General features: G+C 52.1%; 49 protein-coding genes (1 of these 49 running past the window's edge). 18 read left to right on the top strand and 31 right to left on the bottom strand.

Going from position 1 to position 57,671, the window contains the following annotated elements:
* Both rho and trxA read right to left on the bottom strand, forming a co-directional pair.
* A protein-coding gene (gene rho / locus CWO84_RS15685; protein WP_033157583.1) for a transcription termination factor Rho crosses the window boundary here: on the bottom strand, positions 1-16 show its 5' end (the start). Its footprint begins 1,241 nt before the window's first position; only the first 16 of its 1,257 coding nucleotides appear in the window; its start codon is at positions 14-16; the stop codon falls past the left edge of the window.
* Positions 17-190: 174 nt separating this feature from the next.
* Positions 191-529, bottom strand: a complete 339-nt coding sequence (trxA, locus tag CWO84_RS15680) for a thioredoxin TrxA (protein ID WP_171697068.1) — start codon at positions 527-529, stop codon at positions 191-193.
* An 89-nt stretch (positions 530-618) separates the two neighbouring features.
* Here trxA and rhlB point away from each other — a divergent pair, with 89 nt between their 5' ends.
* Entirely contained in the window at positions 619-1,959 is a 1,341-nt protein-coding gene (rhlB, locus tag CWO84_RS15675) for an ATP-dependent RNA helicase RhlB (protein ID WP_101053711.1), read from the top strand.
* On the opposite strand, the gene yrfG is transcribed toward rhlB, so the two are convergent.
* The gene (gene yrfG, locus CWO84_RS15670) at positions 1,898-2,554 is read right to left on the bottom strand and encodes a GMP/IMP nucleotidase (protein WP_101053708.1); all 657 of its coding nucleotides are present in this window, start codon (positions 2,552-2,554) and stop codon (positions 1,898-1,900) included. The genes rhlB and yrfG overlap by 62 nt on opposite strands.
* 177 nt (positions 2,555-2,731) lie before the next feature.
* Between yrfG and CWO84_RS15665 the strand changes: the two genes are divergently transcribed.
* The gene (locus tag CWO84_RS15665) at positions 2,732-4,243 is read left to right on the top strand and encodes an MCP four helix bundle domain-containing protein (RefSeq protein WP_101053705.1); all 1,512 of its coding nucleotides are present in this window, start codon (positions 2,732-2,734) and stop codon (positions 4,241-4,243) included.
* An 83-nt stretch (positions 4,244-4,326) separates the two neighbouring features.
* The gene (gene nudE / locus CWO84_RS15660; RefSeq protein WP_101053702.1) at positions 4,327-4,878 is read left to right on the top strand and encodes an ADP compounds hydrolase NudE; all 552 of its coding nucleotides are present in this window, start codon (positions 4,327-4,329) and stop codon (positions 4,876-4,878) included.
* Positions 4,879-4,889: 11 nt separating this feature from the next.
* On the opposite strand, the gene CWO84_RS15655 is transcribed toward nudE, so the two are convergent.
* The 18 genes from CWO84_RS15655 to gshB all read right to left on the bottom strand — a co-directional run bounded on the left by CWO84_RS15655 (position 4,890) and on the right by gshB (position 28,302).
* Positions 4,890-6,578 (bottom strand): BatD family protein, encoded by a 1,689-nt coding sequence (locus tag CWO84_RS15655; RefSeq protein WP_240618077.1) that lies wholly within the window; start codon positions 6,576-6,578, stop codon positions 4,890-4,892.
* Positions 6,579-6,590: 12 nt separating this feature from the next.
* A complete protein-coding gene (locus CWO84_RS15650) occupies positions 6,591-9,716 on the bottom strand; it encodes an efflux RND transporter permease subunit (RefSeq protein WP_101053696.1) in 3,126 nt (1,041 codons plus the stop codon).
* A gap of 3 nt (positions 9,717-9,719) precedes the next feature.
* Entirely contained in the window at positions 9,720-10,856 is a 1,137-nt protein-coding gene (locus CWO84_RS15645) for an efflux RND transporter periplasmic adaptor subunit (protein WP_240618076.1), read from the bottom strand.
* A 191-nt stretch (positions 10,857-11,047) separates the two neighbouring features.
* Entirely contained in the window at positions 11,048-12,346 is a 1,299-nt protein-coding gene (locus tag CWO84_RS15640; RefSeq protein ID WP_101053690.1) for a hemolysin family protein, read from the bottom strand.
* 71 nt (positions 12,347-12,417) lie between these two features.
* Positions 12,418-14,199, bottom strand: coding sequence for a VWA domain-containing protein (locus CWO84_RS15635; protein ID WP_101053687.1), 1,782 nt, complete (start codon positions 14,197-14,199; stop codon positions 12,418-12,420).
* Positions 14,196-15,182, bottom strand: coding sequence for a VWA domain-containing protein (locus CWO84_RS15630; RefSeq protein WP_101053684.1), 987 nt, complete (start codon positions 15,180-15,182; stop codon positions 14,196-14,198). The genes CWO84_RS15635 and CWO84_RS15630 overlap by 4 nt, the downstream gene beginning before the upstream one ends.
* On the bottom strand, positions 15,179-15,646 hold the full coding sequence (locus tag CWO84_RS15625) for a DUF4381 domain-containing protein (protein ID WP_101053681.1): 468 nt from the start codon (positions 15,644-15,646) through the stop codon (positions 15,179-15,181). Before CWO84_RS15625 ends, CWO84_RS15630 begins: the two co-directional genes overlap by 4 nt.
* 9 nt (positions 15,647-15,655) lie before the next feature.
* On the bottom strand, positions 15,656-19,798 hold the full coding sequence (locus CWO84_RS15620) for an EAL domain-containing protein (RefSeq protein WP_240618075.1): 4,143 nt from the start codon (positions 19,796-19,798) through the stop codon (positions 15,656-15,658).
* Between the two features lie 33 nt (positions 19,799-19,831).
* Positions 19,832-20,749, bottom strand: a complete 918-nt coding sequence (locus CWO84_RS15615) for a DUF58 domain-containing protein (RefSeq protein ID WP_101053677.1) — start codon at positions 20,747-20,749, stop codon at positions 19,832-19,834.
* Positions 20,750-21,736 carry a MoxR family ATPase gene (locus tag CWO84_RS15610; protein ID WP_101053675.1) on the bottom strand — a complete coding sequence of 329 codons (987 nt, stop codon included), beginning with the start codon at positions 21,734-21,736 and terminating at the stop codon, positions 20,750-20,752.
* A gap of 66 nt (positions 21,737-21,802) precedes the next feature.
* Complete coding sequence (locus CWO84_RS15605; protein ID WP_033157598.1) at positions 21,803-22,507, bottom strand: TIGR00730 family Rossman fold protein; 705 nt, start codon at positions 22,505-22,507, stop codon at positions 21,803-21,805.
* A 56-nt stretch (positions 22,508-22,563) separates the two neighbouring features.
* Positions 22,564-23,853 (bottom strand): dihydroorotase, encoded by a 1,290-nt coding sequence (locus CWO84_RS15600; protein ID WP_101053673.1) that lies wholly within the window; start codon positions 23,851-23,853, stop codon positions 22,564-22,566.
* Entirely contained in the window at positions 23,850-24,815 is a 966-nt protein-coding gene (locus CWO84_RS15595) for an aspartate carbamoyltransferase catalytic subunit (protein WP_033157600.1), read from the bottom strand. The genes CWO84_RS15600 and CWO84_RS15595 overlap by 4 nt, the downstream gene beginning before the upstream one ends.
* Positions 24,812-25,333, bottom strand: a complete 522-nt coding sequence (gene pyrR, locus CWO84_RS15590) for a bifunctional pyr operon transcriptional regulator/uracil phosphoribosyltransferase PyrR (protein ID WP_033157601.1) — start codon at positions 25,331-25,333, stop codon at positions 24,812-24,814. Before pyrR ends, CWO84_RS15595 begins: the two co-directional genes overlap by 4 nt.
* Before the next feature lie 101 nt (positions 25,334-25,434).
* The gene (ruvX, locus tag CWO84_RS15585) at positions 25,435-25,881 is read right to left on the bottom strand and encodes a Holliday junction resolvase RuvX (protein WP_051670127.1); all 447 of its coding nucleotides are present in this window, start codon (positions 25,879-25,881) and stop codon (positions 25,435-25,437) included.
* On the bottom strand, positions 25,874-26,440 hold the full coding sequence (locus CWO84_RS15580) for a YqgE/AlgH family protein (protein ID WP_033157602.1): 567 nt from the start codon (positions 26,438-26,440) through the stop codon (positions 25,874-25,876). Before CWO84_RS15580 ends, ruvX begins: the two co-directional genes overlap by 8 nt.
* Before the next feature lie 16 nt (positions 26,441-26,456).
* Complete coding sequence (locus CWO84_RS15575; protein WP_033157603.1) at positions 26,457-27,350, bottom strand: TonB family protein; 894 nt, start codon at positions 27,348-27,350, stop codon at positions 26,457-26,459.
* 1 nt (position 27,351) lies between these two features.
* Positions 27,352-28,302: a glutathione synthase gene (gene gshB, locus CWO84_RS15570; RefSeq protein WP_033157674.1), complete on the bottom strand. Its 951-nt coding sequence runs from the start codon at positions 28,300-28,302 to the stop codon at positions 27,352-27,354.
* 139 nt (positions 28,303-28,441) lie between these two features.
* Here gshB and rpmB point away from each other — a divergent pair, with 139 nt between their 5' ends.
* Together rpmB and rpmG are read left to right on the top strand one after the other, a co-directional pair.
* Positions 28,442-28,678 (top strand): 50S ribosomal protein L28, encoded by a 237-nt coding sequence (gene rpmB / locus CWO84_RS15565; RefSeq protein ID WP_033157675.1) that lies wholly within the window; start codon positions 28,442-28,444, stop codon positions 28,676-28,678.
* Positions 28,672-28,845, top strand: coding sequence for a 50S ribosomal protein L33 (rpmG, locus tag CWO84_RS15560; protein ID WP_343221784.1), 174 nt, complete (start codon positions 28,672-28,674; stop codon positions 28,843-28,845). Before rpmB ends, rpmG begins: the two co-directional genes overlap by 7 nt.
* Positions 28,846-28,904: 59 nt before the next feature.
* Here rpmG and CWO84_RS15555 read toward each other — a convergent pair whose 3' ends face one another.
* Positions 28,905-30,236 (bottom strand): cyclic nucleotide-binding domain-containing protein, encoded by a 1,332-nt coding sequence (locus CWO84_RS15555; protein WP_033157604.1) that lies wholly within the window; start codon positions 30,234-30,236, stop codon positions 28,905-28,907.
* Positions 30,237-30,388: 152 nt separating this feature from the next.
* Here CWO84_RS15555 and CWO84_RS15550 point away from each other — a divergent pair, with 152 nt between their 5' ends.
* Positions 30,389-31,729 carry a DegQ family serine endoprotease gene (locus tag CWO84_RS15550; RefSeq protein ID WP_101053671.1) on the top strand — a complete coding sequence of 447 codons (1,341 nt, stop codon included), beginning with the start codon at positions 30,389-30,391 and terminating at the stop codon, positions 31,727-31,729.
* Positions 31,730-31,731: 2 nt separating this feature from the next.
* Here the strand turns inward: CWO84_RS15550 and rep are convergent, their stop codons facing one another.
* Positions 31,732-33,738 carry a DNA helicase Rep gene (rep, locus tag CWO84_RS15545; protein ID WP_101053669.1) on the bottom strand — a complete coding sequence of 669 codons (2,007 nt, stop codon included), beginning with the start codon at positions 33,736-33,738 and terminating at the stop codon, positions 31,732-31,734.
* Between the two features lie 582 nt (positions 33,739-34,320).
* Between rep and CWO84_RS15540 the strand changes: the two genes are divergently transcribed.
* Positions 34,321-35,145 carry a class I SAM-dependent methyltransferase gene (locus CWO84_RS15540; RefSeq protein WP_101053667.1) on the top strand — a complete coding sequence of 275 codons (825 nt, stop codon included), beginning with the start codon at positions 34,321-34,323 and terminating at the stop codon, positions 35,143-35,145.
* A 188-nt stretch (positions 35,146-35,333) separates the two neighbouring features.
* On the top strand, positions 35,334-35,735 hold the full coding sequence (cueR, locus tag CWO84_RS15535; protein WP_101053665.1) for a Cu(I)-responsive transcriptional regulator: 402 nt from the start codon (positions 35,334-35,336) through the stop codon (positions 35,733-35,735).
* A 296-nt stretch (positions 35,736-36,031) separates the two neighbouring features.
* Here the strand turns inward: cueR and CWO84_RS15530 are convergent, their stop codons facing one another.
* The 8 genes from CWO84_RS15530 to dnaA form a co-directional block, all read right to left on the bottom strand.
* The gene (locus tag CWO84_RS15530; RefSeq protein ID WP_101053663.1) at positions 36,032-36,652 is read right to left on the bottom strand and encodes a hypothetical protein; all 621 of its coding nucleotides are present in this window, start codon (positions 36,650-36,652) and stop codon (positions 36,032-36,034) included.
* Positions 36,653-37,259: 607 nt separating this feature from the next.
* On the bottom strand, positions 37,260-38,753 hold the full coding sequence (locus CWO84_RS15525; RefSeq protein ID WP_101053661.1) for a type IV secretion system DNA-binding domain-containing protein: 1,494 nt from the start codon (positions 38,751-38,753) through the stop codon (positions 37,260-37,262).
* A gap of 11 nt (positions 38,754-38,764) precedes the next feature.
* Positions 38,765-40,828 carry an AAA family ATPase gene (locus CWO84_RS15520; protein WP_101053659.1) on the bottom strand — a complete coding sequence of 688 codons (2,064 nt, stop codon included), beginning with the start codon at positions 40,826-40,828 and terminating at the stop codon, positions 38,765-38,767.
* Complete coding sequence (dndC, locus tag CWO84_RS15515) at positions 40,821-42,116, bottom strand: DNA phosphorothioation system sulfurtransferase DndC (protein WP_101053657.1); 1,296 nt, start codon at positions 42,114-42,116, stop codon at positions 40,821-40,823. Before dndC ends, CWO84_RS15520 begins: the two co-directional genes overlap by 8 nt.
* A 23-nt stretch (positions 42,117-42,139) precedes the next feature.
* Entirely contained in the window at positions 42,140-44,545 is a 2,406-nt protein-coding gene (gyrB, locus tag CWO84_RS15510) for a DNA topoisomerase (ATP-hydrolyzing) subunit B (RefSeq protein WP_033157627.1), read from the bottom strand.
* Positions 44,546-44,665: 120 nt separating this feature from the next.
* Positions 44,666-45,739, bottom strand: coding sequence for a DNA replication/repair protein RecF (gene recF / locus CWO84_RS15505; RefSeq protein WP_101053655.1), 1,074 nt, complete (start codon positions 45,737-45,739; stop codon positions 44,666-44,668).
* Positions 45,740-45,753: 14 nt separating this feature from the next.
* The gene (dnaN, locus tag CWO84_RS15500) at positions 45,754-46,857 is read right to left on the bottom strand and encodes a DNA polymerase III subunit beta (protein WP_101053653.1); all 1,104 of its coding nucleotides are present in this window, start codon (positions 46,855-46,857) and stop codon (positions 45,754-45,756) included.
* Positions 46,858-47,046: 189 nt separating this feature from the next.
* Positions 47,047-48,363: a chromosomal replication initiator protein DnaA gene (gene dnaA, locus CWO84_RS15495; RefSeq protein WP_101053651.1), complete on the bottom strand. Its 1,317-nt coding sequence runs from the start codon at positions 48,361-48,363 to the stop codon at positions 47,047-47,049.
* A 121-nt stretch (positions 48,364-48,484) separates the two neighbouring features.
* On the opposite strand from dnaA, the gene gmk reads away from it, so the two are divergent.
* The 10 genes from gmk to CWO84_RS15445 form a co-directional block, all read left to right on the top strand.
* A complete protein-coding gene (gene gmk / locus CWO84_RS15490) occupies positions 48,485-49,099 on the top strand; it encodes a guanylate kinase (protein WP_101053649.1) in 615 nt (204 codons plus the stop codon).
* A gap of 17 nt (positions 49,100-49,116) precedes the next feature.
* Entirely contained in the window at positions 49,117-49,560 is a 444-nt protein-coding gene (locus tag CWO84_RS15485) for a hypothetical protein (protein ID WP_101053647.1), read from the top strand.
* Between the two features lie 141 nt (positions 49,561-49,701).
* Entirely contained in the window at positions 49,702-50,982 is a 1,281-nt protein-coding gene (gene hemL / locus CWO84_RS15480; RefSeq protein ID WP_101053645.1) for a glutamate-1-semialdehyde 2,1-aminomutase, read from the top strand.
* A gap of 80 nt (positions 50,983-51,062) precedes the next feature.
* Positions 51,063-51,590 (top strand): hypothetical protein, encoded by a 528-nt coding sequence (locus CWO84_RS15475; protein WP_101053643.1) that lies wholly within the window; start codon positions 51,063-51,065, stop codon positions 51,588-51,590.
* A gap of 382 nt (positions 51,591-51,972) precedes the next feature.
* Positions 51,973-52,245, top strand: coding sequence for a type II toxin-antitoxin system Phd/YefM family antitoxin (locus CWO84_RS15470; protein ID WP_101053642.1), 273 nt, complete (start codon positions 51,973-51,975; stop codon positions 52,243-52,245).
* Positions 52,226-52,495 (top strand): Txe/YoeB family addiction module toxin, encoded by a 270-nt coding sequence (locus CWO84_RS15465; RefSeq protein WP_033157637.1) that lies wholly within the window; start codon positions 52,226-52,228, stop codon positions 52,493-52,495. Before CWO84_RS15470 ends, CWO84_RS15465 begins: the two co-directional genes overlap by 20 nt.
* Before the next feature lie 187 nt (positions 52,496-52,682).
* Positions 52,683-53,336 carry a hypothetical protein gene (locus CWO84_RS15460; RefSeq protein ID WP_101053640.1) on the top strand — a complete coding sequence of 218 codons (654 nt, stop codon included), beginning with the start codon at positions 52,683-52,685 and terminating at the stop codon, positions 53,334-53,336.
* 31 nt (positions 53,337-53,367) lie between these two features.
* Positions 53,368-54,711, top strand: a complete 1,344-nt coding sequence (rmuC, locus tag CWO84_RS15455; protein WP_240618074.1) for a DNA recombination protein RmuC — start codon at positions 53,368-53,370, stop codon at positions 54,709-54,711.
* Positions 54,712-55,186: 475 nt separating this feature from the next.
* Positions 55,187-56,542, top strand: a complete 1,356-nt coding sequence (locus CWO84_RS15450) for an ATP-binding protein (protein ID WP_101053636.1) — start codon at positions 55,187-55,189, stop codon at positions 56,540-56,542.
* Positions 56,535-57,671: tetratricopeptide repeat protein (locus tag CWO84_RS15445; protein ID WP_133120705.1), on the top strand; the 1,137-nt coding region annotated here is incomplete at its 3' end. The genes CWO84_RS15450 and CWO84_RS15445, both read left to right, overlap by 8 nt.

The following is a 57,671-nucleotide window of genomic DNA, read 5'->3' as shown; positions in this document are numbered from 1 at the left end:
ACTCGGTAAGATTCATGTTGATTAAGGGAAATGAAAGAAATGCAAAACAGCAGAGTGCTGTTTACAGCGGCAGGTAGTTGTTGGATTTGTTAAGGACGTTCAGAATGCGAAGAAGCAAGCGGGGAAAATTCTAGCGCAATAACCGGACTTATCAAAAACATTTTTAATAAATCCGGTTATTCGGCTTGATTTATATGTTGCTATCGATAAACGCAGCCAATTGGGATTTGGTTAAGGCGCCAACTTTAGTCGCTTCCACTTCACCGCCTTTAAAAAGCATCAAGGTCGGGATGCCGCGCACACCGTAGTGCTGCGGGGTTTTGGGGTTTTCGTCGATATTCAGCTTGGCAACAGTGAGTTTGCCTTGATATTCGGATGCAATTTCATCCAAAACCGGGGCAATCATTTTGCATGGACCACACCATTCTGCCCAATAATCGACCAACACCGGCGCACCGGCTTTCAACACAGTTTCATTAAAATCAGCGTCTGATACATGAAGGACTAGGTCGCTCACGCCATTCTCCATTAGTTTACAAAGTCAAGACTATAGTTTCGCGGCGCTTTAATTGTCAATCGATTTCAACCGCGCGGCTTTTTAGTTTATTCTATCGGGCTATGAAGAAAACACATTTGACGGAAACACGTTTTAGCAATTTGGAGCTGTCCGACTCCATCATTAAAGGTCTGAAAGAAGCAGGATTCATCAACTGCACACCCATTCAGGATAAATCCTTGCCCTTGTCTTTACGCGGCAAGGACATTGCCGGCCAAGCCCAAACCGGCACCGGCAAAACTGCCACATTTTTGCTGGCGACTTTTCAGCACCTGATCAACGACGAAAGCGAAAAAATCAAGAACCCGCGCGCGCTGATTCTCGCTCCAACCCGCGAGCTGGCGATCCAGATTCACAAAGACGCGGTGGCTCTCAGCAAGTATCTGAATCTGAAATTTGCATTGATCTACGGCGGTACCGACTATCAAAAGCAGTTGGATAAAATCAAAGGCAATGTCGACATTATTATCGGCACACCGGGCCGCATTATCGATTTTTACCGGCAAGGCGCCTTCACTTTGGATAACATCCAGGTCACCGTGATGGACGAAGCCGACCGCATGTTCGATTTGGGCTTTATTAAAGACATCCGCTTCCTGCTGCGCCGCATGCCGCCGGCGGAAAAACGTTTGAACATGCTGTTTTCGGCCACACTGTCTTATAAAGTCACCGAACTGGCTTACGAGCACATGAACAATCCGGTGCTGATTCGTATCGAATCCGAGGAAGTGACCTCCAAGGCCATCAATCAGGTGGCTTATTGTCCGGCCAATGAGCAAAAAATCCCGCTCTTACTGGGCTTGCTGAAACATCACCAACCGCAGCGCAGCATCGTTTTCGTCAACACCAAACGCTGCGCCGAGCAGCTCGACGATTACCTGGCTGCCAACGGCCATAAAGTGGCTATGCTCAGCGGCGACGTGCCCCAGGAAAAGCGCCAGCGCCTGCTTAACGACTTCCAGGAAAACCGGGTCACGCTGCTGATCGCTACCGACGTGGCGGCGCGCGGCCTGCATATTCCGGACGTATCTCACGTGTTCAACTACGACTTGCCGCAAGACGTCGAAGATTATGTACATCGGATTGGCCGTACTGCCCGTTTCGGCGCCAGCGGCGAGGCGATCAGTTTTATTTGCGAAGAATATGCGTACTCGATGCCGGACATCGAGGATTACATCGGTGAGAAAGTGCCGGTGCAAAGCATCACGCCGGAATTGATGGTGGAAGAAGTGATCAAGCCCCAACGCCGCGAGCCGCGCGAACGGGTCATGCCGCGCGACAAACGCCCGCCGCGCTCGGAGCACAAACCCAGAGAGCATAGGCCGGCGCGTCCAGCACCTGCTACAAACCAGGCATCAACGCCCGAAAATCCTCCACCGCCGCAAACTCAGCAACCTGCTTAACCGGCCGTCGGCTATCCGGCTTGCTGATCGACACCAGATGAGCAATGCCGAACGTCCGGGCGGACGCCAGTACCGCAACGCTATCGTCTACCAGTAGCGTTCTATCCTTTGCAAACAGATGCTGGTCTTGCAGGATCTGCCAAAAACCTTGCTGCTCCTTGGCAAAACCAAAATCGTGCGACGACACGATTTCGTCGAAAAACCCATGCAGACAGGTTTTTTCCATTTTCAGATTCAAGCTGTCGCGGTGCGCGTTCGTCACCAGCAATAGCCGCTTGCCGCTGGCTCGCGCCGCATCGAGAAACTCGGTGACATGTGGATGCACCGCAATCAAACCGGCCAACTCCTGCTTCAATTCGGCGATATTCAAAGCCAATTCCTGGGTCCAATAATCCAGGCAATACCATTCCAACTTGCCTTCCATGGCCTTGAAACGCGGCGCCAACTGCTGTTTGGCGTCCTCAAGCGTTAGACTATGCAGTTCGGCAAAGCGCAAGGGTACAAACTCCTGCCAAAAATGATTATCGAAATTCAAATCCAGCAAAGTGCCGTCCATGTCCAGCAGTACGGTATCGATTTGTTTCCAGTCGAGCATTTTAGTTTATCCCTTTCATTCAATAGCGCTTGTCATTCCCAAACACGGCCTAAATTAGTTTTTTATTCTAACCGGAAAATCCCTAAGTTCAGCTAGGCTTGATGTCTATTAGAAAAAGGATTAAAAGCTTTTATATCTGTTCTGTCACGGCATCAACCGTCGAAAGGAGTTAAATTCATGAGCACCATGAAAGTGAGAACCCGTTTAGGCTTGGGTTTTAGCGGAGTCTTGCTGCTGCTGACCATGATTGCCGGCATCAGCATCAACAGCATGAACGACCTATTGTCCAACATCGACAACATGGTCAACGATAAATTTCCGAAAACGGTCTGGGCCAACGACGTCATCGGCAACATCAACGTAATTGCCCGCTCGATGCGCAATACCCTGATTATCAAAGACCGCGCCACCATCGATAAGGAACTGGCCCGCATTCAAGACGCACGGCGAGCTATCAAGGAAAACCTGGATAAACTCGACGAGACTATTAGCAGCGCGGAAGGTAAAGCCGCACTCAAAAAAGTGTTGGACGCCCGGACACCTTACGTAAATGCCCAGGATCAGTTCATCAAACTGGCCGGCGATGGCAAGCAAGCGGAAGCGGCGGATTTTCTACTGTCCCAAGTCAGGAAGTTGCAAACCGAGTATATAGATTCGGTAGACGCGCTAATTGATTTCCAAACCAAGCTAATGAAACAATCCGGATTAGAAGCCAAGGAAACGGTCAATCAAAGCGTGAATTTGATTACCACGCTGGCGCTAGTTTCCGTACTGATTGGCGGCGTTGCCGGCTATCTGATCACCAAAAGCTTAATGACCCAGCTTGGCGGAGAACCCGGCTATGCTGCCGAAGCGGTGAATACCATGGCCGCCGGCGACCTTTCCGTGGCGATAGAGCTGCGGGAAGGCGACACCGGCAGTTTGTTGTACGATTTAAAAGGCATGCGCGATCAGCTTAGTAACGTTGTCCAGCAAGTTCTGGGTAATGCCGACGTGTTAAGTTCGGCCTCCAAGGAAGTCAGCGCAACCGCGCAATCGATCAGCCAAGCCACCACCGAGCAGGCGGCCAGTGTCGAAGAAACCACCAGTTCCATCGAACAACTCAGCGCCTCGGTGCAACAAAATACCGAAAATGCTCATGTCACCGAACAGATGGCCGGCAAATCCGCCAGCGAGGCCAAGCAAGGCGGCGAAGCGGTAATCGAAACCGTCAATGCCATGAAACATATCGCCAAAAAAATTGGGCTGATCGAAGACATTGCCTACAAAACCAATTTATTGTCCTTAAACGCGGCAATCGAGGCCGCCTCGGCCGGCGAACACGGTAAAGGTTTTGCGGTGGTGGCGGCGGAAGTCCGTAAATTGGCGGAAAGCAGCCGCACAACGGCGGCGGAAATCAACGAGTTGGCGTCCAACAGCGTCTCGATTGCGGAAAAAGCCGGGGTGCTCATCGGCCATGTGCTGCCGGACATCGTGAAAACAGCAGATCTGGTCCAAGAGATCAATGCCGCGTCAGCAGAACAAGCCAGCGGTATCAAACAAATCAGCGAGGCCATGCGGCAGTTGGATAGAGTGACGCAACAAAACGCGGCCGCCTCGGAAGAAATGGCCGCAACCGCCGAGGAATTGAACGGCCAAGCCGAACAACTGCAAAGCGTGGTTGGTTTTTTTAAGTTAGCGAATAGTTGAAAGTACTTTCACGCCGATCTTGGCATTGAAAGCAAACCCGCGTCAGCAACCCAACCAACAACCAAGCTGTAGACCCTGAGCCGATGCCCAACAGACCAAAAATCCTCAAACAAACCGTCATCGCCCAAACCCGACAATTCTGCATCGAAGCGCTGGACCTGGAGTTTAGTAACGGCGAGCGCCGCCAATACGAACGACTGGCCCGTAGCGCCTCGCACGGCGCGGTGCTGGTGGTGCCGATGCTGGATGCAGATACTGTGCTGCTGGTTCGGGAATACGCCGCCGGCATCCATCGTTACGAGCTGGGGTTACCGAAAGGCAAGCTGGATGCCGGCGAGGATATGCTGGACGCCGCTAATCGCGAGTTGAAAGAAGAAATCGGTTACGGCGCGGCCAAATTACACCATTTGCATCGTGTATCGCTGGCGCCGGCCTATCTGGAACACACGATAGATATTATTCTCGCTGAAGACCTGTATCCGGAAAAACTAGTCGGCGACGAACCCGAAGAGCTGCAAGTGGTGCCTTGGCCCTTGAATAGTATCGATACCTTGCTAGCCAGCGGCGAATGCAGTGAAGCCCGCTCGATTGCTGCCTTGTACATGGCGTTGGCGCATCTGAGCGGGCGCGGCTGAGGAATCGAACCTTAAATCTTGAACAAGGGCTCCAAACCGTCGTCGCTTTTGCCTTTGCCGCTGACCGCTGCCGGTTTAGTGGAAAACACCTGCCAAAGATTCCGGCCTTGCCAGTCCTGACTTTGGCCGGAATATAACAAGCGATTCAGCGCCAAAATCTCTTCACGCAGCGCCTCGTGACAATGCGCCGCAATTGCACCCAAACTTTCCGCGCCGAACTCGGCCTTACCCCATTGCAACAAGGCCTGTTTGGCGGCCTGCGGGTTATTTTCCCAACAAGCGCGTTTCAGCGTCTTTTCCATGGCAGTTTCCGGCACTCGTTCAACAGGCTTATTCGTTGGCACTTTGCCGGAAGGACGGCGATAAAGTACAACAATAGTCAGTAGCCAGCCCAGCGCCAACGTCGCCGATACAGCTTGCCAAAAGCGGGTGTCGCTGCTGTTGGTCACGGTAATCGGCGACGTGGTCATCGGGCTAGTTACCGGCTCTTGCGGCGTGCTTGATGTAGCGGGCTGTGCGGAATTTTGGGCATCCGTGTTGCCGGCTAGGGCCGTGAGCTTGACGCTAGGCAGGTGCGCGGTTTCCATTTTTTGGGTTTTGGTGTTGAACCAAACGATGTCCAGCGCCGGCAAGGTATATTCGCCGGGCTTGGAAGGGATGAAGGCGATTTTTTCCTCGCGCAGCGCGGTTAAGCCGTCGCTGTCTTTATCTTCCTTCAGCAGCGGTTGGTCGGGATAGGTTTTGATGCCGTCGATAGCGGTTTTATCGAGCAGCTCCGGCAACTGGCCGACCGTGGTGCCTTTCGCGCTCAGCGTCAGCGTGCGGGTCAAGGGTTCGCCCACTTTGGTTTGCAAGCCGGCGTCGGACCAAGCTTCGCTGAGTGTTAATGACTCGGCGCTCAACCAGTTCGGGCCTTTAAAGCTGGCCGGCACCGCTTGCACGTTTAAAGTGATGGCTTTTGAAGCCACCCGCCGAGTTTCGGTATCCGGCCGATTGAAGAAGCCGTTGAAACGCGGTTGGCGTTGATTGCTCAGGTATTCGGCATTCAGAATCAGCGGCGCAATGGTAAATACCCCGCTCTGTTGCGGAAAAATGGCATATTTGCGCTCGGTCACCCAGTAATCCACGCCCTTGACTTGGGTGGCGTAGGTGCTGTCCTCGCCCAGCTTTTCGACCAGCGCATCCTTAATTTCCGGCTCGCTAAGGCTGGCCTGGGTAATCTGTACTTTGCGGAACAACTTCAGCGTGTACAGCACCTGCGACTGCACGTAAGGTTGCTCGGGCGTGGCGGTCACGTCCAGAAATATGTCGTCGTTGCCTTGCGGAGCGGCGGTATTTTCGTTGACGACCAGTTTTAACGGCTTGCTGCTATCGGCACCGAAGGCAATCGGCGGGATAAACAACTCGCCGGCTTGTTTGGCCATCGCCCGGACTATCCATTGTTCAGTCCGGCTACTTTTGCCGTTGACCCAAGAGGAGCTGGTGCTGCGCTGCTGACTGAGAATTTCAAAATTCTCCTGCAAGGGCGCAAACTCCGGATTGCCGTCCGGCTCTTCGCTGGCGGTAAAGGTAATTTGAAACGATTCGTTAATGCCAACCGGGTTGCGGTCAACCGCTACTTGAATCTCCGCCGCCTGTATCGCGGCGCTGAGCAGCATTAACAGGCCATACAGCAGCCACGAGTAACTATGTCTATGCATACAATGGATCATTTACTTCATTGAAAAAGGTTTATGAACATCAGGACGGTCATCAAACCAGCCGTATAACACCGGCAATACCACCAAGGTCAGCAGCGTCGAACTAATCAAGCCGCCGATCACCACGATAGCCAGGGGTTTTTGCACTTCCGAACCTGGGCCGATGGCGAATAAAAACGGCACCAGACCCAGCAAGGCCACCGTGGCGGTCATCATCACCGGCCGAAAACGTTGTTCGCAACCGCGGCGTATCGCATACTCCAGACTCAGGCCGCTTTCGCGCTGGGAGCGAATATACGAGACCAACACCACGCCGTTCAGCACCGCGATGCCCCATAAGGCGATGAATCCCACCGACGCCGGTACCGAAAGGTATTCGCCGCTGAGAAACAGCGTGATGATGCCGCCAATCGACGCAAACGGCAGCACTAGAATAATCAACGCGGCAAAGCGCAGCGATTTAAACAACATAAACAGCAAAAAGAAAATCGCCGCGATAGTGACCGGAATAATCATCTGCAAATGCCCCAAAGCCCGTTCCATATTCTGAAATTGGCCGCCCCATTGCAGATAATAGCCTTCCGGCAATTGCACTTTGTCCGCCACGGCTTTTTGCAGCTCGGCGACGAAGCCGCCCAAATCCCGGTCGCGCACGTTAATCCCCACGACAATCCGGCGCTTACCCATTTCCCGGCTGATCAAGGCCGGACCATCGTTTAAGGTGATATTGCTGACATCGCCCAGCGGCACGCGGGCACCGTTCGCAGACGTCAGCATCAACGCATCGATGGCACCGATATTGTTACGAAATCGCTCCGGCAAACGCACCGCCGCCGAAAAGCGCCGTTCGCCTTGATAAATCTCGGTAGCCACCTTGCCGGCTATCGCGGTTTCTATGACATCGTGAATGTCCGAGGCATTCAAACCGTGGCGCGCAATGGCCTGCCTATCGACGGTAATATTCAAATATTGCTGGCCGGTCAAACGCTCGACCCGAATATCGCGGGCACCGTTCACGTCGTTCGCCACCCCGGCAATGGCGTCTGCCAGGCGTTTCAGTTCAGCCAGATCGTCACCGAAGACTTTCACCGCCACGTCGGAACGCACGCCGGTGACCATTTCATCCACCCGGTCGGAAATCGGCTGGGCCATCACCACCTGCATGCCAGGCAAGTTTTCGGTGAGTTTCGCGCTCATCGCATCGGCAATGTCGTCCTGAGTCCAGCCTTTCGGCCATTCTTCCCGCGGTTTTAATGTAACGATAGGCGTGGACTCGTTTTGCGCTTGCGGATCGGCGGGACTTTCGCCGCGCCCCACACCGCTAACCACAGTTTTTACGCCGGGGATTGCCATCACCATTTTCATCGCCTGCATCTCCACATTGATGCTTTCCTCAAGCGAAATGTTCGGCATCCGGTTAATGCCCGGCACGATGGAGCCTTCCTTCATTTCCGGAATGAACGATGTGCCCAGCAAGGGCAGTAAGGCTAAAGTCGCGGCAAACACACCGACCGCACCGCCCACCACCTTCAGCCGATTGGCCATCGCCCAATCCAGCATCCGTAAATAAATCCGCTTGATGAAAGCGATCAGCCGGGTGTCATGTTCGCCGTCGTGACCTTCCAGTAAAAAGGCACAGAGTACCGGCGATAAGGTCAACGACACGATCAACGAAATCAGCAAGGCAATCGCAATGGTATAAGCCAGCGGCGCGAACATCTTGCCTTCCATGCCTTGCAGCGTCATCAGCGGCAAAAATACCAGCACGATGATGCCGACACCGAACAATACCGGCGTGGCCACTTCCTGTGCCGCGGTCTGCACCACGCGCACCCGGCTGGTAGCGCGGCCCTTGCGTTCGCCGAGCAAACGAAAAGCGTTTTCCACCACGACCACCGAACCGTCGACCATTAAACCAATGGCAATCGCCAAGCCGCCCAGCGACATCAAATTGGCGGACAGACCCAGCTGATTCATCGCGATAAACGTCACCAAGGGCGTGACGATCAAGGTGCTGACCACGATCAGACTGGAGCGGACATCGCCCAGAAACAGGAACAACACGATCACCACCAACACAATGCCTTCCAGCAGAACTTTGGTCACGGTATGCAAAGCCGCATCCACCAAATCGCTACGGTCGTAATAGGAAACAATTTTCAGGTCATGCGGCAGCATGCCTTTCGCGTTGATTTCCGCCACTCGCGCCTTAATACGACTGACCACTTCCTTGGCGTTGCCGCCGCGCAGCATCATGACAATGCCGCCCACGGATTCGGTGTAGCCGTCCTTGAGCACTGCACCCGCCCGGACTTCGTGGCCGATTTTGACTTCGGCGACATCATGCATATGCACCGGTACGGAGTCTTCTTCCTTCAAGACGATATTGCCGATGTCCTTGACGTCGTTGATCAAGCCGACGCCGCGAATCAGATATTGCTCGGCATAATGCGGCAGTACGCCGCCGCCGCTGTTGGCGTTATTTCTGGCCAGCGCCTCGAATACTTCAGTCAATGAAATCCGGTAATGATGCAAGCGGTTGGGGTCAACCAACACCTGGTATTGCTTGACATAGCCGCCCTGGGAGTTGATTTCCGCCACGCCGGGAATCCCGCGCAGCAACGGCCGTACCACCCAGTCCTGGGCTTCGCGGCGCTGTTGCAATTCCTCCTGGGTCAAGGCCCGCTGACCGTCGTCGTCGCGTTCCAAGGTGTATTGATACACCTCGCCCAAGCCGGTGGACACCGGCCCCAGCACCGGATTGATGCCTTGCGGCATCTGCTGCTTCACCTCTATCAGCCGCTCCATCACCAACTGCCGGGCAAAGTAAACCTCGGTCTTATCGGTAAAAATTAACGTGATCAAAGACAAGCCGTTCTTATTCATCGAACGCATTTCTTCCAGACCCGGCAGGCCGGCCATCGCTATTTCCAAGGGCACGGTGACCAGGCGTTCCACTTCGTCCGGCGATTTGCCGGTCGCTTCGGTGGCAATTTGAACCTGGATATTGGTGACATCCGGAAATGCATCCACCGACAACTGCTGCACGGCGCGCACGCCGAACAGCGTGACCGCCACTGCCAGCACCGCCACCAGAACACGTTGATGCAGAGCGGCTGCTATTAGGCTGTTAATCATGCTCTACTCCAATGTGCTGCGCAGGCGTTCGTTATTTAAATGAAACGCGCCGCCCACGACAATTTTTTCACCCGCTTTCAAGCCTTCCAATAAGGGCCGTTTCTGCGCTTCTTCGCGGCCCAAACGTACCGGGCGCAACTCAAAACGTGCGGCAGCGGTTTCCACAAACACAAAATCCTTATCATTTTCCCTGACCACGGCCTGGCTGGGCACGATCAAAGATTGCGAACCGGGCTTGCTGATTTTCAGTGTTGCCAGCATCTGCGGCTTAAACAGACGCTGCGGATTGGCCAGGGCCATCCGCACCGTCACCGTGCGGGTATCCGAATCGACCATATCGGCGACGTAAATCAGTTTGCCGCTCACTTCCTGCCCAGGCAGTGCAGGCACTTCGGCGAAAGCTTGATCGCCTTGCCGCGCCCAATGCGCTTGTTGCTCGGGAATTTCCGCCACCAGCCACAGCTGCGACAAGTCCGCAACGGTATACAAAGCGTCTGCCGGCTGTACCACCTGGCCGATGGCGACGTTTCGTTCGATGACGACGCCGTCTATGCTGGCGGTAACCGGCGAAAAGGAGTGAATGCTGCGTTGTTTGTCTATGCGCTGCAAATCGGCATCCCTCATGCCCATGACCCGCAACTGGTCGGCGGCGGCGCGTAAATCCACATCCGCTTCAGTCAACACGCTCTGCCGCTCCTGAAACTCGGCTTCCGAGATCACGCCGCTTTCCAGTAGACGCTCGGCACGTTTCACGGTAATCCGCCGCAAATTGACTTGTGACGCGGCTTTTAGATAGTCGGACTGAGCTTTACCCAGCTCGGTGCTGTTCAGTAGCGCCAGACGTTCGCCTTTTTTTACCGCTTGGCCGAGCATGGCATCGATTTCGGTAATCCGTCCGGTTACCGAGGCGCCGATGCGTGCGACCCTATGTTGATCCAACTCCACCCGAGCCGAAAGATTCAACGACTCGCCGACTTCGCCGGGTTTGACTTCGGCGATGCTTAGCAGCTTTAACAGGGCGGGCGAGGCTTCCAATAAGGGTTTATGATCCGCGCCAAGGGCGGGCAAGGCAAAACTCAGCAAAAACAGCGCGGCCATAAGCGGCGAGGAGCGGAATGACGTATGGAGCTTAGCTTTCATGGTATGTCCTTTAAGCAAAAAATCTTTTCAAACAACTAACAAATCACGGGCTACTTCTACGTTACCAGGTGATTTTCTAGGTCGTCAGGTAATCTAACGATGTAAAGCGAATGCCGATGCAAGCAATGTTGGCGTATAACTCAGGTGTCGCCTATTGCGCTTTAGGCCGACAAACCCAATGTGGCAAAGCGTTAAATTGCGGCCTCGGGCGGCTTGGCGCTGACCAACACCTTGTCAATACGAGTACCGTCGATGTCGACGATCTCGAAACGCCACTGCCGATATTCGAAGTTGTCCGTTACTTGGGGAATTTTTTCCAGGTAAAACAAAATAAAGCCGCCGACGGTGTGATAGGCGTTGTCGGCTTCGCCGGGCAAATTGCCGTCTATACCGATCACCGTCTTCAAACGCTGAATCGATAAGCCGCCATCCACCAACCATGAGCCGTCGCTACGTTGCACCACATCGACGTCCAGATTGGTGCGGCTGGGCAGATGGCCGACGATGGCTTTCAGCACATCGCTCAGCGTGACCAAGCCTTCAATATCCCCATATTCGTCGACGACCAGCGCCAGATCGGCTCGCTTTTCCTGGAAAAACTCCAGTAATTGCCTTAGCGTCATGGCTTCCGGCACGTATAGCGGCGTATGCAGGATCGGCGCTATATCCAAGGTCTCGCCGGCCATCGCCAGTTTCAGCAGATCGCTTCTCTGCAAGATTCCGACCACATTTTCCAGACCGTCCCGGCAAATTACTGCCCGGGCGTAAGGACAGTCGGCAATTTCGGCACGCACTGTCGCTTCCGGATCGCTTAAATCGATAGCGTATATCTGTTGCCGGGGCGTCATGGCCGCACCCAGCATTTGTTCATCCAGTTGCAAGACGTTACCGACCAAATGGCTTTCGCTGGCATGAAATACCCCGGACTCCGCACCGATTTCCATCAGCAGTTTAATTTCTTCGTTGGTGACACTGGTCTGCGGCGGCCGATGCGCGCCAAATAGCCGCAGTATCAGCGTACTGGACGACGACAGCAGCCAGACGATAGGGCTGGCAACCAGTGACAGGGTGTGCATGGGCCGGGCGATAAATACGGCAATCCGCTCCGGATGCAGCAAGGCCAGTCGCTTAGGCACCAGTTCACCTATGACTACCGAACAATAAGTAATCAGAAATACCGTGGCGATTAATGCAATGCTTTGGGCATAGGGAGCCAGCAGGGGAATGTTCTGCAGTTGCCGATACAGGGGCTCGGTCAAGGCATCCTCGCCCAGCGCGCCGCTGAGAATACCGACCGAGGTAATGCCGACCTGCACGGTAGACAAAAATCGGGACGGATCCTGGTGCAATTTCAGTGCGGTGCGCGCACCCGCGCGTTTTTCACCGGCCAGTTTCTGCAAGCGCGCCAGTCCGGAAGAGACCAGCGACATTTCCGACATTGCAAACACACCGTTGATCAGGATTAAAATCAGTATCAGGCCAATATCCATCGTTTCATCGCGTCCAAAATTAAAATGTGTCGGTCTTACGCCAATTCGTTCCGGATTCCCGATCCGTCAATTTACCAGGCCGGACCGGCCGGGTTAGCTCGATTACGCTGACCGTATTGATATTTGAATTTTCGCTTTAGTAAGCCGGTCGGCTCGTCGGGTATGCGCTTCAACAATTGCTCGTTGGCGCGCTCAGTTTCGTTTTTTTCCGTGGCTTGCGCGGCTTTTTCCTGGTCTGTCGGCTCTTGCTCGGGCGGCTGCGGCTCAGCTTGCTGTTTGGCCTCGGCTTCGGATTGTTGGTCTTCTTTAGCCTTATTTTGTTCCGCGTCCTGCTTGGCGTCGGCTTTTTGCTGGTCTTGCGGTTTTTGCTCCTGCTGCGCATCTTTGTCGGCTTGATCGGGCTTGCCGTCCTGCTGTTGCTGCTGCTTTTGCTCAGACGAATCCTGTTTGTCCTGCTTTTGCTGGTCTTGCTGTTGATTCTCCTGCTGCTGTTCCTGTTCTTTCAGCTTCTTCTCGACCAGCTCCTTATTGTATTTCGCATCCTGATGCTTAGGATCAAGTTGCAGCGCCTGCTGATAGGCTTGCACGGCTTCTTGCAACTGGCCGGCCTGAGCCAAGGCATTGCCGCGGTTGTAATGGCCTTCCGCGCTTTGGGTGTTTTTCAAGGTCTCGGCGGCTTCTTGGAATTTACCGGCCTTGTATAGGGCGGCGGCACGCCAATCCGGATTGTCGAACTGCTCGGCGGCTTGTTGATATTGCTCTTGCTCGAAAGCCTGCTTGGCGCGTTGATCCGGCGTTTGCCACAGGCTCTGCCAGTCCAGCGCGTAGCTGTTCTTCGGCAACGGCAACAGGCACAGCAAGGCCAATAACAAACCTTTTCTAAATTGCAAAGCCGCCCACGGTAACACCAGCAATAACAGCCAGGGCCCCTTTTCATCCCATTGTTGCAGCAACTGATTACTATCCAAATTTTCGTTACCGGTTTCGGCGCTATTGAATAAACGCCCCAAATTCTCGACATCCGCATCGTTTGCCGTCACCGGCTGATAAATGCCGCGACCGTGTTGCGCCAGCGTGCTCAGGGCCGCTTCGTCCAACTTGGCGACCACGATAGAGCCATTGCTATCTTTTAAAAACCCGGCGCCTTGTAGCTGGATAGGCGCCCCTTCCGGCGTGCCCATCGCCAGTACCGAGAGCCGGTAATCGCCCAGCCAGTGTTCGGCCTGCTCGGCGACATCGCTATCAACGCCGTCGGTGACCAGCAGGATATGGCCCTTGACCAAGCCGGCCTGGCGCAGCAATGCCACCGCCGCATTCAATGCCGCACTGGTGTTGCTGCCAGGGCTGGGCATGATGTCGGTGGTCAGGGCGCTTAGCTGGCTATCAATGGTCGCGGTATCGTTGGTCAATGGTGTGACGGTAAAAGCGTCGCCGCCGTAAACCAGCAGTGCGGTTTGACCATCCTTGCGTTGCTTCAGTAAATCGGCGATTTTGTAACGGGCCTTGCCGATACGGCTGGGTTTGATGTCGGCGGCATCCATGGATTTGGATAAATCCAGCGCAATTACCAGCGCAGCATCGTTTCTAAAGGCCGGGCCGGGCAAGCGCTGCCAAGTGGGACCGGCCAAGGCGATGATGGTTAGCAACGCGGCAAAGCCGGCACCGAACAAAGGGCCACGCGATGCTTGCAACGGTTTGTCTTGCAAAATAAAGGGCAGCAACTCGGCATCGCACACGTCGCTCCAGTTGCCGCGTCCTTGTCGATGCCGCACCAGCAAAATCAAAAACAGCGCGGCCGGCAATAATGCCAGCAACCACCAGGGCCGCAGGAAATGAAACTCGGCAAAATTCATGACCACCTCAAGCGGGCCAAGGTTAAGCATCCCGTCAATAACAAGGCCAAGCCCAACGGCCAATAAAACAGCTCGCTGCGGGGGCGGAAGTATTGTTTGTCTTTTTCAACCGGTTCCAACTGATCCAGCATCCGGTAGATCTTTTCCAGTTCTTCGGTATTGCGGGCGCGGAAATAATGGCCGCCGGTCGTATCGGCAATCGCAGTCAGGGTTTTTTCGTCCAGATCGGCGGAAGGATTGACGCGGCGGGTGCCGAACAGGCTGCGCACCAACACTTCGTCGGCGCCTATGCCTATTGTGTAAATTTTTAGGTGATGCTCCGCCGCCAGTTCGGCGGCTTTTAGCGGCGTTAATTCGCCGGCGGTATTGGCGCCGTCGGTCAATAAAATCAACACGCGGCTGGCATCTTGCTGTTGTTGCAGCCGTTTGATCGCCAAGCCGATGGCATCGCCTATCGAGGTTTTCGGGTCGTCCTCGGTGATGCCGATAAACGCCTCGTGCAACAAGGTTTGCACGGTCTTGCGATCAAAGGTTAACGGCACGTGCAAGTAAGCTTGCGTGCCGAACAGGATTAAGCCCAGGCGGTCGCCGACCCGGCGCTGAATAAACTCGCCGGCCACTTGTTTAATCGCGGTTAAGCGGTCCACGCGCTGTTTGCCGAGGATAAAGTCGTCTTCCTGCATACTGCCGGACACATCCACCGCCAGCATCAAGTCGCGGCCGCTGACCGCTTGCTCGATGGGTTCGCCCAGCCATTGCGGACGCGCGGCGGCCAACAGTAAACAGGCCCAGGCAAAAGCTGCCAGCCATAAAGGCCAACGCCGTTCGCTGCTGACCACCCGCGTTTCGCTGGGACCAAGATCATCCAGAAACGGTACTTTCAATGCCGCCGTTTGGGCGACGGCGCGCGCGGGCAACAGCCATCGCAATAACAGCGGTAGCGGCAATAGAGATAACAACCAGGGCCAGTACAATTCAATCATCGTTTTTTCGCCTGTTGTTTCAACCAACGTTCGCACAATTCAAACAAGGCCTCCAGTTCGGTATCGGCGGGCGGCGTTTGCCGGTAATGGCCGTCGGCCAGACAACGGCCGGGGCCTAGGGTAAACGGCGCATCCGGCAATGACTGATCCAAATAGCTAAGCCAGGCCTCGCCGCGCAAGCTCGCGACATCGCTGCGCGGCGCAATACTGATGGCTACGCGCCGCAATAAAGCAGATAAAGCTACCAAGGTCTGTCTGGCGTCGGCAGCGCCATCCCGGCGAAGCGCGGATAACAATTTGCTGGCGGTTTTCACCGCTGTCTGCCGGCGGATGCGTTTATAAAAATACCGGCACAAAAAAATCAACAACGGCAGCAATACCGCTAACAACCACCAGCCCGGCGCCGGCGGCCAAAAAGCCACGGAACCGGGCAAATGAATATCTTTTAAGGGCAATGGTTCCATATTGAATATCTACATCGCGTCCAAATTGGGGAGTGGGGTATACAAAATCAACATGTCGTCGATTTGCTGCTGAATAGCCCGCAGGTCGTTAAAACCCGCCTGCGCGGCATCGCGCTGGCCGGCCTCGCAGCGTTTCAACAAACTTTCGGCCAGGACATGCAATTGCCGCTGTAATTGTTCGATATGTTCCAGCCAATCCTGGGCATACTGTCGGTCGTGTTGTACTTGCTTCAGCCAGCGGCCCAGATGGGTACGACGCTGGTCCATGATGGGCCAGCTTTTGACGGCAGCTTGCGGCTCTGCGAACAGGCAGGCCTGGACCCGCTGCAACCACTGCCGGGTGTCGAAGCGGCGAATCGCTATGTCAACCTGTTCCGCCGACAGCTCGGCATCCGCATAAATTTGCCAGTCGTCGAAAGGCCGGTAAGCAATCACCCAGTCGGCAATCGCCGAGGCAGGCATGGGCCGGGCAATGGCGTAGCCTTGCAGCAGATGGCAGCCCAGCAGCAACAGCACGATACCTTGTTCCTGACTTTCCACGCCTTCCGCCACGACTTCCCGGCTAAAAGCCTGACTGAGATTGATCACGCTGTCGATGATGGCGTAGTCGTCCGGATCGTCGAGCATGTCACGGACAAAGGTCTGATCGATTTTTACGGTATCCACCGACAGATGCCGCAAATGCGTCAACGAGGAGTAGCCGGTGCCGAAGTCGTCCAGGGCCACGCTGATCCCCAGTTGCTCGCGGCAGCTGGTGATAATCCGGTTCACTGCCGACAAATCATCCAATGCGGTACTTTCCAGAATTTCCAATTGCAGGTAGCGGGCGTCCAGTTCCGGATGAAGGCGTAAAGTGTCTTCGATATAAGCACCAATCCCGGACCACAACAAATGATAGGAGGAGATGTTGACGCTGACCTCCAACGGCAAGCCGCGCGCATGCCAGCCCGCCAGCTGCTCGCAAGCTTGCGCGATGACCCAATTGCCGATGCGGATTTCCAGATCGGTGGAGGCAATCACCGGTAGAAACTCCAACGGCGGCACCATGCCGCGCTGCGGATGCAGCCAGCGGATCAAGGCCTCCACGCCTTTAACCTGGCCGGATTTAATATCCACCTTGGGCTGGTAATACATGCACAACTCGTTGTTTAAAAACGCCGCTTCGATGTCGCGCAGTTGTTGGTGGCGATGCATGATTTGTTGGTCGTGGCTGGCATCAAACAGCTGACAACGGTTTTTGCCGGCCAATTTAGCCTGGTACATGGCGTAGTCGGCATGCCGCAATAAGGCGTCGGCGTCGGCATCATCCAGCGGATATACGGTAAAACCGCTGCTGGCGCCGACCGAAATCGGCTGATCGTCGATGACATACGGCTGGGCAATCGCCCGGTGAATGCGCATGATGGTTTGCTCGCATTGTTCAATCGAGTCTATATCGCCCAGTAGTAGCGCGAATTCGTCGCCGCCATGCCGCGACACGCTGTCTTCCTCGCGAATCGCGCTTTTGATTCTTTCCGCCACTTCCACCAACACCCGGTCGCCGATGTCGTGGCCGAACTGGTCGTTGACCGGCTTGAAGCCGTCCAGGTCCAGGAAGCAAATCGCCAGCAAAGTGTTCTCCCGCTTGCTATGGGCGATGGCTTGATTCAAGCGATCAGCGAATAAAATCCGGTTCGGCAGGCGGGTGAGCGGATCGTAATGGGCAAACAATTCCAGCATCTGTTGCTGCTGCTTGGCCTGGGTGACATCGGAAAATAGCCCGATATAGTGAGTGACCTTGCCGTCGGCATCACACAAAGCAGAAACCGTTAGCCACTCAGCATACAACTCGCCGTTTTTTTTACGGTTCCACAATTCGCCTTGCCAATGCTGCGCTTCATGCAAGGCTTGCCACATATCCCGGTAAAAATCCGCACCGTATTTACCGGATTGCAAGAGGCTCGGGTTTCGGCCTATCACTTCAGCGCGGCTATAGCCGGTAATCTCGGAAAAAGTCGGATTCACATCGACGATGATCCCGCCAGGATCGGTAATTAAAATACCTTCGTGCGCCTCGCTGAATACTCGCGCAGCCAGTTTCAGATGTTCCTCGGCCTGCTTGCGTTCGGTTATGTCGCGGGTCAAACCCAGCAAGGCTACGATATTGCCTTCCGCATCGCGCATTGGCACAGCGTGGGTATCGAACCAGCGTTGCCGGCCTTTCAGGCCGACTATTTCAAATTCCAGTGTGCCTGATGCGCCGGCAAACACCCGCCGAGTCAATTTTTTAAAGGCTGCCCGGTACTTAGGCAATACCAGATCCTCCATGCGTCCTTGTTGGGCTTGCTCCAGCGTCTCGGCTTCTATCATGTCCAGACCGGCGCGGTTCATTTGCAATAAACTGCCGTCCCGCGCCAGCAGTTTCACACACTCCGGTTCGGAATCGACGATAGTGCGCAGCTTTAACTCCGATTCCTTGGCGATATTGGCGGCGGTTTCCAATTCCGCAACCGCGTCGGCCAATGCCTGGGTGCGTTCTTCCACCAAAGCTTGCACGGAGGCGGTTCTGCCGCTGATGATCAACAATAAAATACTCAGCAAGCTGGTAAAACAGAGCCCGCCGATCAAAGTAATCAAAGGTAGCGATGAACCTTGTTCGTTGACGAAATCGCTATCCGGCGTGACGGTAATTTGCCAATTACGATCCACAAACGCAAAATTATGCTGCCATTTTTTTAAGTCGTAGTTTAACGACACCGGTTTGCGTACCGGTTTTACATACAAAGCCGTTTGTCCGGCGGGCGCGCTGAGGTCATCAATGCTGATACCCAGCGTATCGGTGTTGAGCCCCCTGGTGACTGTTTCCACCATTTTGGCCGGCAGTAAGATTGCCGAGACATAACCGGTAATATCCAAGACGTCGCCGCCGGAGCTATGCCGGCGAACCGGAATGGACACCAAAATACCGGGATCGGTATCGTCACGCTGCATTAGCGTCAGTTTTTGCGAGGCGGTGGGTTTACCGCTGGCGCGGGCCAGGATTTTTGCTTGCCGGCTAAGAGGATTTGTCATGGAATCGAAGCCAAAGGCTTTTTCGTTGCCGGCCATCGGCTCCACAAACATGATCGGAAAATACTCCTGCCGGGCACTTGCATGCACCAATTGACCGGCACTATCCCGTTCGATGACGCGAAAATCAGGAAATCCTTCGGCGCGTACCGCTTGTTCGAAGGCCGGTAAATCGGCTTGAGTGATCAGCGGTAGCCATTCCAGGGCTTGGATTTCCGGATGACGTTGCAGGATACCCTGGGAAAACACGCTAAATTCGGCTCTGCTTACCTGCCCGGATGCCAGAAATACATCTCTTAGCGCCAGCGTACTATCGATTACATCAATGGCATATTCCGCCAGCAGCCGGTCTAACTCGGCAGCCCGACTGTCGAAAGCTTGTTGAATGCGTGCGCGTTCCGCTTGAAAGGCTTGCAAAAATACCAGCACCAAACCCAGCAGCGTGCCCAGTAAGGGTAGCGCGACACTCAAGCGCCGCGCCTGCCAAAGCGCACGGGGGCGTCCGAAATAACAAAACAATAGCGGCGTCACTATCATCACGCCCAAACTGTCGCCAACCCACCAGTTTCGCCAGGACGACCAGAGTTGCGCCTGGCTCATCAAGTCCAATGAATAAAGTACGGCTGCGCCTACGCTGGGCGCGATCAGACAGGCTACCGGCCCGGCCAGGACAAAAAACTTGAGTATGGCGGCCGGACTATCCAATTTGGGCAAACCCGGTTCTACGTAGGCTTTGGATAAAGCCAGAGCCGCCAACGCCTGCAAGGCGCTACCGCCGCCAATGGCAAAGGAGGACATCGCAGTTTGCGCGGTCAATTGACCGGAAAAATCAATAGTCACCAGAAAATTGCTGAACGCCGCACCCAGCCAGATTCCGGGCCAAAGCCTGCGGCCACCCATAAATAGCGCAGCCAGTGCGATGCCGGCTGGCGGCCATAGCGGACTGGCATAGCCGGGCGGAATGATCATTTTGCCGCCCAGCCAGCCGCCGGCAAACATCAGCAAACTCAGTACGCCGATTTGTATCAGTAAAACCAACGGGCTGACGAGCGCGATACTTTGTGTCTCGTTATCCGGCACCGGAAAATCTATTGAATGAGACAAATTGGGGATGCGCATGGCCAGATTGAGAAGGTCTTACGCCGCCGGACGCGCGCGGGTGCCGTTCAATGCGTCCAAAGGCATTTGCTGGGTCGTGCAGGGTATCAAGGTCAGACGCAGTTTATTGGTCAGCTTTTGCAGATACGCCTGCCGGTCTTGGAAGCGCTGCCGATAGGCTTGCAGGCGCTGTTTGTCACCACTATCGAACAGCACTTCGCGCCAGCCGTCTGTAAAGCGGTAGCGGCCTTGGGTCGGTAAACTGCTTTCCAGCGGGTCGGAGATGTGTACCAACACCACCTCGCAATGCCGGGCCAGATTGGCCAGATGATTTTCGGCCGCGCTATTCATCCCGCGAAAATCGCTGAGAATATACACCCGGCTGCCGGGCCGGGCATGATGCAGCAATCTGGCCAGAGGCTGCGCCAGGTTGACAACAGCTGCACCGTTGTAATCCGGATTGACCAGGGCATTTAAAAACCGTAACAGCGCCGGTTTGCCGGTTTGCGGTTTTACTTCCTGGCAACCGTCATCGCTGAAAATCTGCCCACCAATCCGGTCGCCTTGCTTCAGTGCCGCCCAAGCCAGTAAACCTGCCAAACGGGCAGCCTGCACGGATTTGAACACGCCGCGCGTGGCAAAAGCCATGGTGGCGCGGTAATCCACGGCAATGAACATGGGCCTTTCCCGTTCTTCCTTGAAAATCTTGCTGTGGGGCTTATCGGTGCGGGCCGTCACGCGCCAATCGATACGCCGCACGTCATCGCCGGGTTGGTAGAGCCGGGTTTCATCGAAAGCCATGCCGCGCCCTTTTAGATGCGACAGATAATTACCGCTTTGCGCGGCGCGGATATTGGCGTGCCCCAGGCTAAGCATGCCGGCCGGTTTGGCCAGATCCACCAAGGCTTTTAGAGTGACCGTCACCCGGGGGTTGTCGGTCGCTGGCGATTTATTCATTTAGGGTACGGCAATTCTGGCTATCAATTCTTTGATCACATAATCGCTGCTAATGCCCTCGGCTTCAGCCTCGTAGGACAGAATCAGGCGGTGGCGCAGCACATCGTAAGCCATCTCTTGAATGTCGCCGGGATCGACGAAATCGCGCTGTTGCAGCCAGGCCTTGGCGCGCGCGCAGCGGTCCAGGGCAATGCTGGCGCGCGGGCTGGCGCCGTATTGAATCCAGCCGGCCAAATCCTGACCATAAGCGCCGGGATTGCGGGTCGCCAGCACGATTTGCAGCAGATATTGCTCCAAGCTGTCGGCGAGATACAAATCCAACACTTCGCCGCGCGCGGCGAATAAGGCTTGCTGGCTCACTTTAGGCGGTGCGCTGTCCTGGTTTTGCAAAGCGCCCTTGGCCTCGGCACGGGCCAGATGCAGGATGGTTTGCTCGTGCTCGGCATTGGGATAATCGATTTTCACATGCAGTAAAAATCTATCCAGTTGCGCTTCCGGTAAGGGGTAAGTGCCTTCCTGCTCAATAGGATTTTGCGTGGCCATAACCATAAATAAGGGCGGTAGCGGATACGTGGCTTTACCGACCGTGATCTGCCGTTCAGCCATGGCTTCCAGCAAGGCGGCCTGGACTTTAGCCGGTGCGCGGTTGATTTCGTCGGCCAGGATTAAGTTATGAAACAACGGACCTTTCTGAAACTCGAAACTACCTTGCTGCGGCCGGTAAATCTCGGTGCCGGTCAAATCAGCCGGTAACAAGTCCGGGGTAAATTGCACGCGATGAAAGTCGGCTTCTATGCCTTGGCTGAGTACGTTGATGGCGCGGGTTTTCGCCAAGCCCGGCGCACCTTCCACCAACAAATGACCATCGGCCAGCAGGGCAATCAACATCCTTTCAACCAGAACTTCCTGGCCGATGATCTGCGTATTGATGTGAGTTTTGAGATTTTGTAAGGCGGCTTGGCTGGGGCTAAGACTTGTCGCAGTCATGTGTGTAAAAAATCCTTATGTTTAACGAGGTTGTGACCGAGTTGAGTCCTGAAAGTTGCGCGGCGCTTAATTTTTGCGCTGCAAATCTTTCCACTCGCGATGCGCAACCATGATGTCGACCACTTTCTGCGGATCGTCGGTGACGGTGATCAGCGCCAAATCTTCCTCGGAAATGGTGCCGTATTCCATCATTTTGGCTTTCATCCAATCCATCAGGCCGCTCCAGAAATCGCTGCCGAACAGTACCAATGGAATCGGATAGATCTTGTGGGTTTGCATCAAGGTCAAGGCTTCGAAAAACTCATCCAGCGTGCCGAAACCGCCCGGCATACACACGTAACCGATCGAGTAGCGCACGAACATCACTTTGCGCACGAAAAAATAACGGAAATTCAGCGAAATGTTTTGGTAAGGATTGGGGGTTTGTTCCATCGGCAATTCGATGTTCAAGCCGATAGACGGTTGATCGTGCAGGATGGCGCCTTTGTTGGCGGCTTCCATCACGCCGGGCCCGCCGCCGCTGATCACGGCAAAGCCTTCCTTGCTGAGCATTTCCGCCAGTTCCACAGTTTTTTGATAATAAAAATGCTCGGGCGGCAAGCGGGCGGAACCGAAAATCGAAATCGCGTCGCACAAACCGGAAAGTTCGTCGAAGCCTTCGGTAAACTCGCTGATGATGCGAAAAATCCGCCAGGATTGATCGCCTTTCAGGTCGTCGATGATACTGGAGGACGTCGAGCCGTCAGTGCGGCGATTTTTGATGCAACTCATGATTTATTCCTTAAATGAGCACGCTGTGCTAATGGCAATGGGACGAAATAACCTGCTCACGACGGCTCAACCAAGCGATACGCCAGCTTACCGGCCAGCAAAGTATGGGTCACGCGCCCGGTCAAGGTCTGCTGCCAATACGGCGTATTGCAACCAGCGCTAAGCCAGTTGTCGCGATTAACCTGCCAATTGGCTTGTGGATCGAAAATACACACATCAGCCGCAGAACCCGGCGTTAATGCGCCGCTAGCCAGGCCTAAAATGTGTGCAGGTTTGCAGGTTAGATTGGCGATGGCTTGCGACAAACCGATGCGATGTTGTTGGGTCAGTGCCAGCGTCAATGGCAACAGGGTTTCCAGTGCAGCCACGCCCGCTTCGGTTTCCGGAAATGCGCCGAGTTTGGCATCCAGGTCGTGCGGTTGGTGATCCGAGCATATCGCGTCTATGGTGCCGTTAACCAGGCCCTCGCGCAGATATTGGCGGTCGATGGCGCTACGTAGCGGCGGCAATACATGGTAGTTGCTGTCGAATGGGGTGATATTGTCTTCGGTCAGATGCAGTTGGTGAATCGCCACGTCGGCCGTGACGTTTAGGCCGTATTTCTTGGCCTGCTGCAATTTGATCACCGATTGTTTACAGCTGATTTGACTAATATGCACCCGACAGCCGGTCAACTCCGCCAACTCCAGACATTGCGCCAAGGCAATCGATTCGGCGGCTTCCGGGATACCCGGCAAACCGTAGCGGCTGGCTACCGGGCCTTCGTGGGCGCAGCCCTTGCCGGACAGGGCGGGTTCATTGGCGCGATACATCAATAATAAATTGTGGGTGGCGGCATATTCCATCGCCCGCCGTAATATCAACAGATTGCCGAGCGGCTCACTGGCATTGCTGACGGCAATGCAGCCGGCCTGCTTCAACGCGAACATCGCGCTCAATTCGCTGCCGGCCAAACGCTGCGTCAACGCCCCTATGCTATGAATTTGCGGGTAATCGGCTTTTTCGGCCTTGTCCTTGATGAACTCGACTACCGCCGGGCTATCGATGCAGGGCTTGGTATCTGGCGGCAGGCAAAGAGAGGTTACGCCAGCGCTTAGCGCCGCTCGGGTTTCGCTGAGGATATTACCTTTTTGGGTATGGCCGGGTTCGCGCAAGCGCACACTTAGATCGACGAAGCCGGGGCAGACGATTTGACTGCTGGCATCAATAATCTGTTCGGGAGTGAAATCGGCGGCGTGCTCCAACACCGAGACAATCTTGCCGTCGGCGATACAAACCGGGCCGATAGCATCGATGTTGTTGGCCGGATCGATGATGCGGCCGTTATTAATCAAAATCTTGGTCATGCCGCTCCTCCTTGACTGTGCATCGCCATCGACATAATCGCCATCCGCACAGCCACGCCATTGCTGACTTGCTGCAAGATCACCGATTGCGGGCCGTCGGCGACGCTGGAGGCAATTTCCACACCCCGATTGATCGGTCCGGGATGCATCACAATGGCATCGGCTTTGGCGCGTTTAAGCTTGGCTTCGGTCAAACCAAAACAGCGGAAAAACTCGCTTTCGCTAGGCAAAAACGCCGAATTCATGCGTTCTTTTTGCAAACGCAGCATGATGACCACATCCACATCATCCAGGCCCTCGTCCATGTCATGCATGGGTATCACGCCCATAGTTTTGACTTGCGCCGGTAACAGCGTTTTGGGAGCTATTACCCGCACTTCGGCAACGCCCAATGTGTTCAAAGCCAAGATTTGCGAACGCGCCACCCGCGAATGCAAGATGTCGCCAACGATGGCGACTTTCAGGCCTTCGAATTGTTTTTTATGTTGGCGGATGGTGAACATATCCAGCATCGCCTGGGTAGGATGGGCGTGCTGGCCGTCACCGGCGTTGATCACGCTGATATGCGGGGCGGTGTGTTGAGCGATAAAATGCGCCGCCCCGCTCAGGGCATGGCGAACCACGAACATGTCCACGTGCATCGCTTCCAGGTTGTGAATGGTATCCAGCAGACTCTCACCCTTGGAAGTGGCGGACGTGGCGATGTTCATGCTCAGCACGTCCGCCGACAGCCGGGTGGCCGCCAGCTCGAAAGTGGTGCGGGTGCGGGTGCTGTTTTCGAAAAACAGGTTGACGATGGTTTTGCCGCGCAGCAACGGCACTTTTTTGACTTGATGTTCCGACATGCCGGCAAATGATTCGGCGGTATCCAGAATTTCAGTCAGCAGCTCCTTATCCAGGCCTTCGATCGTCAGAAAATGCTTGAGCTTGCCTTGTTCGGTAAGCTGGATGTGTCGGGTCATGCCGCCACCACTTGCGGGGATTGGATCTCGATGCCCAGTGGATCAGGACCGGTCAGTTTGATACGTTGATCGCCGGCCAGATCGATGCGGATACCGTAACAGTCCGGTTGCAAGGGAATCTGCCGGCCGTTGCGCTCTATCAATACCGCCAGTACTACTTGATTGGGGCGGCCGTAATCGAAAATCTCGTTCAACGCGGCACGGATGGTGCGGCCGGTGTAAAACACATCATCGATCAGAATGATATCGCGGCCTTCCAGATGCGGCGGCAATTGGCTGGTTTTGACCTTGGGATGCATGCCGATTTGCGAAAAATCGTCGCGATAAAAGGTGATGTCCAGCATGCCCAAGGGTTCGCTCAAACCCAAACGCTGATGCATATGCCGTGCGATCCAGGCGCCACCGCTGTGTATGCCGATTAGCAAAGGATTATGCAAGTTACGCTCGCTAATCTGCCGGCGAATCGCGGCTTCCAGAGTGTCGAGCAGGTTATCGATATTCAGCGTGGTGATGGGCATGACGGTTACAGGGGGAATCTTGTTATTGTTATGAAATTCGGGAAAAAGCTGAAAGCGACGGGATAATAAGGCTGCATGGGCGTAAAACCGTTTTCGTCTTTTTACTGATCAAACCAGCTTTGCAGAATGATCTGTGCGGCCAGTTGATCTTGCACGGCCCATAATTTAGTAGCGCTAACCTTCAAGTCGTCGTACAGCATTTGTTTAGCGGCGAACGTGGTCAGTGTTTCGTCGATTTGGTGCACCGGTAGATTGTAACGACCATTCAGCTGCCGACAGAATTTTTGCATGCGCGGGGTAATCACATTATCCGAACCATCGTTCTGTCGAGAAATGCCGACCACCAAACCTATGGGCCGCCATTCGGCGATCAGCTGACCGATTTTATGCCAGTCCGGCACTTGATTAAGCGATTGGATGGTTTGCAGCGGACTGGCAATGCCGGTATCGGCATGTCCCACCGCGACCCCAATTTTTTTGTTGCCGAAATCAAACCCTAAATACGCATCGCTGCTGAATTTTGCCGCCAGCGGATCGAGCTTAACCATGACCTGCCGGCGTGGTCAGGCGATTAATGTCGATACCTAATTGTCCCGCCGCCGCATTCCAGCGCTGGCTAATCGGCGTTTCGTAGAGTATCTCTTCACCGCATGGCGTGTTCAGCCAGGCGTTTTCGACCATTTCTTTTTCTAGTTGGCCGCTACCCCAGCCGGCGTAACCTAAGGCGATCAAATAGTGGTTGGGGCCTTTACCTTCGGCAATGGCCTCGAGAATGTCGCGAGAGCTGGTCAGCGTAATATTCTCGGCGGTACTGATACTGGAATCCCAGCGTTGTTCACAGGCATCGTGAATGACAAAGCCGCGTTCCTGCTGTACCGGGCCGCCGGCAAACACCGGGGTTTCCAATACATTTTCCAGCTTGGTTTTAATCCCCATTTGCTCGAAAATGTCGCGTAATTTCATGCCGGTCGGTCGGTTGATGACAATGCCGAGCGCACCTTCTTCGTTGTGCTGGCACAGGTATGTCACCGTGTGAAAAAAATGCGGGTCGGCTAAGCCGGGCATCGCAATCAAAAACTGGTTATTTAAATAAGTAACGTCTGTCATTGGAGTGCTGTATGGGCTAGCGGGCAGTCATGCCGGTTTCGTCTGAGAATTTCCAGACCCTGGTAATCACCAAAACGTTCACTTCTCTCAACAAATCATCGGGTAAAGCGGCAAAGGGCGCACTCATCTTCACAATCCGTTTCGCGGCGTCATCCAGCGCGGAATTGCCGGATGACCGGACAATCCGCATGCTGTAAATGCTGCCGTCGGCGTTAATCCCCACGTCCATGGTCAAGGATTGCGAAACGCCTTTTTTGCGCGCCGCCTCAGGATAATTCAGATTGCCGGTGCGCTCAACCTTGTCCTCCCAATCCTTGACATATTGCGCCGCGAGATACTTGTGCGTGCTAACCGAGTTGACGAATTTAATCTTAGTATCTTGCGCGCTTTGTTGGGTATTTCTGATGCGCTCGCCGAGTTGGGCGATTTGTTGCTGAAGCGCTTCCGGGGATAATTTGGGGGCAGATTCCGGAACTTCAACAGCTTCCGGTAATTCTACCGGTTGCTCGGGTTCCGTCACCACCTTAACCGGCGCTTTGGCTTGGGTAAGCAGTCTCTCGGCGACCGGTTTGACTTGTGGAACCACCGGATGCGGCAAGACTTTCTTTGCCGGCGGACTGATCGATTGTTCCTGAGTGGCTATTTTTTGCTGCGGCGGCTCCGGTTTGCGGGTTTCCTCGCCGGCACCTATTTGATGCTCCGTTGCCAGATGTTTCGCATCCTTGGGCGCCTTTTTCACCGGAGCATGGGCCACGGTTATTTCAATCGAGCGGTTGATCTTAGGTGGCTGCGGTGCGGTGAAATTAACGCCCAACAACACGATCACATGCAGTACCGCCGCCACAAACAACGCCGTCAGCAGCGAATCACCTTGCGACAACGGCGTGGGAGTCAAGTCCGGCGCGTACATATCAGGCCTGGCATTGAGCGGCGATGTGGTCCATTAATTGAGCGCTGATATTAATGCCGAACTGTTTATCCAGCTCCTGCACGCAGGTTGGACTGGTGACGTTGACTTCGGTCAGATAGTCGCCGATGACATCCAGGCCGACAAATATCAAGCCTTTTTCGCGTAAGGTTGGCCCGACCTGTTCGGCAATCCAGCGATCACGGTCACTCAATGGCCGGCCTTCGCCGCGTCCGCCGGCTGCCAGATTGCCCCGGCTTTCGCCGCTGGCCGGAATCCGTGCCAGACAATAAGGCACCGGTTCGCCATTGACCACCAAGATCCGTTTGTCGCCGTCTTTCACGGCAGGCAGGTATTTTTGCGCCATGATGTAACTGCTGCCGTGTTGAGTCATGGTTTCCAGAATCACGCTAAGATTGGGGTCATGCTCTTTGACGTAAAAGATCGACGCTCCACCCATGCCGTCTAAGGGCTTCAAGATGATTTCCCGGTGCTCTTTTAAGAAGTCGCGGATTTTTTGCGGGTCTCGGGCTACCAAAGTATCGGTGCAACATTGCGGAAACCAGGCGGTGAACATTTTTTCGTTGGCGTCGCGCAGCGATTGCGGCTTGTTGACCACATAAACACCCTGGCGCTCAGCCTGTTCCAGCATATAAGTGGCGTAGATATATTCCTGATTAAAGGGCGGGTCCTTACGCATGATGATCGCGTCCAATTCGGACAAGGCTATTTGCTGTTCACCGAGAAACCTATGCCACTGCTTGTCGTCGCGTTCGACTTCCAGCACGCGGGAACGGGCATAAGCGTCGCCGTTGCGCATATAAAGGTCGGACAGTTCCATGTAATGCAGCTCCCAACCGCGAGACTGGGCTTCCAGCAACATCGCGAAACTGGTGTCCTTTTTAATATTGATCTGGCCGATGGGGTCCATGACCATGCCGAGTTTAATAGCCATTAAAGTCCTGTAAATTCCGAAGCGAGGGGAAATAAAACCGATTTTATCAAATTTATTTTGCAGGCTGTTGTTTACCAACAAAAGTTTTTTTGTTATAAAGCGCGGCTATTTTGAATTAAAAGCTCGCATTGAGGTAGTCATGTCCAGAGTATGCCAAGTAACAGGTAAACGCCCAGTAACAGGGCACAACGTTTCACACGCGATGAACAGAACCAAAAGACGTTTTACGCCTAATCTGCATCACCACAGATTTTGGGTTGAAAGCGAAAACCGTTGGGTTCGTTTGAGAGTATCTTCCAAAGGTATGCGTATCATCGACAAAAACGGCATTGATGCTGTTTTGGCCGATATGCGTAAACGCGGCGAACAATATTAAGGAGACTGACAATGCGCGACAAAATCAAATTGGTATCTAGCGAAGGCACCGGCCATTTCTACACCACCACCAAAAACAAAAAAACCATGCCTGAAAAAATGGAGATCAAAAAATTTGATCCCGTGGTTCGTAAGCATGTGATGTACAAAGAAGCCAAGATCAAATAAACAGCGTTTTATTGATCCGCTTTCAGGCGTTGGCGGGCTAGTAGCAGGGTTTTTTCCGACTAGCCACCGCCACCGGCTTTCTTCATCGCTTCCAGCTCGGCTTTCAGCGATTCCGTAAATTTGGCAAGTGCCAAATATTTCATCTCCAAAGCTTTCTTCTCGGCTTCCAAAATATTATATTTGGTTTTAAGTTGCTGCAGAAAACGCCGCAAACGCTCCATATCATCTTGTATTGAGGATTGCTCGGTGAACGAGTGACTCGTCTCGCTCTCGCCGCTGCTCCCTCTAAAATTACCGGTCTCAATGCCGTCGTCGATCGGAAACGATGAAGGTGCTTTCAGTTCGTCCGGGTTAATGCTGTCGATACCGCCGCTTAAAATCAGCGCATTGAATTTGTGCCGCATCAGGATAAAAGCCGCCGTTTCGCTAATCTTGCCGTTCTGGCAAACCACGACGATGGGATGCTGCCGATTCAAGGTTTTTAGCTGCATGCGCAAGGAAAAAAACGGCAGATTAATGCTGAACGGCAAATGCTTTGGCTTGTATTCATCGGGCTCGCGCACATCGATCAAATCCGCACCCTTGGTCACCAAGTCTTGAGCGTCTTTATAGCTGATATATTTAAGCGTCGGCTGTTTGATCAAGTTCAGAAACTGCTCCTTACCCAATCGCAACAGGCAAACATCCGTCAACGCACTGACCGTAACGTTGCGAGGCTCGCCTGAAATCAATGCATCCTCACCAAAAGTATCCTGATCGCTGAGTTGCGCCAGCTTAATCTCCTTGGCATTGGGTGCGGGTTTCCTGCTCACCAAGCATTGCCCTCGTTTGATGATGTAGTAAAAGTCGCCCTGCTCACCTTGATTGACAATGACAGTGCCTGCATTCACGCGCACTTCCTCCATGCCCATCAAAATTTTTTGCAAATTAGCCGGAGGCAACGCTCGAAATACCGGCGACTTCAACAATGTCGTCATCCAGTCGTCATTATCCTCCACCTCTTCAGCTACCATAAAACTCTCTGCTTCTTCATACGGAACGTCTTGAACCGATTTCATCATATCAGCATTCAAACGCAAAAAACGAATTCGGCTATTGGCAACGGCATGCACTTTCCTGGGGATTTGATGCGCCAGCGCAAAGCGCGCCGAGGGGCTATCGGACTTGATCGTTTCGATCTTTAACAGATCGGTCTGTAAGGTCACGCTGCCATCGATCAAATACACCAGATCGTTAGGTTCATCCCCGCATTTGAACAAAAATTGGCCTTCTTCCGCATCCTCGACCTTGATTTGTGCGCACAGCGCCTCAAATTTACTGAAGGGCAAGGTGGATAGCGGAATTAATTGCCGAATCACACGGCCTTCAGCGGAATGGATGTCGACAGCCACGTATTCGTCGCGAATAAAAAGTGAAGGGAAACCAACAAGAAAACTTAATCTATGATAGTCGATTATTAAGTAAACTCTCAGTGAAACATTTTCCCGCCCAGCGAGTCCATGCTGGCAACTTAACTGCCTGGAATGCAAAAACCATGACGAACATGAACAAACTATTCCTGATTATCTTGTTTGGCCTGAGCAGCTGGCGAGCCAGCGCAGAATTGCCCGGACAAGTCGACGGCGCACCTTTGCCGTCCCTGGCGCCGATGCTGGAGCAAAGTATGCCAGCCGTCGTTAACATTTCCACCTCGACCAATGTGCGGGTGCAGGAAAATCCGTTAATGAACGATCCGATGTTTCGGCGTTTTTTCAACATCCCCAAAAACCAGCGGCAACAGCAGAAAAACAGCTTGGGCTCCGGCGTGATTATCGATAAAGATCAAGGCTATGTGCTGACCAATAATCATGTGATAGACAAAGCGGACAAAATCACCGTTACCCTTAGCGACGGCCGGCAGCTCAACGCCAAACTGCTGGGCACCGATCCGGAAGCCGACGTGGCGGTGATCCAAATCCCCGCCGACAACCTGAGTGCCTTGAAAATTGCCGACTCCAACCAACTGAAAGTCGGTGACTTCGTGGTTGCCATCGGCAACCCGTTCGGCTTGGGCCAGACCGTCACCTCCGGCATCGTCAGCGCGCTGGGCCGCTCCGGCTTGGGCATTGAAGGTTACGAAGATTTTATTCAGACCGACGCCTCAATCAACCCCGGCAACTCGGGCGGTGCCTTAGTGAATTTACGCGGCGAATTTGTCGGCATGAATACCGCAATCCTCGCGCCTACCGGCGGCAATGTCGGCATCGGTTTTGCGATTCCGTCGAATATGGCGGTTCGCTTGATGGAATCCTTGGTGCAACACGGAGAAGTGCGCCGCGGTTTGCTGGGTGTGACCACGCAAGATTTAACGCCGGAACTGGTTAAAGCCTTTGCCTTGAAAAGCCAGCACGGTGCGGTCGTTAGCCGCGTGGAAGCCGGATCGCCCGCCGAAAAGGCCGGATTGGAGCCTGGCGATATTATTATGGCCATTAACGGCCAGGACGTAAAAGGCGGTAGCGCGCAAATTCGCAATGCGGTGGGCTTGCTGCAAATCGGCGACACTGCCAACCTGGAGATCATGCGCGGCGAGGAACGCAAGTCGCTGCAAGCCACCATCGGCAAGCCGAAACGGCCGGAGCTGGACGGCAGTAAACTGCATCCGACTTTAAGCGGCGCGGTGCTAGGCGTAACGCCCAAGGATCAAGTGGAAGGCGTGATGATAGAAAAAGTCGAACAAAACTCCAAAGCCTGGAAAACCGGCTTGCGGCCGGGCGACATCATCGTCACCGCCAACCGCTACCGGGTCAGAAATCTGGATGAGATCAAGCAGGTGGTCAATCCCAATGCACCGCTGTTAGTCAATCTGCAACGCGGCGGCGAAGGCTTTTTCGTGGTATTGCAATAAACTCAATTCAGCATCGTTTTCAGCGCGGCCAGGCTGGCCTTGCCGCGCTGTTTAATTTCTTCCGGCGGCAACTGTTTTTTGTTGGCCCATTCCAAATCCTCTTCCGGCAATTCGTTTAAAAATCGGCTGGGTTCGCACTCGGTCAAGTCACCAAAACGCTTGCGGTGCGTGCAATAGCTAAAGGTCAAGGTCTGCTGCGCGCGGGTAATGCCCACGTACGCCAAGCGCCGCTCTTCTTCGATATTATCGGTTTCGATGCTGTTTTGATGCGGCAACAGGTTTTCTTCCATGCCGATCAAAAACACATGCGGAAATTCCAAGCCCTTGGCGGCATGTAAGGTCATCAAGCTGACCTGGTCGCCGGCTTCGTCTTCTTGATTGCGGTCCAGAATATCCAGCAGCATCACCTTGGCAATCACATCGGCCAGCGACTGTTCACTGCCTTGCTCCTTGGTGGCGATACGCTGCAGCCATTCGATTAACTCATACACATTTTTCAGTTTACGCTCGGCGGAGGCCGGGGTTTTGCTGTTTTCCTGTAACCAAGCCGAATAGTTGATCTCGTCTATCATCCGGTTGATCACGACAAAGGTATCCTCGCGCTCGATCTTAATCGCCGTTTCTTTCAACCAATCGCAAAACTTGCTCAAGCGTTGTACCGACTTTTCCGGCAACCGTTGTTGCAGGCCCAACTCATTGCAGGCCGCGAACAGACTGATATGCCGCTCGTTGGCATAGGCGCCGAGCTTTTCCAGTGTGGTCGGCCCAATCTCCCGGCGCGGGGTGTTGATCACTCGCAAAAACGCCGCGTCGTCGTCGCGATTAACCAGCAAACGTAGGTAGGCCAACACATCCTTGATTTCCGCATACGAAAAAAACGAGGCGCTGCCGCTGATGAAATAGGGCACGTTGTTCTCGCGTAATTCCTTCTCGAACAAGCGTGACTGGTGATTGCCGCGATACAGAATGGCGTAATCGCCATAACTGCCACCGGTCTTGAAACGGTGATGGACAATCTCGGCGGTGACTTGCTTGGCTTCGGCAACATCATTCTTGTGACTCAGCACCCGTAGCGGGTCGCCATAACCCAACTCGCTCCAGAGCTTTTTCTCGAAGGCGTGCGGATTGTTAGCGATAAGCTGGTTGGCTACTTTCAAAATCCGCCCGGCGGAACGGTAATTTTGTTCCAGCTTGATAACTTGCAAGCGGCTGTAATCTTTTTGCAACTGGCTGAGATTTTCCGGTTGCGCGCCGCGCCAGGCATAGATGGATTGGTCGTCGTCACCCACCACGGTAAAGCGGCCCAGATTGCCCGCCAATAGCTTGACCAATTGATACTGGGTGATGTTGGTGTCCTGGTATTCGTCCACCAATAAATAGCGAATCTTGTTCTGCCATTTCTCCAATACTTCGGGATGTTGCTGGAACAGCAGCACTGGCAGCAAAATCAAATCGTCGAAGTCGGTGGCGTTATAGGCCTTTAAACTGCGGGTAAACGCCTCGTAAAGCAGCGCCGCCGGCAAGCTGTTGGCATCGGCTTGGCTCAAAGCCTGGATGGGCGTCACAAAGGCGTTTTTCCACTGGCCGATTTGCCAGTTGTACTGCTCCACATGATCAATGTCGCAGCCGCCCACGCCGTGACTGACCAGATTGCGCAGCAAGGTCAGCCGGTCCTGTTCGTCGAACAAGGTGATCGCCGCCTTATAGCCCAGGGCTTTGTGTTCCTTGCGCAGAATATCCAAGCCCAGGGAATGAAAAGTCGATACCCGCAAGCCGCGACTGGCTTTGTCATCGATCAGCCTGCCGACCCGGCTCTTCATTTCCCGCGCCGCCTTGTTGGTAAAAGTCACCGCCGCGATATGTCGTGCTGGCGTGCCCTGTTGAACCAGATAAGCGATCTTCTCAGTAATCACCCGCGTCTTGCCGCTACCGGCACCGGCCAGTACCAACAAGGGATGATCGATGGTTTTAACGGCAGCGAGTTGTTGGGGGTTGAGTTTGGGGGACACGAAAACAAAGAGGTTATTGACAGGCCGGCCATTATCGCAGGGCTAGCTGAAATTGTGTGAACTTGGGCGAATGAGCGTGGGCTTGATGGGAGCTCGCGGAGCATATTAGTCTTTTTGGAAATCGGAGACATAGCAACGAGAGTCGCGCAGCCTCAATGCAGCGTCAGCGAAATCGAGGACGTCGGCTTACCGACTACCAATTCTAAAGCGCATGATGAGAAAAGACGGTGCCTAACATGGCAGTCAAACGGACGGGCAAAAAGCTTCGCTTTGCTCTACGTGGCGCAACAAACAAATGAACATGACACACATCAATCTTGTTGCCATACTTTTTACTTGGCGCCGTTACGGCCTTATTCCCTGGGGCAACGCTGATTAAATCCCCCGCCAGGCTTTGAATCTGGTGTTCAGTAGTTTATCTGGCGACGATCCGAGCAGATTATTCATCTAGCGATCATAGTTAAGCCTTAATTTTGCTTGACCTTCCCATTATGTAAACCTTTAGATTGATGCCTCCGGATGGTCTCCGAGGTAAGGTGACTATCCATGACTAAAATTTGAATATTTTTTCAGGAGGTTGAAATGGAATCACATGGGGTAGCCAATCAGAAAACCGCACATGCTTATAACACAGCCGCCGATTTATTCGATCACCCGGCCAACACGTTTTGGAACCGTTTCGGTCATAGCACCATTGAGCGAATAGGTTTGAGGCAAGGTGACCAAGTATTGGATGTTTGTTCCGGAACCGGCGCTTCAGCCTTACCGGCCGCGCGGATGGTCGGCTCGGATGGCCGGGTGGTTGCGGTCGATTTGGCAGAAAAACTATTGACTCGGGCAGCCGATAAAGCCCAAGCCGATGGTCTTGAGAATCTGGAATTTCGGGTCCATGATATGCTTGCTCTAGGTTATCCCGATGGTTATTTCGACGCCGTCGTTTGCGTGTTTGGGATCTTTTTCGTACCTGATATGGCCGCCGCCGTCAAAGAATTATGGCGCCAGGTCCGGCCAGGCGGGCGATTGGCTATTACGACCTGGGGACCGGATTTATTCGAGCCAGCCAACACCTCGCTTTGGCAAGCCATCCGCCAACAACGCCCCGAACTCTATAAAGACTTTAATCCTTGGGATCGTATTTCCACACCGAAAGGACTGTTGGACATGCTGGCCGAAGCCGGTTTAACCGAAGTGCACATTTCTGCCGAAACCGCGACTCATGCTCTGTCTGAGCCTGAGGATTGGTGGACCCTGGCGATGGGTAGCGGTTATCGGGGAACCTTGGATCAGCTCAATAGCGAACAGCTACAGAAGGTGAAGCAGGCCAATCTCGACCAATTAGTGAGCCAATCGGTTACTGAGATTTCAGCCAATGTGATTTATGCCGTCGCCGATAAACCTGTCGTTTAGAGCCTTGCGTTTTTTTCATGAGCGATTTTTTCAAAAAATACCAGGGACTAAAAAAGCAAAAAAATCGCTTGTCCTTCCCATCGCGGTAACCCGCCGGCTTATTGCAATCCGTCAGGCATTAACCGAACCCGCTAGCGGGCAGCGAACTGGCCGCCCGCAACACTGAGCCCCCTATTGGAGAGTGAGCGATGAATAGCAGCCAAGCTCTGAAAATGACCGGCGTATCCGCCAAAATGATTCGTCACTACGAAGGTATCGGACTGATCAGAAAATGCGTGCGCACCGCATCGGGCTACCGGACCTACAACGACACCGATTTGCAAGTGTTGCGGATGATCAAACGAGCTAGGGGGCTGGGGTTTTCGCTGGAGCAAATCCGCGATCTGGTTTCGCTGTGGCAAGACCCGGTAAGAGCCAGTGCCGATGTCAAAGCGCTGGCCCAATCCCATGTCGAAGATTTGAATCGACGCATTGCCGAATTAACCGAAATGCGCGACATTCTGGCCCGGTTGGCTCAGACCTGTAGCGGGGACAATAAACCGGATTGCCCGATTATCGATACATTGGTACTCGGCCAGCAGCTGGTTTAAGACTACATAATCCAGCGATTATTCTCCCTTGGTTGTCTCCCCGTTTTGCTGGTTCCGGATCTGCAAATACGCGGAAATGACTGATGTTTAAGGATAATCAGTCTCAAGTTATTAACCCGGCCCTCAAATATCGTCGCTCCCGCTTAGGCGGGAATGACGGAGCCAGAGAATTTAACAGTCTGGTTAATAAGGACAAAGATAGACGTTGTCGAATATGAGGTGTCTAAACCGGGGAAACCAGCGAAGGCTGAATCACGCATCCCCTAAAATCGAACACACTTAGAATTGAAGTACGCTTACGGTGCACAACTCACCACCAATTCGTCACTGTATTGGCCGACTTCCAAATCTTTCACCACATAAACCGCCGTATAACGGCGCAGCTCAGGCTTGCCGGCCACCAATAGCGGGCGGTTATCGACATAACGGGTTTGAGTGTCACGGGCTAGAAACACAAATTCGCTTTCGTTCTCACGCTGGGAATAGATATTGATGCCGTCGCTTTTGAATTTTTGAAAACTCAACACCACATTACCCCCGGTCTGATCGGCAGCTTTCAGCACCGGTTTGGCATCGGTTAAATCCATATTGATTTCCGCACCGACGATACCCAACAGACTACCCAATGCCTCCGTATAACCGGGGTGAGCCTTGATGCGCCGCGCCAATGCCCTCACCTTATTCTCGAATTGGCCGCGATAAGCCTGCTTATCGGCGGTCGCATGATGCGCGGCCGCAGCGGCAATATTGGCGGCCGACACTTTGCCATGCAGTTCTTGGTTCTCGGTATTGCAGGCGGCAATGTCCTCGTCGGATAAACCCAGCTGGGTTTTCAACGCGGCGAGGTTGAGGATAAACCGGTCATGCCATATCAATAACTCGCCATCGGGACGGGGGAAATAATCTGATTTAGCCATCAGTGTGCTCCTTATAGATAAACGATAAGCAAGCCAGGCAACGGCCAACAGGCCGAATCGCCGGCGGAAGTATTGGAATAAATCGAAGGGAATAACTAGCGTTAAAACTATGTCGCCCAAGAGTATAGATAAGCTATCAACTTACACAAGTGCGGCTAAATGTCGCGCGTTTGGATTTTAAAATTACCCGAAGGCGTAGCTATAGGTTTTAAGGTAACTTCCAAAGCACCCGTGCGGGTTGCCGACCACTGCGAAGACATTCCCAACAATCCCGGCGGCATATAAAAATCCCCGGAAGGCATATCCCAATGTCCGGAATGCACCTACGCAAACCTGGAAGGCGCATCCACCGGACTCGAAGGTGCAGCCATGAAACGCGAAGGCACCACCGGACCTCTCGGGGATGCCGCCGGGAGATTTTTATATGCCAACGGGTTGGGTTTATATGCGGTCGGGGCTGAAGGGAGTGCGTTCGAAGCACTTTTTGAATCGTTACCACACGCCGTGTAGTAACGCCGGGCTTTTCCGCGTCGCGGACCATGCACCGTGACGCAGTTGAACTGTAATCCATATCTTAAGCGCAATTTCTATGTCGCCTAGTTATTAATTACACCTCTATATCGCCATCGTCACGCCAAATTTGGCGTGCCAATCCTGTGTAAAGCTTACCAGACAACCGAAGAACAGCTTCACCTTTCTGCAAAGGTTTATTTAGAGACTGCCCGAGTACTTTCTTCTGTTCATTGTCCGACAGCGTTTGAGGCGAAAAATGTATTCCACATTCTGCCAACTCAGCAAAATCTGTTGCGTTAGCTCCTTTTGTCAAAAAGGCATCCGCATCTTGAGACGCTAGCCAAACAGGAAAGCCCCATGAACGGCCCTGCCGAGCCAAAGAACCCAAAAGACCAGATTTCCCCTCCTTTGGTAGTAACAAATGCGCTTCGTCAACAAACAATACCATTTGCAAAGGCTGAACGCCTTCTTTAACCGCTAGGGCACGATTTAACTGCCGCATGATGCAGTTTAAAATGAAAGCGACAGCCAATACTTTAGTATCGTTGTCGTTACCGAGAGGCTTGAAGTCTATGACTTGTGACGAACTTAACCAGCGCTCAATCGGCTGCGCCCTGTTTGCGTTTGAAAACAGGTTGAATTTGGAAATTTTCTCCAATATTGAGAGCGCAACCCCTTCTTCTCCCCGTTGCTCCAATTCTGCTGCAAGCCCTTGAAAATCTGGACGTTCCAGACTTTCGAACGCATCGCGAATGGCTCTTTCCTGATTTGCACCAAGTTGCGGCGCAAATGCGCCCACCAGAGAAGCAACCTCAGAGGCAATCTGGGCATTTTCCGCCTCGGACTTCCCTCTAAACAAAGGATTGATGGGCAAACCCTCTGAAATGAGACGAATATAATGTGCCCCCGTAATTTGAAGAAAATTATTTCGGGTTTGCGTTTGTTGCGGGTTTGAAGGGTCCTCTTCCAACTCACCTTTCAAGTCGAAAAACAAAAATCTGACACCTTGGCGCGATATTTGGGCCAACAGGTCCAGAGCAAGTTGGCTTTTGCCTGAGCCGGGTTTACCTGAAATTACGGTAAGGCAGTTCCCGCCCGCCGCATTGATTGTCCAAGATTCAACGTCATCAAGTAACTTGATTCGGACCGGATGGTCCACAATCGCCAAAGGCGTTATTGCGGAGCCTTCTTTGGATTGAATAAGTTCAGGACCGGTTTTTGCCGTTTTGATCAACGCTGATGTGAACATGATTTGGTCGCCATTGTATTCGTCCCACAATTGCATGAGACGATGGCAACCGTACTCGAAATAAAGGCGAAACGCTTGCTTGTAGGCAGTTTCATCTAGGGTCGAACCATTGCGATAATTTAGAGCTGCTCTCACTACTGGAGCCAAGTCGTCGCCAACGATAGTTTCTTCAGCTAACTCAATACCCTGGGAATCGGCCACCTTAAATCCATTTGGTAAGCCTTCTCCCAAAGCCAGGAACATTCCAGCTCTGCCCAAGACTGCTTTATTTGGAGCATGGACGCGGCTCCAAACCAATTCCAAGAAATCACCTACAGCGGCACTTGTTTTTATTCTCATGGCAATAATCTCTAAAGCACTCGTTTGAAGTAGTCATTGCTGACTCTAACTTGGTACGAGTTCGATTCTGGATCACCTTGGGGATTTAAGGTGTAGACCCTGGATAAGTGGGGTGCGATTCGGTCAAAAAGATCGCTTTTGGGATCGATTTCTGCGTTAGTAGTCAGAATGATGCTTTGATGACCCGAAAGATATAGTCGTTCCAATACGTTTTCACGGACTTCTTTATCCAGACGCCCCAATGGCGTATCAACTACAAGCGGTGTTACGAAGCGGCCCAAACGACGCAACGCTTCGGTGAATGCCAAAATTCGAACTTGGCGCTGACCAGCCGAGGTATTGGCGCTTTCCCAGGATACGCGACTGCCATCAGACTTTTTCAGGAAGCAATTCCAGTGTTGATCAAACTCCATGCCGACGTATTCTAAGCCTCGGTCGGTTATATCGAGCCACAATCCTCCAACGATGTCAGCAATCTTCTCTCGAAGTGATATGGCTGCGCTGGACTTAATTTGGCTTACAGCGTCCCGATAGCGATGCGCCAAGCTATTGAGATCCCGTCCTTTCTGTACTTTTTGCACTTGCTCCGACAGATTGGTTTCCTCCTTACGAAGCTCGTGGAGTTTATTATTGATTAGGATGCGTTCGGCCTGAATATTGGAAATCTTTTCGTCGATCTGTTCTTTATGTTTTAGAAGGGAGCCTCTGCGCTCACGTAACTCATTGCCGAGAGCGATAGCAGTGCTGTCCGAGTTCAGTACTTTTAACGTTTGATCAAGCTCTCTGAGTTCAGATGTCTTGCGCTCTAATTCAGCACACAAGTTAGCAAGACCTTGTATCGCTGTAGCCTGAGTTCGTAGTTTTGATCTGATCTGAATGCTAAGCTCGTTACGTTCAGGAACAACAAAGATTGTCTCTGACATACCCTCAGGCGGGGGATTGAACAAACTTTGAAGTGCAACATCTATTTGGGCTTCATAGAAACTTCGAAGTAAATCATCCAGCACAAAGTTAGGCGGGACGTTTTCAAACACAGCTTGCTTTACTTGAGGGATTTTTGGCTCTACGCTAGCTTTTCGATTTTCGAAATCTCTTCGGCGTTCCTCCTTCAGTAAATATTCATGAAGCTCTGCGCGGAATCCACCTAACAGAGAAATGGGTAATGTCGATTCCCAGGCCGTGCCAAGATTGGCTTCCAGCTTGTCCTTGGTTGATTTTATTTCCTCGCGCTGTTTGGTCGCTTTAGTCAGTTGTTCAGGATCTACGGCCCCGATAGATTTGAGCTGATCTTCTACATCATCAAGTTCCGATATGTTGTCCCGAAGTTCTTGTTTTTGGTCTGACTCATCAATCGAAAGCGTTTTGAGATTGGACTCATGGCGAAGTATTTCAGCCGTGATGTCGTTTAAGCGACGTTCCGCCTCGGAGCCACTACCGTATATTTTGGGAATTTTATTGGCAGTCAGTTGGCGTAAGTCTTCCTCTAGTTCCGAATAGGAGTAAAGGCCAAGCACTCGGCTGATGCCTTCAGTTATTTCCCGCTCATTTAGCTGGATGCTTTGGCTACGCTCCGCGTCGAAAAAGAAAAAGCGTGTCAAATGGCGTGGCAAAAAAGCGTCGCGCAACTTTTGAACCTTGTCTTCGTCCTCTATCCATTGAGAATCTCCAGATAGATTGGCTTTAGAACTAAAAACCGGAGGTGAATTGGGTCGCCACCTCACCTGACGAACCAATGTCAATGTTCGACCAATACTGCCGGTTTCATCGCGCTGGCTTAATTGTAACGTCATTGAGCAACTGTCTTCGCCCTCGGATTTTGCTCGACGATTCAATGATTCAGCCAAATCAAATCGAGTCGCATCTGAACCCGATTCAACTTTTTTAAGATCAATAGCGCCACTTTCTCCGACAGTGGCTAGATATAGTGCTCGAAGCAGATGGGTTTTACCCGCACCATTCTTGCCACCGATAAGCGTGGCTCGACGGTATCCCTCAGTTCCAAGCTCGAAGGTATGCTCTCCGTAATATGGCCCGAAATTCTTGATAGACAGCGAATCAATATACACCTCAGGCATTCGTTTGTTCCTTTTCCAGTTGGCGCTCTCTCAAATCATCTTGCAATATCTGCAACAGTTCGTCTGGCAAGCCTACAGCACGGTGGCTTTCACCATATTCTTCGACCTTCGAAACAAGCCGTCGCAATGTTTCTATCGATATTTCCTTTTCCGTTGCTACGCGCTCCTCGATTTCTCGCAACTCAGCTTCATCCTTTCTGTCTGGCATGGCGTCACCCTTTTGCTGGAAGATAATATTGACGACCCCCGTACCGTCATCTGGATTGCGAGCGCTATTCCAAAAGGTTTGAATCCAATGCAGCTCTTCTTCACTGATGACAGGGAGACCCGATTCGTCTTGCAAAGCTAACAGTTTAGTTAAAAGCTCTTTCCGAGCCTCAATTTTCAGCGGTCCCGGTCCTTCTTGACCGTTTTTCCGCACCATATCGCGGTAACCGTTCTCTGGATCACGAAAATGCAATAGTGTTTCGCGAAACCGGAGCAGTGATTCCATACGCTGATCTCCAGTGGCTAGCAAACCCTCGCTGGCTTTATCTTTCTCTACTACCGTGCAAGTCCAGCAGCCAAATCTACTATTGCCACATGAGGGTGTAGATTGGTCAACCACCAGCGGGCACTCGCCGCCAGATGCATCCCTATAAAGCTGAAAAAGAGTTTGATTGTCGCCATCCCATGGACAAGGACGTTCCATCAAGTAATCCCAAACCTCGAAAGTAGAGATATGTTCAATCGGGGTCGAAATCCAACAACGAGGTAAGTCGTCATGGCGTCGCAAACCGAATTCGCTCTTAGCCCGAGCATCCAATGTTTGTGCACGTGAGCCGCTCTCGCTTCGACGGGCTCCCAACACAATAATGGCTTCCCCCCAATGCCCGAGCTTACCGCGAATGAATTCGCTGACGGGATCAATCTTTAACCGCTGAGTACACCAACGAAAGGTTCGATTAGGCGGCGGATACCCACGGCCAATAATATTTACCCAAAATGACTGTTGCGCCGTTGGTTTTAATAGATGTGAAGAAATGTTTAATCCATGTGTATCTGAGCAGGCTTGCATAAGGTCCAATTCGCTTTGAACCCTCGCTACAACAGCGGGAATTTCCACACGAGTGTCGGTACAAACAATACAAATCTCTTTATTACGTTGTTCAAGCGGTAGAGCCATCACTACCTCAAAGACCAGGGAAGCAATCATGGAGCTATCTTTGCCACCACTATAGCCCACAATCCATGGCCTAGAGTCCATAGAGTAAAGTCTATGGAGGTTTTCCAGTATTTTTTGAATCATTGCTTTTTAAATATAAGTATTAGTCAAACATCCAAATTCGCCACATCCAGCGCATTCTTCACAATAAAATCCCGACGCGGTTCCACCACATCGCCCATTAGGGTGGTGAAGATTTCGTCGGCGGCAACTACGTCGTTGATGGTGACTTGCAGCATGCGGCGGCCGTTGGCGTCGAGAGTGGTTTCCCAAAGCTGTTCCGGGTTCATTTCGCCCAAACCTTTGTAGCGCTGGATATGCTGGCCTTTTTTGACTTCTTTCATCATCCATTCGAATGCTTGCTTGAAGTTATCCACTTGCTGTTCGCGTTCGCCCATGCGCATGACAGAGGTTTCGCCGAACATGCTGAGGGTTTTTTCTACATAGCGGGCGATTTTTTGATAATCGTTGCCGGCGAAGAACGGCGCGTGCAAGACAAAGCTTTTGGTAATGCCGTGCAGACGCTTACTGACTTCCACATCGAAGTCGTCGCTGCCGCGATATTTTAACTCGGTGCTGAATATGGCTTTATGACCACCCTCGTTCAGATTTTTTTGCAGCAAATCCAACCAGGCTTGCAGCTTTTGCTGATCGGCTTTGATTTCGTCGCTTAACACCTGCATGTAGGTCATTTGCTCCAGATACAGGTCGTCGTAGCGTCTGGACAGGCGATTGATGATGCTCATCACGTCGGCAAATTCAGTCGCCAATTTTTCCAGACCTTGGCCTTGGATGACCGGGGTGTCGGCATCGGTTTGTAGTTGCGCTTTGTCCAAAGCCAATTGGATCAAGTATTGATTTAAGGCGTTGTCGTCTTTGACGTAATGCTCTTGTTTGCCTTTTTTGACTTTGTATAAGGGCGGTTGGGCGATGTAGATGTGGCCGCGCTCGACCAACTCCGGCAATTGCCGATAGAAAAACGTCAGTAACAGGGTGCGAATGTGCGAGCCGTCGACGTCCGCGTCGGTCATGATGATGATGCGGTGGTAGCGGAGTTTATCGATGTTGTATTCGTCTTTACCAATCCCGCAGCCCAAGGCGGTGATCAGGGTGCCGACTTCTTCCGATGAAATCATACGGTCGAAGCGGGCGCGTTCCACGTTAAGGATTTTACCTTTCAACGGCAGGATGGCTTGGGTGCGGCGATCACGGCCCTGTTTTGCGGAGCCGCCCGCCGAGTCCCCTTCCACGATGAACAGTTCGGACAAGGCCGGGTCTTTTTCCTGGCAATCGGCGAGTTTGCCGGGTAAACCGGCAATATCCAGGGTGGTTTTGCGGCGGGTCATTTCCCGAGCTTTTCTAGCCGCTTCACGTGCTCTGGCTGCATCGATAATTTTGGCGGCGATGGCTTTGGCGACTTGCGGTTGTTCCAGCAGGAACTCTTGCAGTTTTTCGTTCATGGTCGATTCGACCAAGGGTTTGACTTCCGATGACACTAATTTGTCTTTGGTCTGCGAAGAGAACTTGGGATCGGGGACTTTTACCGACAACACAGCGGTTAGACCTTCGCGGGCATCGTCACCGGTGGTGGCGACCTTTTCTTTTTTAGCCAGGCCGTTAGTTTCGATGTATTGGTTGATGGTGCGAGTCAAGGCGCCTCTAAAACCGGCCAAATGCGTACCGCCGTCGCGTTGTGGGATGTTGTTGGTATAGCAGAACACGTTCTCTTGGTAGGAGTCGTTCCATTGCATCGCCACTTCCACCGTTACGCCTTCTTTTTCGGCGATAAAGTGAAAGACTTTTTCAAACAACGGGGTTTTGTTTTTGTTCAGATGCTGCACAAAGGCGCTGATACCGCCCTCGAATTCGAATACATCTTCCTTGCCGGATCTTTCGTCGCGCAAGGAGATGCGCACACCGGAATTTAAAAACGACAGTTCCCGCAAACGTTTGGCAAGGATGTCGTAATGAAATTCGATATTGGTGAAGATAGTTGGGCTGGGCTTGAAGTTGATGTAGGTACCGCTACCTTCACAATCACCTATCACCGCTAAAGGCGCTACGGGTTCGCCGAGCACGTATTTTTGCATGTGTAGCTTACCGTTCTTACGAATCTTTAGGGTCAACTCTTCAGACAAGGCGTTTACTACCGAAACACCTACGCCGTGTAAACCGCCGGAGACTTTGTAGGCGTTATCGTCGAATTTACCGCCAGCATGCAGGATGGTCATGATGACTTCGGCGGCGGAACGGCCTTCTTCCTTGTGTATATCCACCGGAATACCGCGACCATCGTCGTAGACAGATACTGAACCGTTTTCATGGATCACGACATCGACGCCTTTGCAATAACCAGCCAATGCTTCGTCGATGGAGTTATCGACCACTTCGAACACCATGTGATGCAAGCCGGAACCGTCATCGGTGTCGCCAATGTACATGCCTGGACGTTTTCTGACCGCATCCAAGCCTTTAAGTACTGTGATATTCGAACTGTCGTAATTTTCACTCATGGGTATATCCATTGTGTTGTGTTTTACCGCAACGATGCCCGGCCTTCATGTCACTCATGAATCGGTTGTATCGTGTGTGATGGGAGTTGTTAATTTTTATTATTTGTTCCACGTGAAACATCAAAATTGTTTTACATCGCCGTGTTCCACGTGAAACCATTTATAGTTTTCTACCGAACTTAAGTCGCCAAAATCAGCTATATCGGTACTGCTGATAAAAACCTGGCAACTCAATCCAACGAGGTATTTTATCAATTTTGCCCGGTTTTCTGTATCCAATTCGGACGCTAGATCGTCAATGAGAATGCAGCACGAGTATGGGCTTTCCTGGTTTAATAAAGTCACTTGCGCTAACAACAAAGCCAAGACCAAAAGCTTTTGTTGTCCGCGCGAAAGATAATCTTTCGCCAGTCTTTTGTTTTGATACGTTTGAAAATCCGCTCGGTGCGGGCCGCTATGTGTAAAGCCATAGCGCATATCTCGGTCTAGATCGTTTTTCAAAATAAAGTCTAAGGCTTGTCTATCGTCCCAGCCTGGCAAGAAGCGTAAATCGACATCATCCCTATCCAAGAAATGGCCAGCCATTTCTAAAAACACCGGTTGCAGGCTGGCTACATAGGCCAAACGAAAATCGTTAATCACCTGCCCGTATTCCACAAGTTCTTTGTCCCAGGCAGGCAGCTGCTTGATTTGCCGGATTTTCAACAAAGCGTTGCGTTGCTGCAAAGCCTTATTAAACTTGCGCCAACAGGGCAGAAAGTTTTTGTGCTGATTAAAAATCCCCCAGTCTAAAAACTCTCTACGGATTTGCGGCCCGGAGTCCAGCAAGCGATAACTCTTGGGATGAATCAATTGCACCGGCAATGCGTAAGCCAAATCCGCTTTTTGCCGATCTTCCTGGTCGATGCGAATCTGGCATTGCTTATTGTCAATTTGAATCCCCAGCGTGCTGACGGATCCGGAGTGTTGCCGATTTTGCGCCGACACGGTCAATTGCGACTGTTCGAAAGAAATTGCCTGCTTGGTATGGGTCGTTCTAAACGAACGGGATCTACCCAAAATAAAAATAGCTTCCAGCAGCGAACTCTTGCCGCTGGCATTGGCGCCGGTGATGAAATTAATGGCAGGAGACGGCGAGATACTTGCGGAATGGATGTTTCTGACCGACAGCACATCCAGCTTTAATAAGGTCATAATCCCTGGACAACCTACATCCGCATCGGCATCACAATAAATTTAAATAAAGGCTGTTCGGGTTCTTCAATAAAACAACTGCTGGCATTGCCGGCTATGGTCAGCACCGCCATTTCGGAATCCAAATTGGACACAGCATCCAACATGTACTGCGAGTTAAACGAAATACTCAAGGGCTCACCTTGATAATCGATGATCAACTCTTCCTCGGCCTCGTCATGCTCGGGATTATGCGTACTGAGTTTCAGCAAATCGCCGGATATATCGAAAGTCACGCCCTTGTACTTTTCATTAGACAGAATCGCCACCCGCGTTAACGCATCTCTCAAGACTTGTTTTTGGATTAGCAAAGGACTCATAAAGCTTTGATTAAACACTTTACTGAAATCCGGAAACTTGGCATCGATCAGTTTGGAAGAGAACACTACATCCTTGTAATAAATTCGGATGTTGTTGCTGGAAAACTGGATGTTTAGTTCAGCGTCTGCATCGTCCAGCAAGCGGCTAAGTTCCTGCACCGCTTTTCTGGGCATGATGATGCGGGATTCATAACCGGTCGCCTGTCCAATATCGTCTTCATAAATCGACAAACGATGACCATCGGAAGCCACCAACTTCAGCCTGGAATTACTCACGTTCAACAACAAGCCGTTAAGGTAATAGCGTACATCCTGATTAGCCATACAAAACACGGTTTTATCCAACGCCTTCTTGAATTTGCCGGCATTCAATAAAAAGCTATGCTCAAACTCGGACTCATTAAACTCAGGGTAATGTTCAGCTGGCAAGGTACTTAAAGAAAACCTGCTGCGGCCGGAGACAACTTTGACTTTATCGTCTTGCAACTCGAAGTGGATTTCAGCGCCGTTTGGTAATAAGCGGCAAATATCCAGAAATTTCCTAGCAGGAACCGTAATTTCCCCAGAATGAGATATTGATTCGATATTTAATTTAGCAACAATCTGGATTTCCGTATCCGTACCGGTCATTACCAACTGCTCGTCGCTGGCCTGCAACAACACATTGGAAAGAATCGGCATGGTTTGCCGTTTCTCGATCACGCTAACGATTTGCTGCAGCGGCGGCAAAATTTGATCTTTGCTAATAATAAATTTCATATAAATATCTTTTATATATTGTTACTACTATGTAAACAAAAAGCTGTGGAAAACCGGTTTTATCTAATTTAAATCAAAATCTTAGCATGTATCAAACATTGTTGCCGGATACCATTTTAGCTTGTATGAGGTTTGTGGATAACCTGGATAGAGTATTTTCGGCACACTTTATCCACAACTTAAGCGCAATTAATGCGATAAGGTTCTCAACAGGTTTTTGTAATCTTCCGCCATCTTCACATCGTCATCTTTCAACTCAGCCACCCGCTTGCAGGCGTTGATGACTGTCGTGTGATCGCGTCCGCCAAACGCATCACCAATTTCCGGATAACTGTGAGAGGTCAACTCTCTAGCCAAACACATAGCCACCTGTCGTGGCCGAGTGATGGATTGTTTGCGATTTTTTGAGGATAAATCAGCCACCCTGATCTTGAAATATTCGGCCACGGTCTTTTGAATGTTATCGATACTGATCAACTTATCTTGCAAGCTAATCAAATCGTGCAGCGCTTCCTTGGTAAATTCCAGAGTGATGTCGCGGCCGGTAAATTGCGAGTTGGCTACCACCCGCCGCAACGCACCTTCCAGATCTCTAACATTGGAAGGTATGCGTTTGGCGATGAAAAAGGCGATGTCTTGATCAAGATCCACACCGACCTGCATGGCCTTTTTAATCAAGATCGCGGCGCGGGTTTCCAGATCCGGCGGTTCTATTGCCACCGGCAAACCCCAACCGAAGCGGGATTTCAAACGGTCTTCCAAGCCATCGATTTCCTTTGGGTATTTATCGCAGGTCAAAACCACCTGATGTTTGTTATCCAGTAGATTGTTAAAGGTGTGGAAAAACTCTTCCTGCGAACGTTCCTTACCCGCCAGAAACTGGATGTCGTCCATCAATAAAATATCGATGCTGCGGTAGTATTCTTTAAACTGGTTGATGCTGTTTTGTTGCAGCGCCTTAACCATGTCTTGCACAAACTTCTCGGAATGCAGATAGACGATATTGGCGTCGGGCTTTTTCAACAGCACCGCGTTGCCGATGGCATGCATCAAATGGGTTTTACCCAAACCGGAACTGCCGTAGATAAACAGCGGGTTGTAAACTTTACCGATATTGTCGGAAACCGTTACCGAAGCAGCTCTGGCCAATTGGTTGGATTTACCCTCCACAAAGCTCTCGAAAGTGAAAGCTTTGTTTAAAAAATTGGGTTGGTTCTTTTTTTGCGACGGACTTTTACTCAACGTTGGCGCTTTGATGGCCGGCGATTTTTTACTGCCGATTTCAAACTGCAGCGCCAAGGTCGCATTGGAAAACTCGTTGACCGCGTCTTCGATCACCGCGAAAAAATGCTGCTTGATATGGTCGATAATAAACCGGTTGGGAGCGAGCAATTTTAACTGGCTGTCGGTTTCCACTGCTTGCAGCGGCCTGATCCAGGTGCTGAAATCGGTACTGGGAATTTCATGTTCAAGCTTGGCCAGGCAGTTGTTCCAAATCACACTCATCGGCATTCAAGAAGGGGCTTAGAAAGGCATTGCATGATACCACAGTGACCGCTTAGGGCTTGACTCTATGGACGTTATCAGAAAAGAATGGCGACCGCATGGATTACCCTCATAAACACACATGATTTCGGGCAAACTTTATATTATTTCCGCGCCGTCCGGGGCGGGCAAAACCAGCTTGGTTAAACAACTAATTGCCGAAATGGACGATCTGGCCGTGTCGGTATCGCACACGACGCGGGCAATGCGTAGCGGCGAACAGGATGGCGTCGATTATTTTTTCGTCCCTGTTAACGAATTTAAAGCCATGATCGAGCGGCAAGCCTTTTTAGAGCATGCGCAAGTGTTCGATAATTTTTATGGTACCGCTCAGCAAACAGTGCAAGATAATCTAGCCAAAGGTCTGGATGTGATTCTGGAAATTGATTGGCAAGGCGCTCAGCAGGTCAGAAGGATGTTGCCGGAAAGCCTGTCGATTTTCATCCTGCCCCCGTCTATCGAGGTATTGAGACAGCGTTTGCAAAATCGCGGCCAGGATAATCCTGAAGTGATTGCCCGGCGCATGCGCGATGCGGTGACGGAAATGAGCCATTATCCGGAGTACGATTATTTGATCGTTAACGACGATTTCAATCTAGCGTTGCAGCAATTAAAAAGCATCGTGACCGCAAACCGCTTAACCCAAAATCAACAACAAAAAACCTTGGCAGCATTGCTGCAAGATTTACTTAACTAATAGAACTAACAACACTTATGAAAACTAGAAAAACATCTTATCTGTTTGCCACGCTGATTGTTTCGGCGTTGACCCTTGCAGGTTGCTCCAGCGATGAAGCGGAAACCCCAAAAACTAGCGCTAGCGCCGGCACTGCCAAAAAAGCGGTACACAGAGTAGATACCGGCGAAGCGACCGAACCCGAGAAACGTCAATTCGAAAAAGAGTTTTCCGCCAAATGCGTCGCGCGGGAACTGAAAAATTCGAATAACAAAGACGTCGACGAAAAACGCTTCCAAGAAAGCTGTGACTGCATTGCAGAACACATCATGAAAGATCTATCGGAAATCGATGCCGAGAAATACCTGGAAGACCACGAAGACACCCACACCTTGCAGATCAAATTCGATGCTGCGGCGTATTTCTGTTTGCAAAACAAACCGCAGCCCAAAGGCCCGCATTTATTCGGCAAACCACAATAACAATGTAGGTTGGGTTTGCCCGAAAGGGCATAAAAGGCGTTAGCCGTAACCCAACACGTCGGCCTTAAATGTTGGGTTACCCTCTATCGAGCTTATTCAGGGTAAACCCAACCTACCGATTTATCCAATCTTTCATTCCCCATGACACTATCTTCCGAATTATTTTCTCAAGCCAAACAATACATTCCCGGCGGCGTCAACTCGCCGGTGCGTTCCTTCAGCGGTGTTGGCGGCACGCCGGTATATTTCGATCGCGCAGCCGGCGCTTATGTTTACGACAGCGAAGGCAAGCGTTACATCGATTATGTCGGTTCCTGGGGACCAATGATTTTGGGACACGCACATCCGGCCGTAATCGACGCGGTTAAACACAGCGCCGAAAAAGGTTTGAGTTTTGGTGCGCCCACCGAAATCGAAACGCTGATGGCGCAAACAGTTTGTGAACTGCTGCCGTCGATAGACATGGTGCGGATGGTCAGCTCCGGTACCGAAGCCACCATGAGCGCCTTGCGCCTGGCGCGCGGTTACACCGGACGCGACAAGATCGTTAAATTCGAAGGCTGCTACCACGGCCATTCCGATTCCTTGCTGGTCAAGGCCGGTTCCGGGGCTTTGACTTTCGGCGTGCCCAGCTCGCCCGGCGTGCCAGCCTCGGTGGCCGCCGATACCCTCACGCTGACTTACAACGACAGCGATGCAGTGCGTAGCACCTTCGCCGAACTTGGCGACAAAATCGCCTGCATCATCGTCGAACCGGTAGCCGGCAACATGAACTGCATTCCGCCCGAGCCGGGATTTCTGCAAACCTTGCGCGAGGTTTGCGATCAATACGGCAGCGTGTTGATTTTTGATGAAGTAATGACCGGCTTCCGCGTTGGTTTGCAAGGCGCGCAAGGCCTGTACGGCGTTAAACCGGATTTGACCACGCTGGGTAAAATCATCGGCGGCGGCCTGCCGGTCGGTGCTTTCGGCGGCAGCCGCAAGATCATGGAATATCTGGCGCCGCTGGGTCCGGTTTATCAAGCCGGCACCTTGTCCGGCTGCCCGGTTGCGATGGCCGCTGGTTTGAAAACCCTGGAACTGATCAACCAGCCGGGTTTCTACGACGCCTTGACCGCCAAAACCACAAAACTGTTGGCTGGCCTCCAAACAGCCGCCGATCAGGCCGGCATCGCCTTCACCACTAACCAGGTTGGCGGTATGTTTGGATTGTTCTTTAGCAATGAAAAATTGGTTAGCCGTTTTTCCCAAGTCATGGCTTGCGATGTTGATCGCTTTAAACGATTTTTTCATGGGATGTTGGACAAAGGCTTTTACCTGGCTCCATCGGCTTTTGAAGCTGGGTTTGTTTCTGCTGCGCATTCGGATGAGGATTTGCAGGCTACGGTGGATGCGGCGGGTGAAGTGTTTGATAGCTTCTGAAATAAGCGAAAACTCAATGTTCACACCCGATACGGAAATAACACTTATCAGTTTTCTATAACAAATGACTGGAGGATTACATGGATTTACCTTGGGAAAGTCTTGAAATCGCCAAGTTAGGTGTATCACTTGTGACTCCAGTCCTGGTGCTAATACTTGGTATCATCATCAACAACTCGATAAAGACCAGCGAGCGTGCAACTGCATTGCGAAGCGAAATCTACAAGACAGTAGGTGGCGATCTTAATGACATATACTCCTACTTAGCATTCGTTGGATGTTGGAAAGAAATGACACCGTTAGAAATCATTGCAAAAAAACGCGCCGTCGATAAAGCCATGTATACCTACAAACCATTCTTTTCAAATGAGTTGTTTCATACTTACGAAACTTTTATGGAGGAAGCGTTTGCACCTTACGGAGGGTCCGGAAAAGATGCTCGAATCCGAAGTGATATTTCGACTGCCGATGGTGATCGTCAGAGCCATAGTAAAGAATGGGAAGTTGAGTGGGGAGATAGATTCACTAAGGAGCGTAACAAACTAGCCCAAGATCAAGCATATAACCGGTTCCTTGAACAATTAGCAAGAGACCTTGCGTTGAAATGATCCCTCCGAAAGTCCGCGTTGCTCCGATTAGCGAAGCTTAATCGGAGGCATGAAAGCCTCCCATTTGTGCGGTTACGCTCCGCTAACCGCACCTACCAATACCGATTTACCTGAGTTTTTACGCGAGTGACAGCCAGCAAGTCAAATAGCCCGGTAGGTCAGGGTTCGCGATAGCGTTCCCTGACAACATGGCTCGATTTGTCCGTAGCCGCTCGGCAACTGCTCCTACGTTGCCCTACCTCCTGTATCCATACAGTCGTATCGCGCCAACGTGACCTACGAAACTTTTTCATAGAGAACACCCCAACAGCCCCTTGCCTGTAGTTATATCCCTGTTTTCGCCTTATAATGGTACGGAACTTCCGTACAGGAGAAAGCCATTATGGAAACTGTCAGCGTCAATCAATTTCGGGACAATTTAAAAAGCTACGTCGAGCAAGTGGTCGATAATCACGAGCCGTTGAAAGTTACCCGACGAGCTGGCGAGGCGTTTGTGGTAATCAGCGCGGACGATTGGGAACGGGAGCAGGAAACGCTTTATGTGCTGCAAAACGCCAGCCTGATGGCACAAATCGCTGCTTCCGCCGCCACACATACTCAACAACAAGGCTACCGGCCAAGCGAAGAGCAATTCAATGAGATCGCTGGCATTTGAAGGTAACACTTGGGCGGTTTACGAAGAGCTTAGAGACAAAGACAAAGTTTTACACAAAGCGCTGTGCAAACTGCTCAAGGAAATGCTGCGCGGCGATCCCGCAACCGGTTTGGGCAAACCGGAGCCCTTGCGTCACAATCTTGCCGGACTTTGGTCCAGGCGAATTTCGCATAAAGACCGGCTGATTTATAAGTTCGACGATAACTGCATTTATATTTTTGCTATCGGCGGACATTACGAGCAACATTGAATGTCAGTATCTGAGCGTCGCCATCGCCCAGCGGTACAATTTTGATTTTCGCCATTCCCACCCGCTAATCCCAAGCCTACAATCTCTCCTGATAACTCAAAGCACGCTTTCCCAGCTTTGAAAACCAACGATTTGTGCTCTCTGGCCAAATCGTATATTCCGTGTCTAACTGATTTGGACGAAATAGATGAATAAGCAGCCAACGAACTTGCCAGCCCCCTGCCCCAAAAAGCAGAGGTATCGCCTAAACCTGAGTAATTTAGCCCAGCGTAAGATTTCTGGTCGGAAACTGCTTTACGCCACTTGTCTACTTGTCGGGTTTTCCAATATAAGCCACGCCGATTTTGTTACCCATCCGCTAACCGACGCACCGTCTCCAAAGCCATCGGAACCAACAACGCCGGCCGCGCCGGAAACCACTGATACCGGCCAGCCTAACCAGGCCGAGATTGACTTTAACGAGCAGTTTGGCGAAAAGAAACTGGGTACCTGCAGCATGACCTACAAGATGGAGGGCTTTTCGCTGGCTTATAAGCAATACGACGGCACCGGCGAAATCACCTGTCGCAATGGCCAAAAGGCCGCAGTCAAGCTGTCCTCAAAAAGCATAGGCTTTACGATTGGTTATTCGGTTATCGAAGGCGAAGGCCATTTCACCGATGTGAAATATATCAGCGAAATTTTTGGCGATTACATTTCGCTGGGTAATCACTTTGGTATTAAAAACTCGGTGGATAGGCAAGTATTGACCCGTGGTGAAATTTCCCTGGTGTTGATGGGTAAAGGCAAGGGCTTTGACATTGGTTTTACGATTGGGGATTTGTCGATCAAGCCGCGGTAAACCGTCTGCTTGATTTATTAAGAGGATTTCGATGGAAACAGGAATAGGGATGGCACTGGAGGCAATACCGTTGGCGGCTTTGCTTGGTTACCTGACTTGCGCCTGGCTGAGCGTTAAGCGGCAGCGCGAATTGCAAAGTCAGTTAGAGCATCAGCAACAGCAAGTCCAGCAACAAGCCGTTAAATTGGCCGTGGCGGAAGAGCGGGTTTTGCTGTTGGCGCAAAAGGAATCCGAGTTGCAGATGTTACAGCAACAATTGTTAGAGTTGAAAACCGAAAACGCGGATCTCAACGCTCGTCAGCAAGAACAACACAAAAGCAACGCTGAGAAAATCCGCCTACTGCAAGATGCGGAAAATCAGTTAAAAACCCAGTTCGAGAATCTGGCGCATAAGATCTTCGAAGAACGCGGCAAGCAATTTACCGAACACAATAAAGTCAGTATCGAAAGTTTAGTTGCGCCACTCAAGCAACAGCTCGGCGAATTCAAAAGCCGGGTTGAAAGCGTTTACGACAACGAAACAAAGGATCGTATTTCTTTACGCGAGGAAATCGTCTCGTTACGCCGCGATACCGCCAAGATGAATCAGGAAGCGCTGAACCTGACCCGCGCCTTGAAAGGCGATCATAAAACCCAAGGCAACTGGGGTGAAATGATCCTGGAAAAAGTCTTGGAACAATCCGGCTTGCGCAAAGGTATCGAATACGAAACCCAAGGTGCGTTTCGTGATGAAGATAATCGGCTGTTCAAGCCCGATGTCATCGTCCGCTTACCGGAAAACAAGGATGTAATCATCGATTCCAAAGTCTCGCTAGTGGCCTACGAGCGTTATTGTTCGGCGGAAGACGATAACCAACGCATCGAAGCGCTGAAACAACACACCGAAGCGGTCCGAAACCACATCAAAGGCTTAAGCAATAAAGACTATTCCAGTTTGAAAGGTTTACGTTCACTGGATTTTGTATTGCTGTTCATGCCCATCGAAGCTGCCTTTATGGCGGCTTTCCAGGCCGACGAAAAGTTATTCAATGACGCTTTCGAACACAAGATCGTCGTCGTTACGCCGACTACCTTGTTGGCGACTTTGCGCACCGTGCAAAACATCTGGCGATACGAACAACAAAACGAAAACGCCCGCTTGATCGCCGATAAAGCCGGCAGCCTGTACGACAAGATCAGAGGTTTTGTCGAAGACATTGAAAAACTGGGTAACCAACTCAGCACGATACAAAAAACCTACGACGGCATCGTCAACAAATTGAGTAGCGGCAGCGGCAATCTGTTGCGTCAAGCCAGCGCTTTTGAAGAGTTGGGGGTTAAGGTCAAAAAGAAGCTACCTAAAAGCCTGACCGAACAAATGTCATCGGAGGATTGATGTTTCCGTGATCTGAAATACTCAGGTCCAATCATCGTAGTAATAATAACTTTATATATATCTTTAGATTGTTATTACTATTAAGGCGGAAAAATCTGTGGAAAACACTGTTTATATGAATTTATTCATAGCCTTATTAAAAATTAACGCTGTTATACAGCGGCGTTTTAGCTTGTTTACAGTCTGGGGATAACTAGAGTCCGGGTTTTTACAGACAACTTATCCACAAACTCCTAGCTGTTCGACCAACAAGTTTTCAACAGAAACTGTGTTTTTTGGCAGGCTTTTTTCCGGCGATACTCGCAACAGCTCATTAGATAGGAGTAGCACTATAAGCGCCATCTCTTAACATCGCCCGTTGAAATACACCTACCCGGACACTATGTCCGGGTAGACTCAAGAAAACCTTGTTGCGTGCTAACATGACCAAAATTTCCAAAAGCGGAATGTTTACTGAATTAGGCTAGAGATACTCATGGTCAACCCGGCAGAATTACGCCCCAAAATAAAAGCTTGCCTCAATGCACTGGATGCCACCCGTCCGGTGGTATTCGGCAAGCATCCCTTGATTGCGGACGGCGTCAGCGAAGACCTTTACGTGGCAGGTTTACACGGACCTGATAGGCCTCTGGTTAGGGTGTTGGCTGATCGCATAGATTTCGACGAAGGCGGCGGCACTTACTTATTTTCCGGTAACCGTGGCACCGGCAAAACCACCGAATTGATGCGTCTGGCGGAAATGTTGCGCGAGCAGGGCTGCGAAGTGTTTTATGTCGATATGGCCGAATACCTGAATTTAACCATGGCCGTGGAAATCACCGATTTTCTGATTAGCATGCTCGGCGGCTTATCGGAAAAAATCGAAGAACGCTACGGTCACGATCCCGCCAACATCGGCTTTTTCGAACGGGTTTGGAATTTTCTGCAAAGCGAAGTCAAAATCGAGGAACTTGGTTTGGAAGCCGGCGAGGATCTCAAAGCCAGCTTGAAAATGTCGCTACGGGAAAATCCCACCTTCAAGAAAAAGCTCCAGGAAGGCACCCGCGGTCACGTCGCCAGATTGGTACAGGAAGCGCGCAAATTCGTCGAAAACGTTGTGGCTGTCGCCCGCCGGAAAGCCAGTCAGCCGGATAAAAAAGTAGTGTTACTGTTGGATTCGGTGGAACGCTTGCGCGGGGTCGGCGACAGCGAAGATATAGGTAAAGTGTTCAAGAGCGTGGAAACCATTTTTTCCGGGCATGCCGACAAATTGCGTTTTCCGCCGTTGTATTTGGTTTGCACTATTCCACCGTATTTGACGGCCTTGGCCGGTAGCCTGGGGGCTTTGTATTCCGGCGGCAAAATCTATATGCTGCCCAGCGTGCATGTTTACGAAAACCGCCCGCAAGACGGCGCAGCGCCGGTACCTTCCGAAACCGGCCTGAATGCGATGGTGGATATTGTCGGCCGGCGTTTTCCTGAATGGAGCACATTTTTTACCAGGGAGCAATTGCTACGTTTAGCCGCCAACTCCGGTGGCGATTTGCGCGATTTTTTCCGTCTGGTCGGTTTATGCATCACCGAAGCGTTGTATCAGGAATCGCTACCGCTACCCGATACGGTATTAGCCAGCGCGGAAAGCGCCTTGCGTAACGATATGCCGCTGGCTCGCGACGACAAACAGGTGTTGGCGCGGGTTTTGGAAAAGCACGACCGGCAATTGGAAAGCCTGGACAAACTCCCGGACTTTGCCCGTCTGACCGAAGGCAAATACATCCTCAACTACCGCAACGGCGACGACTGGTTTGATGTGCATCCGCTGCTGCGCGACATCGTTGCCAAAGGTGACTGACACCGACTATCAAACCGAGCTGGACAGCATTTGGCGTAGGCTGCGCCCGCATCTGGAATGGGCGCGCGGCTTTACGCTGGCGGTGTTGTTCAGCCGGCATCCCGCACCGATCCAGGTCTTGAAACAGCGCCTGCAAGACTTGCTGAGCATCAATACCCTGCCGTTAAGGTATTTCGTTCTGCAACAGCCTGAAGAACTCGACACCACCTTGGCGGCGATACTCGCTGCCCGGCCGCTGGGCGACAAACGCCCGCCCTTGTGGTTGGAGTTAAGGCTGGATGGCGATAGCCAGCGCCGGGCGGTCTGGCAATTGCTGGCCCGCCTTAACGAAAGACGTTTTTTACTGGAACGCGACGTCGCCTGCCCGCTAATCTTGCTGCTGCCGGCCGAGTTTCGTCTCGATGTGCCTAGCATGCTGCCGGATTTATGGAGCATCCGCAGCTTTACCGCCGATTTACCGACGCCAGTGCCTATCGTCCCGGCCAGTCGCGCAGAGAATGTGCCGGCTCCGGCCAGTTTGGCGGCCAGCTGCGAATTGTCAGCTGCTGAACTGGAATGGCAGCGCTTGTGGGAACACACTACCGACAAACAGCGGCTGTCGGCGGATGCGGCTTTCGCCGCGCTCGACGCGGCTATTGAGAGAACGGATTATGCCGCCGCCGGGCAAGTTGTAGAACAAATGTCGCCGGTGTTGCGGCGGTTGGCTAATAAACCTGATGCATCCGACGCCGTGCGTAATTTCAGCATAATTCTGGATTACACCGGCGATATAGACCAAGCCTTGGGTCGGCTGGAAGCCGCGCGGGCGGCCTATGCCGAAAGCTTGGGCTTTTGTCGGCAATTGCGGGAGGCGCTGGGCGACAGCCCGCAAGCGCTACGCGATTTGAGTGTGTCGCTGGACAAGATCGGCGATGTGGATAATGCCCTGGGCCTCCTGGAAGCCGCGCGGGCGGCCTACGCCGAAAGTCTGGACTTGCGCCGGCAACTGCGGGAGGCGCTGGGCGACAGTCCGCAAGCGCTACGCGATTTGAGTGTGTCGCTGGACAAGATCGGCGATGTGGATAATGCCCTGGGTCTCCTGGAAGCCGCGCGGGCGGCCTACGCCGAAAGCTTGAGTTTGCGCCGGCAA

The sequence above is a fragment of the Methylomonas sp. Kb3 genome, assembly GCF_002834115.1.
GTDB classification, from domain to species: Bacteria; Pseudomonadota; Gammaproteobacteria; order Methylococcales; family Methylomonadaceae; genus Methylomonas; species Methylomonas defluvii.
The sequence above is the reverse complement of the archived record's forward strand: the minus strand, read 5'-3'. Positions and strand labels throughout refer to the sequence as shown.

Coding starts and splice junctions, on each gene's coding strand:
- trxA (WP_171697068.1), bottom strand. CDS start 529: ATGGAGAATGGCGTGAGCGACCTAGTCCTTCATGTATCAGACGCTGAT.
- rhlB (WP_101053711.1), top strand. CDS start 619: ATGAAGAAAACACATTTGACGGAAACACGTTTTAGCAATTTGGAGCTG.
- yrfG (WP_101053708.1), bottom strand. CDS start 2,554: ATGCTCGACTGGAAACAAATCGATACCGTACTGCTGGACATGGACGGC.
- CWO84_RS15665 (WP_101053705.1), top strand. CDS start 2,732: ATGAGCACCATGAAAGTGAGAACCCGTTTAGGCTTGGGTTTTAGCGGA.
- nudE (WP_101053702.1), top strand. CDS start 4,327: ATGCCCAACAGACCAAAAATCCTCAAACAAACCGTCATCGCCCAAACC.
- CWO84_RS15655 (WP_240618077.1), bottom strand. CDS start 6,578: ATGCATAGACATAGTTACTCGTGGCTGCTGTATGGCCTGTTAATGCTG.
- CWO84_RS15650 (WP_101053696.1), bottom strand. CDS start 9,716: ATGATTAACAGCCTAATAGCAGCCGCTCTGCATCAACGTGTTCTGGTG.
- CWO84_RS15645 (WP_240618076.1), bottom strand. CDS start 10,856: ATGAAAGCTAAGCTCCATACGTCATTCCGCTCCTCGCCGCTTATGGCC.
- CWO84_RS15640 (WP_101053690.1), bottom strand. CDS start 12,346: ATGGATATTGGCCTGATACTGATTTTAATCCTGATCAACGGTGTGTTT.
- CWO84_RS15635 (WP_101053687.1), bottom strand. CDS start 14,199: ATGAATTTTGCCGAGTTTCATTTCCTGCGGCCCTGGTGGTTGCTGGCA.
- CWO84_RS15630 (WP_101053684.1), bottom strand. CDS start 15,182: ATGATTGAATTGTACTGGCCCTGGTTGTTATCTCTATTGCCGCTACCG.
- CWO84_RS15625 (WP_101053681.1), bottom strand. CDS start 15,646: ATGGAACCATTGCCCTTAAAAGATATTCATTTGCCCGGTTCCGTGGCT.
- CWO84_RS15615 (WP_101053677.1), bottom strand. CDS start 20,749: ATGAATAAATCGCCAGCGACCGACAACCCCCGGGTGACGGTCACTCTA.
- CWO84_RS15610 (WP_101053675.1), bottom strand. CDS start 21,736: ATGACTGCGACAAGTCTTAGCCCCAGCCAAGCCGCCTTACAAAATCTC.
- CWO84_RS15605 (WP_033157598.1), bottom strand. CDS start 22,507: ATGAGTTGCATCAAAAATCGCCGCACTGACGGCTCGACGTCCTCCAGT.
- CWO84_RS15600 (WP_101053673.1), bottom strand. CDS start 23,853: ATGACCAAGATTTTGATTAATAACGGCCGCATCATCGATCCGGCCAAC.
- CWO84_RS15595 (WP_033157600.1), bottom strand. CDS start 24,815: ATGACCCGACACATCCAGCTTACCGAACAAGGCAAGCTCAAGCATTTT.
- pyrR (WP_033157601.1), bottom strand. CDS start 25,333: ATGCCCATCACCACGCTGAATATCGATAACCTGCTCGACACTCTGGAA.
- ruvX (WP_051670127.1), bottom strand. CDS start 25,881: ATGGTTAAGCTCGATCCGCTGGCGGCAAAATTCAGCAGCGATGCGTAT.
- CWO84_RS15580 (WP_033157602.1), bottom strand. CDS start 26,440: ATGACAGACGTTACTTATTTAAATAACCAGTTTTTGATTGCGATGCCC.
- CWO84_RS15575 (WP_033157603.1), bottom strand. CDS start 27,350: ATGTACGCGCCGGACTTGACTCCCACGCCGTTGTCGCAAGGTGATTCG.
- gshB (WP_033157674.1), bottom strand. CDS start 28,302: ATGGCTATTAAACTCGGCATGGTCATGGACCCCATCGGCCAGATCAAT.
- rpmB (WP_033157675.1), top strand. CDS start 28,442: ATGTCCAGAGTATGCCAAGTAACAGGTAAACGCCCAGTAACAGGGCAC.
- CWO84_RS15550 (WP_101053671.1), top strand. CDS start 30,389: ATGAACAAACTATTCCTGATTATCTTGTTTGGCCTGAGCAGCTGGCGA.
- CWO84_RS15540 (WP_101053667.1), top strand. CDS start 34,321: ATGGAATCACATGGGGTAGCCAATCAGAAAACCGCACATGCTTATAAC.
- cueR (WP_101053665.1), top strand. CDS start 35,334: ATGAATAGCAGCCAAGCTCTGAAAATGACCGGCGTATCCGCCAAAATG.
- CWO84_RS15530 (WP_101053663.1), bottom strand. CDS start 36,652: ATGGCTAAATCAGATTATTTCCCCCGTCCCGATGGCGAGTTATTGATA.
- CWO84_RS15525 (WP_101053661.1), bottom strand. CDS start 38,753: ATGAGAATAAAAACAAGTGCCGCTGTAGGTGATTTCTTGGAATTGGTT.
- CWO84_RS15520 (WP_101053659.1), bottom strand. CDS start 40,828: ATGCCTGAGGTGTATATTGATTCGCTGTCTATCAAGAATTTCGGGCCA.
- dndC (WP_101053657.1), bottom strand. CDS start 42,116: ATGATTCAAAAAATACTGGAAAACCTCCATAGACTTTACTCTATGGAC.
- gyrB (WP_033157627.1), bottom strand. CDS start 44,545: ATGAGTGAAAATTACGACAGTTCGAATATCACAGTACTTAAAGGCTTG.
- recF (WP_101053655.1), bottom strand. CDS start 45,739: ATGACCTTATTAAAGCTGGATGTGCTGTCGGTCAGAAACATCCATTCC.
- dnaN (WP_101053653.1), bottom strand. CDS start 46,857: ATGAAATTTATTATTAGCAAAGATCAAATTTTGCCGCCGCTGCAGCAA.
- dnaA (WP_101053651.1), bottom strand. CDS start 48,363: ATGAGTGTGATTTGGAACAACTGCCTGGCCAAGCTTGAACATGAAATT.
- gmk (WP_101053649.1), top strand. CDS start 48,485: ATGATTTCGGGCAAACTTTATATTATTTCCGCGCCGTCCGGGGCGGGC.
- CWO84_RS15485 (WP_101053647.1), top strand. CDS start 49,117: ATGAAAACTAGAAAAACATCTTATCTGTTTGCCACGCTGATTGTTTCG.
- hemL (WP_101053645.1), top strand. CDS start 49,702: ATGACACTATCTTCCGAATTATTTTCTCAAGCCAAACAATACATTCCC.
- CWO84_RS15475 (WP_101053643.1), top strand. CDS start 51,063: ATGGATTTACCTTGGGAAAGTCTTGAAATCGCCAAGTTAGGTGTATCA.
- CWO84_RS15470 (WP_101053642.1), top strand. CDS start 51,973: ATGGAAACTGTCAGCGTCAATCAATTTCGGGACAATTTAAAAAGCTAC.
- CWO84_RS15465 (WP_033157637.1), top strand. CDS start 52,226: ATGAGATCGCTGGCATTTGAAGGTAACACTTGGGCGGTTTACGAAGAG.
- CWO84_RS15460 (WP_101053640.1), top strand. CDS start 52,683: ATGAATAAGCAGCCAACGAACTTGCCAGCCCCCTGCCCCAAAAAGCAG.
- rmuC (WP_240618074.1), top strand. CDS start 53,368: ATGGAAACAGGAATAGGGATGGCACTGGAGGCAATACCGTTGGCGGCT.
- CWO84_RS15450 (WP_101053636.1), top strand. CDS start 55,187: ATGGTCAACCCGGCAGAATTACGCCCCAAAATAAAAGCTTGCCTCAAT.